This window comes from Nostoc sp. (assembly GCF_036917755.1).
In the GTDB taxonomy this organism is placed as follows: Bacteria; Cyanobacteriota; Cyanobacteriia; order Cyanobacteriales; family Nostocaceae; genus Nostoc.
The window spans coordinates 1-56380 of sequence record NZ_JBALFC010000057.1; the positions used below are offsets into that span (position 1 = coordinate 1).

The 56380-nt window shown below is 41.4% G+C and carries 62 protein-coding genes and 4 pseudogenes (1 of these 66 cut by a window edge); 32 read left to right on the forward strand and 34 right to left on the reverse strand.

The genetic code is table 11. From position 1 onward, the window contains the following. Positions 1–112: 112 nt before the first annotated feature. A pseudogene (locus V7L05_RS14565) lies at positions 113–256 on the forward strand (DUF4351 domain-containing protein); the annotation flags it as partial. A gap of 166 nt (positions 257–422) precedes the next feature. On the opposite strand, the gene V7L05_RS14570 reads toward V7L05_RS14565, so the two are convergent. The 4 genes from V7L05_RS14570 to V7L05_RS14585 all read right to left on the reverse strand — a co-directional run bounded on the left by V7L05_RS14570 (position 423) and on the right by V7L05_RS14585 (position 4149). After that, positions 423–761: a hypothetical protein gene (locus V7L05_RS14570; RefSeq protein ID WP_335164926.1), complete on the reverse strand. Its 339-nt coding sequence runs from the start codon at positions 759–761 to the stop codon at positions 423–425. A gap of 136 nt (positions 762–897) precedes the next feature. After that, positions 898–3423: a cyclic nucleotide-binding domain-containing protein gene (locus V7L05_RS14575; protein WP_335164927.1), complete on the reverse strand. Its 2526-nt coding sequence runs from the start codon at positions 3421–3423 to the stop codon at positions 898–900. A gap of 82 nt (positions 3424–3505) precedes the next feature. Further along, the gene (locus tag V7L05_RS14580; RefSeq protein ID WP_335164928.1) at positions 3506–3949 is read right to left on the reverse strand and encodes a hypothetical protein; all 444 of its coding nucleotides are present in this window, start codon (positions 3947–3949) and stop codon (positions 3506–3508) included. Between the two features lie 35 nt (positions 3950–3984). Beyond that, positions 3985–4149, reverse strand: coding sequence for a hypothetical protein (locus V7L05_RS14585; RefSeq protein ID WP_335164930.1), 165 nt, complete (start codon positions 4147–4149; stop codon positions 3985–3987). A gap of 318 nt (positions 4150–4467) precedes the next feature. On the opposite strand from V7L05_RS14585, the gene V7L05_RS14590 reads away from it, so the two are divergent. The 4 genes from V7L05_RS14590 to V7L05_RS14605 all read left to right on the forward strand — a co-directional run bounded on the left by V7L05_RS14590 (position 4468) and on the right by V7L05_RS14605 (position 9067). Then, a complete protein-coding gene (locus V7L05_RS14590; protein ID WP_335164932.1) occupies positions 4468–5103 on the forward strand; it encodes a transaldolase family protein in 636 nt (211 codons plus the stop codon). A gap of 365 nt (positions 5104–5468) precedes the next feature. Then, complete coding sequence (gene chrA, locus V7L05_RS14595) at positions 5469–6680, forward strand: chromate efflux transporter (protein ID WP_335164934.1); 1212 nt, start codon at positions 5469–5471, stop codon at positions 6678–6680. Positions 6681–7118: 438 nt separating this feature from the next. Continuing rightward, positions 7119–8336, forward strand: a complete 1218-nt coding sequence (locus V7L05_RS14600) for a glutathione S-transferase family protein (RefSeq protein ID WP_335164935.1) — start codon at positions 7119–7121, stop codon at positions 8334–8336. A 437-nt stretch (positions 8337–8773) separates the two neighbouring features. Further along, positions 8774–9067, forward strand: a complete 294-nt coding sequence (locus V7L05_RS14605; protein WP_335164937.1) for a hypothetical protein — start codon at positions 8774–8776, stop codon at positions 9065–9067. Positions 9068–9209: 142 nt separating this feature from the next. Here V7L05_RS14605 and V7L05_RS14610 read toward each other — a convergent pair whose 3' ends face one another. The 6 genes and pseudogenes from V7L05_RS14610 to V7L05_RS14630 form a co-directional block, all read right to left on the reverse strand. Next, positions 9210–9335, reverse strand: coding sequence for a hypothetical protein (locus V7L05_RS14610; protein ID WP_335164939.1), 126 nt, complete (start codon positions 9333–9335; stop codon positions 9210–9212). Positions 9336–9357: 22 nt separating this feature from the next. After that, positions 9358–9576, reverse strand: a pseudogene (locus V7L05_RS34695) (DUF3011 domain-containing protein); the annotation flags it as partial. Positions 9577–9847: 271 nt separating this feature from the next. After that, entirely contained in the window at positions 9848–10129 is a 282-nt protein-coding gene (locus tag V7L05_RS14615; protein WP_335164940.1) for a hypothetical protein, read from the reverse strand. Positions 10130–10331: 202 nt separating this feature from the next. After that, a complete protein-coding gene (locus V7L05_RS14620) occupies positions 10332–10655 on the reverse strand; it encodes a hypothetical protein (RefSeq protein ID WP_335164942.1) in 324 nt (107 codons plus the stop codon). Between the two features lie 486 nt (positions 10656–11141). Next, entirely contained in the window at positions 11142–11417 is a 276-nt protein-coding gene (locus V7L05_RS14625; RefSeq protein WP_335164944.1) for a BrnA antitoxin family protein, read from the reverse strand. Beyond that, entirely contained in the window at positions 11365–11628 is a 264-nt protein-coding gene (locus V7L05_RS14630) for a BrnT family toxin (protein ID WP_335164946.1), read from the reverse strand. The genes V7L05_RS14625 and V7L05_RS14630 overlap by 53 nt, the downstream gene beginning before the upstream one ends. 165 nt (positions 11629–11793) lie before the next feature. Here V7L05_RS14630 and V7L05_RS14635 point away from each other — a divergent pair, with 165 nt between their 5' ends. Both V7L05_RS14635 and V7L05_RS14640 read left to right on the forward strand, forming a co-directional pair. Next, entirely contained in the window at positions 11794–12012 is a 219-nt protein-coding gene (locus V7L05_RS14635) for a DUF433 domain-containing protein (RefSeq protein ID WP_335164947.1), read from the forward strand. A gap of 1 nt (position 12013) precedes the next feature. Further along, on the forward strand, positions 12014–12334 hold the full coding sequence (locus V7L05_RS14640; RefSeq protein WP_335164949.1) for a DUF5615 family PIN-like protein: 321 nt from the start codon (positions 12014–12016) through the stop codon (positions 12332–12334). A 452-nt stretch (positions 12335–12786) separates the two neighbouring features. On the opposite strand, the gene V7L05_RS14645 is transcribed toward V7L05_RS14640, so the two are convergent. After that, positions 12787–13077: a hypothetical protein gene (locus tag V7L05_RS14645; RefSeq protein ID WP_335164951.1), complete on the reverse strand. Its 291-nt coding sequence runs from the start codon at positions 13075–13077 to the stop codon at positions 12787–12789. Between the two features lie 53 nt (positions 13078–13130). Between V7L05_RS14645 and V7L05_RS14650 the strand changes: the two genes are divergently transcribed. Continuing rightward, positions 13131–13379 (forward strand): DUF433 domain-containing protein, encoded by a 249-nt coding sequence (locus V7L05_RS14650; RefSeq protein WP_335164952.1) that lies wholly within the window; start codon positions 13131–13133, stop codon positions 13377–13379. Then, positions 13380–13736, forward strand: a complete 357-nt coding sequence (locus V7L05_RS14655) for a DUF5615 family PIN-like protein (RefSeq protein WP_335164954.1) — start codon at positions 13380–13382, stop codon at positions 13734–13736. Between the two features lie 482 nt (positions 13737–14218). Here V7L05_RS14655 and V7L05_RS14665 read toward each other — a convergent pair whose 3' ends face one another. The 9 genes and pseudogenes from V7L05_RS14665 to V7L05_RS14700 form a co-directional block, all read right to left on the reverse strand. Next, a complete protein-coding gene (locus V7L05_RS14665; protein ID WP_335164956.1) occupies positions 14219–14818 on the reverse strand; it encodes a hypothetical protein in 600 nt (199 codons plus the stop codon). Between the two features lie 164 nt (positions 14819–14982). Next, the gene (locus tag V7L05_RS14670) at positions 14983–15951 is read right to left on the reverse strand and encodes a type II restriction endonuclease (RefSeq protein WP_335165074.1); all 969 of its coding nucleotides are present in this window, start codon (positions 15949–15951) and stop codon (positions 14983–14985) included. An 11-nt stretch (positions 15952–15962) separates the two neighbouring features. Continuing rightward, positions 15963–17396 (reverse strand): DNA methyltransferase, encoded by a 1434-nt coding sequence (locus V7L05_RS14675; protein ID WP_335164958.1) that lies wholly within the window; start codon positions 17394–17396, stop codon positions 15963–15965. A gap of 362 nt (positions 17397–17758) precedes the next feature. Beyond that, positions 17759–18715 carry a polyphosphate kinase 2 gene (gene ppk2 / locus V7L05_RS14680; protein WP_335164960.1) on the reverse strand — a complete coding sequence of 319 codons (957 nt, stop codon included), beginning with the start codon at positions 18713–18715 and terminating at the stop codon, positions 17759–17761. 152 nt (positions 18716–18867) lie between these two features. After that, positions 18868–19194: a DUF4238 domain-containing protein gene (locus tag V7L05_RS34700; protein ID WP_442937105.1), complete on the reverse strand. Its 327-nt coding sequence runs from the start codon at positions 19192–19194 to the stop codon at positions 18868–18870. Next, a pseudogene (locus V7L05_RS14685) lies at positions 19155–19428 on the reverse strand (slipin family protein); the annotation flags it as partial. The pseudogene V7L05_RS14685 and the gene V7L05_RS34700, both read right to left, overlap by 40 nt. Positions 19429–19496: 68 nt before the next feature. After that, positions 19497–19991: a COP23 domain-containing protein gene (locus V7L05_RS14690; RefSeq protein ID WP_335164962.1), complete on the reverse strand. Its 495-nt coding sequence runs from the start codon at positions 19989–19991 to the stop codon at positions 19497–19499. A gap of 103 nt (positions 19992–20094) precedes the next feature. After that, entirely contained in the window at positions 20095–20379 is a 285-nt protein-coding gene (locus V7L05_RS14695; RefSeq protein ID WP_335164964.1) for a hypothetical protein, read from the reverse strand. A gap of 425 nt (positions 20380–20804) precedes the next feature. Continuing rightward, positions 20805–21383: a hypothetical protein gene (locus V7L05_RS14700; RefSeq protein WP_335164966.1), complete on the reverse strand. Its 579-nt coding sequence runs from the start codon at positions 21381–21383 to the stop codon at positions 20805–20807. Positions 21384–22340: 957 nt separating this feature from the next. On the opposite strand from V7L05_RS14700, the gene nifE reads away from it, so the two are divergent. Continuing rightward, entirely contained in the window at positions 22341–23732 is a 1392-nt protein-coding gene (nifE, locus tag V7L05_RS14705) for a nitrogenase iron-molybdenum cofactor biosynthesis protein NifE (protein ID WP_335164968.1), read from the forward strand. A 257-nt stretch (positions 23733–23989) separates the two neighbouring features. Here the strand turns inward: nifE and V7L05_RS14710 are convergent, their stop codons facing one another. After that, positions 23990–24769, reverse strand: coding sequence for a DUF1883 domain-containing protein (locus V7L05_RS14710; RefSeq protein ID WP_335164970.1), 780 nt, complete (start codon positions 24767–24769; stop codon positions 23990–23992). Positions 24770–25401: 632 nt separating this feature from the next. Between V7L05_RS14710 and V7L05_RS14715 the strand changes: the two genes are divergently transcribed. The 3 genes and pseudogenes from V7L05_RS14715 to V7L05_RS14725 form a co-directional block, all read left to right on the forward strand. Continuing rightward, positions 25402–25683 (forward strand): pentapeptide repeat-containing protein, encoded by a 282-nt coding sequence (locus V7L05_RS14715; RefSeq protein ID WP_335164972.1) that lies wholly within the window; start codon positions 25402–25404, stop codon positions 25681–25683. Positions 25684–26527: 844 nt separating this feature from the next. Then, positions 26528–27637: a histidine decarboxylase gene (locus V7L05_RS14720; RefSeq protein WP_335164974.1), complete on the forward strand. Its 1110-nt coding sequence runs from the start codon at positions 26528–26530 to the stop codon at positions 27635–27637. 313 nt (positions 27638–27950) lie between these two features. Then, a pseudogene (locus tag V7L05_RS14725) lies at positions 27951–28118 on the forward strand (DUF2267 domain-containing protein); the annotation flags it as partial. 108 nt (positions 28119–28226) lie between these two features. On the opposite strand, the gene V7L05_RS14730 reads toward V7L05_RS14725, so the two are convergent. Together V7L05_RS14730 and V7L05_RS14735 are read right to left on the reverse strand one after the other, a co-directional pair. After that, entirely contained in the window at positions 28227–28565 is a 339-nt protein-coding gene (locus V7L05_RS14730; RefSeq protein WP_335164976.1) for a XisI protein, read from the reverse strand. After that, the gene (locus tag V7L05_RS14735; RefSeq protein WP_335164978.1) at positions 28558–28878 is read right to left on the reverse strand and encodes an element excision factor XisH family protein; all 321 of its coding nucleotides are present in this window, start codon (positions 28876–28878) and stop codon (positions 28558–28560) included. The genes V7L05_RS14730 and V7L05_RS14735 overlap by 8 nt, the downstream gene beginning before the upstream one ends. A gap of 389 nt (positions 28879–29267) precedes the next feature. On the opposite strand from V7L05_RS14735, the gene V7L05_RS14740 reads away from it, so the two are divergent. Then, on the forward strand, positions 29268–29870 hold the full coding sequence (locus V7L05_RS14740) for a hypothetical protein (protein WP_335164980.1): 603 nt from the start codon (positions 29268–29270) through the stop codon (positions 29868–29870). Positions 29871–30361: 491 nt separating this feature from the next. On the opposite strand, the gene V7L05_RS14745 is transcribed toward V7L05_RS14740, so the two are convergent. Next, positions 30362–30733, reverse strand: a complete 372-nt coding sequence (locus V7L05_RS14745; protein WP_335164982.1) for a hypothetical protein — start codon at positions 30731–30733, stop codon at positions 30362–30364. Positions 30734–31290: 557 nt separating this feature from the next. On the opposite strand from V7L05_RS14745, the gene V7L05_RS14750 reads away from it, so the two are divergent. The 6 genes from V7L05_RS14750 to V7L05_RS14775 all read left to right on the forward strand — a co-directional run bounded on the left by V7L05_RS14750 (position 31291) and on the right by V7L05_RS14775 (position 37924). Then, positions 31291–32151 carry an alpha/beta fold hydrolase gene (locus tag V7L05_RS14750; RefSeq protein ID WP_335164984.1) on the forward strand — a complete coding sequence of 287 codons (861 nt, stop codon included), beginning with the start codon at positions 31291–31293 and terminating at the stop codon, positions 32149–32151. A 373-nt stretch (positions 32152–32524) separates the two neighbouring features. Beyond that, complete coding sequence (locus tag V7L05_RS14755) at positions 32525–33616, forward strand: LLM class flavin-dependent oxidoreductase (protein WP_335164986.1); 1092 nt, start codon at positions 32525–32527, stop codon at positions 33614–33616. A 108-nt stretch (positions 33617–33724) separates the two neighbouring features. Continuing rightward, the gene (locus V7L05_RS14760; RefSeq protein ID WP_335164988.1) at positions 33725–34540 is read left to right on the forward strand and encodes a hypothetical protein; all 816 of its coding nucleotides are present in this window, start codon (positions 33725–33727) and stop codon (positions 34538–34540) included. Positions 34541–35094: 554 nt separating this feature from the next. After that, positions 35095–35262, forward strand: coding sequence for a hypothetical protein (locus tag V7L05_RS14765; protein ID WP_335164990.1), 168 nt, complete (start codon positions 35095–35097; stop codon positions 35260–35262). Positions 35263–35311: 49 nt separating this feature from the next. After that, positions 35312–36658 carry an LLM class flavin-dependent oxidoreductase gene (locus tag V7L05_RS14770; RefSeq protein WP_335164992.1) on the forward strand — a complete coding sequence of 449 codons (1347 nt, stop codon included), beginning with the start codon at positions 35312–35314 and terminating at the stop codon, positions 36656–36658. 27 nt (positions 36659–36685) lie between these two features. Next, the gene (locus V7L05_RS14775; protein WP_335164993.1) at positions 36686–37924 is read left to right on the forward strand and encodes an acyl-CoA dehydrogenase family protein; all 1239 of its coding nucleotides are present in this window, start codon (positions 36686–36688) and stop codon (positions 37922–37924) included. Positions 37925–38340: 416 nt separating this feature from the next. Here V7L05_RS14775 and metX read toward each other — a convergent pair whose 3' ends face one another. Next, on the reverse strand, positions 38341–39441 hold the full coding sequence (gene metX / locus V7L05_RS14780) for a homoserine O-acetyltransferase MetX (RefSeq protein WP_335164995.1): 1101 nt from the start codon (positions 39439–39441) through the stop codon (positions 38341–38343). A gap of 125 nt (positions 39442–39566) precedes the next feature. Then, positions 39567–40871 carry an O-acetylhomoserine aminocarboxypropyltransferase/cysteine synthase family protein gene (locus tag V7L05_RS14785; RefSeq protein ID WP_335164997.1) on the reverse strand — a complete coding sequence of 435 codons (1305 nt, stop codon included), beginning with the start codon at positions 40869–40871 and terminating at the stop codon, positions 39567–39569. A gap of 588 nt (positions 40872–41459) precedes the next feature. On the opposite strand from V7L05_RS14785, the gene V7L05_RS14790 reads away from it, so the two are divergent. Beyond that, positions 41460–41936 carry a hypothetical protein gene (locus V7L05_RS14790; protein WP_335164999.1) on the forward strand — a complete coding sequence of 159 codons (477 nt, stop codon included), beginning with the start codon at positions 41460–41462 and terminating at the stop codon, positions 41934–41936. A gap of 104 nt (positions 41937–42040) precedes the next feature. On the opposite strand, the gene aroA is transcribed toward V7L05_RS14790, so the two are convergent. After that, complete coding sequence (gene aroA, locus V7L05_RS14795; RefSeq protein WP_335165001.1) at positions 42041–43321, reverse strand: 3-phosphoshikimate 1-carboxyvinyltransferase; 1281 nt, start codon at positions 43319–43321, stop codon at positions 42041–42043. 607 nt (positions 43322–43928) lie between these two features. Between aroA and V7L05_RS14800 the strand changes: the two genes are divergently transcribed. The 4 genes from V7L05_RS14800 (at position 43929) to V7L05_RS14815 (ending at position 47357) form a co-directional block, all read left to right on the forward strand. Then, on the forward strand, positions 43929–44891 hold the full coding sequence (locus V7L05_RS14800) for a hydrogenase small subunit (RefSeq protein ID WP_335165003.1): 963 nt from the start codon (positions 43929–43931) through the stop codon (positions 44889–44891). 154 nt (positions 44892–45045) lie between these two features. Beyond that, positions 45046–46641, forward strand: a complete 1596-nt coding sequence (locus V7L05_RS14805) for a nickel-dependent hydrogenase large subunit (protein ID WP_335165005.1) — start codon at positions 45046–45048, stop codon at positions 46639–46641. An 86-nt stretch (positions 46642–46727) separates the two neighbouring features. After that, positions 46728–46937 (forward strand): hypothetical protein, encoded by a 210-nt coding sequence (locus V7L05_RS14810; RefSeq protein WP_335165006.1) that lies wholly within the window; start codon positions 46728–46730, stop codon positions 46935–46937. Further along, positions 46938–47357, forward strand: coding sequence for an HNH endonuclease (locus V7L05_RS14815; RefSeq protein ID WP_335165008.1), 420 nt, complete (start codon positions 46938–46940; stop codon positions 47355–47357). It begins immediately after the preceding gene. A 157-nt stretch (positions 47358–47514) separates the two neighbouring features. Here V7L05_RS14815 and V7L05_RS14820 read toward each other — a convergent pair whose 3' ends face one another. Further along, positions 47515–48510 carry a hypothetical protein gene (locus tag V7L05_RS14820; RefSeq protein WP_335165010.1) on the reverse strand — a complete coding sequence of 332 codons (996 nt, stop codon included), beginning with the start codon at positions 48508–48510 and terminating at the stop codon, positions 47515–47517. Between the two features lie 177 nt (positions 48511–48687). Between V7L05_RS14820 and V7L05_RS14825 the strand changes: the two genes are divergently transcribed. Next, positions 48688–48927 carry a type II toxin-antitoxin system Phd/YefM family antitoxin gene (locus V7L05_RS14825; RefSeq protein ID WP_335165012.1) on the forward strand — a complete coding sequence of 80 codons (240 nt, stop codon included), beginning with the start codon at positions 48688–48690 and terminating at the stop codon, positions 48925–48927. On the opposite strand, the gene V7L05_RS14830 is transcribed toward V7L05_RS14825, so the two are convergent. Next, positions 48838–49071 carry a type II toxin-antitoxin system HicB family antitoxin gene (locus V7L05_RS14830; protein WP_335165014.1) on the reverse strand — a complete coding sequence of 78 codons (234 nt, stop codon included), beginning with the start codon at positions 49069–49071 and terminating at the stop codon, positions 48838–48840. The two genes, V7L05_RS14825 and V7L05_RS14830, sit on opposite strands and share 90 nt — an antisense overlap. Before the next feature lie 451 nt (positions 49072–49522). On the opposite strand from V7L05_RS14830, the gene V7L05_RS14835 reads away from it, so the two are divergent. From V7L05_RS14835 to V7L05_RS14855, 5 genes are all read left to right on the forward strand, one after another. Continuing rightward, positions 49523–49945 carry a hypothetical protein gene (locus V7L05_RS14835; RefSeq protein WP_335165016.1) on the forward strand — a complete coding sequence of 141 codons (423 nt, stop codon included), beginning with the start codon at positions 49523–49525 and terminating at the stop codon, positions 49943–49945. Between the two features lie 238 nt (positions 49946–50183). Then, a complete protein-coding gene (locus V7L05_RS14840; protein ID WP_335165018.1) occupies positions 50184–50408 on the forward strand; it encodes a DUF433 domain-containing protein in 225 nt (74 codons plus the stop codon). A gap of 2 nt (positions 50409–50410) precedes the next feature. Next, on the forward strand, positions 50411–50770 hold the full coding sequence (locus V7L05_RS14845; protein ID WP_335165020.1) for a DUF5615 family PIN-like protein: 360 nt from the start codon (positions 50411–50413) through the stop codon (positions 50768–50770). Then, positions 50739–50930 carry an element excision factor XisH family protein gene (locus V7L05_RS14850; protein ID WP_335165022.1) on the forward strand — a complete coding sequence of 64 codons (192 nt, stop codon included), beginning with the start codon at positions 50739–50741 and terminating at the stop codon, positions 50928–50930. The genes V7L05_RS14845 and V7L05_RS14850 overlap by 32 nt, the downstream gene beginning before the upstream one ends. Positions 50931–50998: 68 nt before the next feature. Next, the gene (locus V7L05_RS14855; RefSeq protein ID WP_335165024.1) at positions 50999–51472 is read left to right on the forward strand and encodes a hydrogenase maturation protease; all 474 of its coding nucleotides are present in this window, start codon (positions 50999–51001) and stop codon (positions 51470–51472) included. Positions 51473–51512: 40 nt separating this feature from the next. Here the strand turns inward: V7L05_RS14855 and V7L05_RS14860 are convergent, their stop codons facing one another. Genes V7L05_RS14860 through V7L05_RS14870 form a run of 3 tightly spaced genes read right to left on the reverse strand, consistent with a single transcriptional unit; the run spans position 51513 to position 53643 of the window. Next, entirely contained in the window at positions 51513–51887 is a 375-nt protein-coding gene (locus V7L05_RS14860) for a hypothetical protein (protein ID WP_335165026.1), read from the reverse strand. An 18-nt stretch (positions 51888–51905) separates the two neighbouring features. Beyond that, positions 51906–53192 carry a SagB/ThcOx family dehydrogenase gene (locus V7L05_RS14865; RefSeq protein ID WP_335165027.1) on the reverse strand — a complete coding sequence of 429 codons (1287 nt, stop codon included), beginning with the start codon at positions 53190–53192 and terminating at the stop codon, positions 51906–51908. Continuing rightward, on the reverse strand, positions 53155–53643 hold the full coding sequence (locus tag V7L05_RS14870; protein ID WP_335165028.1) for an ankyrin repeat domain-containing protein: 489 nt from the start codon (positions 53641–53643) through the stop codon (positions 53155–53157). The genes V7L05_RS14865 and V7L05_RS14870 overlap by 38 nt, the downstream gene beginning before the upstream one ends. 742 nt (positions 53644–54385) lie before the next feature. Between V7L05_RS14870 and V7L05_RS14875 the strand changes: the two genes are divergently transcribed. Continuing rightward, a complete protein-coding gene (locus V7L05_RS14875) occupies positions 54386–54595 on the forward strand; it encodes a TOBE domain-containing protein (protein ID WP_335165030.1) in 210 nt (69 codons plus the stop codon). A gap of 190 nt (positions 54596–54785) precedes the next feature. Here V7L05_RS14875 and V7L05_RS14880 read toward each other — a convergent pair whose 3' ends face one another. Next, entirely contained in the window at positions 54786–56084 is a 1299-nt protein-coding gene (locus V7L05_RS14880) for an IS4 family transposase (RefSeq protein ID WP_335165076.1), read from the reverse strand. Between the two features lie 94 nt (positions 56085–56178). Further along, positions 56179–56380 carry the 3' portion of a FeoA family protein gene (locus V7L05_RS14885; RefSeq protein WP_335165032.1) on the reverse strand. It continues 110 nt past the right edge of the window, so the window shows 202 of its 312 coding nt (coding positions 111–312); the start codon falls outside the window, past its right edge; the stop codon is at positions 56179–56181.

Below are 56380 nucleotides of genomic sequence, written 5' to 3' on the forward strand. Positions count from 1 at the left end.
TAATTCGAGCAAGAGCCGATGACAGAAATTCTCTCTTTGTAATACTCTTGTACTATTAGATTACGATCGCGCTGTGCCAGTTGCGTAAGTCCTAACTAAACAACGAATCGCACAAACTCTCTCCTTAGAACAATTAGAAAATCTCGGTGAAGCATTGTTGGATTTTCAGGCGATTCCCCAAGGGGGAACGGCAAAGCCGATCGCGGATTTAGAAACCTGGTTTAGTACATTAGACGGAGGAGTGAAATTGACGTAGGTACAATTTATGAATTATGCCTACCAAGGATTTCGGACAACCCATAATTAATTTCACTCCTATGTCTATTAGATGAATTTTTCCATTTGAGCCAATGTCTGATGGCGCTAGGGGAAAAAATAGTTTCAGAAGAACGAAAGCGAGTTGAGCTGATCAAATCGCCACATTATAGTTCAATTAACTGGAAGCCCCAAGGTTTGAGAGCTGCTAGAGCTATTTCTGGATCTACACCTTCATAAACCTCCCATTCCAAGGGATGCTCTTTAGGATGTCCGTCGCCGACATTACCTGCAACTTTAATTATCGGACAGTTGGCGATGCGATCGCGCTCCAACCCTTTTGGAATTGCTAGTTCGATTTTGTGACCGACAAACTTCGCTGTACTTTGATTAGCTACAGATTCACGGATTAAACAAATATCACCAGCAGTCCCCCAAGTAGTTTGGTAAATGTGGAGGAACGATATATAGGTTGCTGGTTTGATGGATCTTTTTAGAACGTGCATTATCTGTAATCCTTACATTATGAGTGAAAAATCATATGAGTATTTTCTATCACCTTCGTAGTGAAGAATGTTTTTAACTCACATTTTGCACCTAGCCCAGGCGATTAGAAACCGCCTGGTGGAATATATGTGAAGCTCAAAAGACGATAATCACCCACATACTAACTCCCAAGCCAATAGCTGCTAGGTGTTGCCAAAGCAGCGATTTTACTGGTTGCTTTGCAATCTTTTGCGTTAATAATATAGTCAGCAACACTGAGAATATTATCGTTGCACCTTGCAAAAAGGCAATCACAGCCGGGTGAGCAACCAATATTGGCAATTGTTCACCACTCAAACCAAAAGTCGCAAAAGTCACGGGTAAAATCCGCCCGCCTTCGCCTAAACCCAAACGCAAATAGTGAGCCAAGTTTCCCCCCAACACTAATGGTAGGTAGCCATAAGCAAGTTCTACAAATGATTTAGGCTTACGGTTAAAGTTGAATACTTGAATCAAGCCATAAGCCGCAAAGGTAAAAGCTGCTGGGATAATTAACACCAGCAGCGATAATCCCAAGTGCTGCCAAAACTGAGTTAAATCCAGTTGTAACCCTAACCAAGATAGCAACTCTGGCAAGCGATGCAGATATATACCACCCAACAGCAAAAACAATAATGCTACTTCATAGGTACGGGGTACATGAGTTGTCCACAGTTCTATACCAGGGGGACGCAAGTTAAATTCGACGGAACGATGGGGACAGGCTTTGAGGCAAGTCATGCACAGTACGCAATCTCTGTTATCTTCTAACTGGGCTGGGTGGGAGTATAAAGGACATCCATTCGTTTCCATCCCTTCGCCTTTTTGCGGTCCACCTTTATAACACTGATACGTGGTGCAACTGGCAGAACAAATACCTTGCTGTGCCCGGAGTTCCGTCATTGAGAGTTTGGCAAATAAACCATTCATTCCGCCGATGGGACAGAGATACCGACACCAAAACCGCCGCTCAAAAAGAGCCGAGAAAATCATCGCCCCGGCGGTAATTAATAGCAGCAAACAAGCGCTGAGGTAGGCAGTATTTTCTAAATGCCAGAGTTCTTCCCATAAGAAAATTAGGGTGAACAAACCAAACATGAACCATCCGCCCCATTTCTCAGCTTGCTCTCTCGGCCACCGCTTGAGTTTTCGAGGCCACAGCCAGAGAGATAACTTTTGGGTAATTTCTCCGTAAATCATGAAGGGACAAACAGAACACCACACACGACCCAAAAAGGGAAAGAGAAATAAGAAGAAAGGCCACCACCAAGCCCAAAATAGATTTAAGACGAAATTGTGATCGCGGGTTTGAGGGCCAATAAATAATACTGCAACAATAATCGCAAAAGCCGTTGCAGTAAAACCATAGTTAATGCGATCGGGCCACCAGGGACTACGTAAAAACCGCCGCAAAGGAGGATAGGCATTTAACAGATTCACCCGAAATCGTTTTTTCTTTGTTTCGGCTGGCCAGAAAATTTCTTCTGTTAATTCATTGGCACCCTCAGCTTGCACGATCGCTCTTTCTACCAGATTTTTCAATTCTTTGAGGTTGCCAGGAAAATCATAGGACTGGAGGCGACGCAGGGCTTCTGGGGTAATATGCGGTTTCGGAACGCCTCTAGCCCGGATGTAGAGACTAGTATAATATTCAACCTGTGCCTGAATATCAGCTTTCCGCACCCGTAGCGGCGGTACTTTAATAATGTGACCAATACAGCGTTCAATTGTCGGTTGAGTTTTTTCTGAAACAATCAGAATTCTGGCTTTACTGGGGCGAGGTTGGGGTGCTGATTCTCCAGAACGAGCCACGGGGGTATATGTGCCAGTTTTGAGCAACTGCGTCACGGGTGGTAATAATTCTTCGGGCAATTCTTGAATGTTGTTGAGAACTAGAGTTCCTTCTCCCAACCATTCCAAAAGTCCTGGTTTGCCGCCAGCGCGACCGAATAAATCTGCACCGCTAGTTTGGAGAATACCACAATTTACTTTAATAATTGGTTCTCGCCGTTTTGGAGAACCAAAGTGGATGAGAGCTGCTATGTTGTCTTTTTCTAATCCTGGTTCTCCAAAAATATCCACTGATTTGCGGTCAGCCGCCGCTTCTCGAATTTGCTCCCGCAGCCGCACAGCATAGCGACTTGTACCCACAATTCCCCGTTGCGCCTTAGTGACTAAATATGGTCGCAAAGCTACGGAACGTTCTTGTTCATAGCCAAGTGCAGATGTCACCTGAGCTAATTCTTGAACCAATTGGCGGGAAAAAGCCTGAGCAATTTCGGGGTATTGACTGGCTAATTCCCGAAATTTATCAGCAGGTACAACCCACAAGTGACATTCAGTTACCGTAGTAATTGTGAATGGACTTAATTCATCCAACAGCAATTCTTTGAGTTCAATCACTGCTCCGGGGAGGAATCCACAAGCTAAGGCTGGGTTGGTTTGATTAGTGCTATTGCTTTCGAGTTGACCTTCTACGAGAATATAAAGGGCTTCTGGAGGAGTGCCTTCGCTAACTAAGTCAGTTTCGGCACTCACTACTTGTTCTTCAATTACTTGTGTGATCGCATTTAACACTTCAGGCGAGAGAATTCCTAAAGTCGTGCGTTCTTGTAGCCATATAACCGTTTCTGGAGATGTCATATTAATTTCTCCGTGTAGGCTGCTGTATAAAAGGAATTATCCCTTGAAAGCTGGCTCAAGAATTCAAAATTCTGAATGAAGTTCAGATCTGACTACAGTTTACCTTTTCCCTTAACTTCTCCAATAAGTTCCAAGACCTTTTTTCATTCTCCGAGATCAACATAGGAAGCCAGTAGACAGCTTTCTCGATCAACCTATTACTATCATCATTCAAATCTTCAATCAATTTTACTACTGACTTAAATCCTAGCTTAGGAATTGCAAATTCTAACCATAATTTAATCGATTGAGCATTAGCTTTTAAAACTCCATATTTGAACAATCTTGTGACATAATCTTTTGTGTACAAGACCTTCTTGGCAATTACAATAGTAACCAGACTTTTTTGTTCAACCATGCTCTTGGTAATTTCATATGTCGCAACTTCAGGTATTGATTTCAGATACTCTAAAATTACCTTTTCTTCATGAGAAGATAAGCCTCTATAAGTGCTAGTCTGTATTAATTGTTTAATATGATCATTCATAAGTTATTGTCAAAATTCATATGGTATAAAAAGGTTTAATGCCAAACCTGCGTTACCTGCGGAATTAGCTGATGGTTTTTGTTACCAGAAACATTATTCCAGTATTTAATTTGACCTTTATTGCTTTTATTATGTCCAAAGCGAATTTGACCTGCAAAGTCAACGTTGTTAACTCTTGCAATATCAATATGACTTCCCAAAACAAATTTTTGCCTTGCTATATCTGCCCTCCCTGTACTACGAAGTTATACTCACCATTAGGTGTAAACACTTTTTTGTGAGGTGTTTCATATCTCCACTTATTGCCATCAAAGAAAAGTTCATTACGTCGAATATAATTAGGAATATCTTCGGGATATAGATTTGGAAAATATTCTGATCCTCAACTACCTCCCGGTGGCAATCCTAAATCAATAGTATGCCAAGGGCTAGGAAATAGTGCAGAATATTTTATTACATAATAAAGTCTGAGTTGCACATCTGGTAAATTAATTTTAACAATCGATTTAGGAAAAATTATGGGACTATATCTAGACTCAGCGATCGCATCGGAAGCTGAAGTTGTTAAGCTTTGGGGATGGGTGAAAGGCATTACCACAAATCCCACGCTGTTATCTCAAAGCGATACCCCAGCAGAAATCACGCTCAAAAAATTGGTTGCCTTGACAAATGGCCCGTTATACTATCAACTTGTGGCATCTGATAAAGTTGGGATGCTAGCTGAAGGTAGAAAAGCTTTCCAGATTATTGGTTCACAAACAATTTTGAAGATTCCCGCAACACCGTTAGGTTTTGAAGTGGTGGCGAGTCTATCACCAGAAATTACCTGTTCGGTGACAGCAATTTACAGTGCAGCACAAGCAGCAGTAGCACGGGAAGCAGGTGCTAAAATTGCCATAGCTTATGTAAATCGCGCTACGCGGTTGTTAGGTGACGGTATTGCTTTGGTGCGGGATATGGCTAGCGTACTCAAAGGCAGTGATACGGAAATCTTGGCAGCTAGTATCAAATCTCCCGAAGAAGCAGCCGCGTCGTTGCAAGCCGGGGCGGCTCATTTGACTTTACCATTAGCAATGTTGCAGGCGATCGCTACTCATGAATTATCACAAAAAACTGTTGAAGAATTCGCTAAAGAAGGCATCGGCTTAAAATAATTCGTAATTCGTAATTCGTAATTCAATATGAGTCTGTCAGATATTCCCAATCTCTGGGTTCCTCTAGCACTTTTAGGTTTAATTGTTATAGCTGCTGTATTTTTCAGCCGCAGCAATTGATATTTAAAGCATTAGATAAATTAAGTAATTTGCGATTTCCAGGAATCAACCTGCTTAAACTCTAACTTTTAGGCAATTTACAAACATCCTCTTAACAGTTATTCCTCTCGCAATATAGCTACAGTTTATCCAAAGTATGACAGTGGTTTGAAGAAAGGCAACGCCGTAACACACCTGACAATTCAATTTATTTTTGGGGATTATTAATGCGTGAATTTTGAATTTTGAATTTGGAGCAAAGCAACGTGACTAACTCAGCACCAAGTCGTTTGGGGGAACTGGCCAAGCTGTTTTTTAAACTGGGTGTCATCGGCTTTGGTGGCCCGGTTGCCCATATTGCCATGATTGAAGATGAAGTGGTTAAGCAGCGTCAGTGGTTGACAAGGGAGGATTTTTTAGATTTGCTGGGCGCAACTAACCTAATTCCTGGCCCAAATTCCACAGAAATGGCTATCCATATAGGATACATCTATGCAGGATGGCTGGGGCTGATTGTGTCAGGTGTTTGTTTTATCTTACCTGCGGTTCTAATTACTGGCGGCTTTGCTTGGGTTTATGTTGCTTACGGCACTCTACCCCAAGTCGCTCCCTTACTTTATGGCATTAAACCGGCTGTTTTAGCAATCATCATCAATGCCCTCTGGGGCTTGGCAAAAAAGGCTGTGAAAACTCGCCAACTACTAGTGATTGCTTTAGCTGTGGTATTACTGATATTATTATTTAAATTAAATGAAGTAATTGCCCTATTAATTGGGGGATTGCTGGGTATGCTTTGGTTACATTCTGGTGAGAAAAACGACAAACCAGGAGATAAAGCCAACTTTTTGATTGCTAGTCTTAGCACAGGTGCGACTTTGAAAGCATCACCTGTATTTGCTGCATCGGTAGCTACTGTAGCCAACGTTTCTTTATGGCAGTTGGGCTGGTTTTTTCTCAAAGTCGGTAGTGTCTTGTTTGGTGGTGGCTATGTTTTGGTGGCTTTTCTCCAAGGAGGATTAGTTGAAGAATACGGCTGGCTGACACAACAACAGTTATTAGATGCGATCGCAATTGGTCAATTTACTCCTGGGCCAGTACTTTCCACTGCGACATTTATTGGTTATATCATTGCCGGTATACCTGGCGCAATTATCGCCACAATCGGAATTTTTCTACCTTCTTTTGTTTTCGTGGCTGCCTTGAATCCCCTAATCCCACGCTTACGGGCTTCTTCTTGGACTAGAGCCTTTTTGGATGCTGTGAATGTTAGTGCTGTAGCCCTAATGGTTATTACTACTCTACAACTGGGGGCAGCAACTTTAACATTACCACAAGCCCCATTTGTAGATTTTCTCGGCTTGGCGATCGCGATTGTCTCAGCCATTTTAGCCATTCGCTTCCGCCTCAATGCTGCATGGCTAGTCTTTGGTAGCGCTTTAATTGGATGGGGTGCTTCACTCTTGGGCTACACTCCATAAAATTGCAAATCTTGTAGATTTTAGCATTTCTAGAGATTTTTCTGATTTTAACGACTTAAACAAGTCAAAAAAGAGATATATTAAATCTTGCTTTCAAACTATTTTCATGTGATAATTACGATTAACTCCGGTAAATCAATAAGATTACCGTAGTTTACAAAATGAGTTCAAGAATTAAGCTTTTTATCTGTTTAAAAGTTTTGAAGAAGAATTCAGAAGTCAGAATTCAGGAGCGGAGCCGGAGACACTCCGCCGAGGCGTCAGAATCAATCAGTCGGGGATTCAGATCCGCGACTGATTTAAGACCACCAAATCGTAGATTTGGTGGGGGTATTAAACCCGGTTATTCATCCGTCAGTCATATAGAATTCCTTCTGAATTCTGACTCCTGACTCCTGAATTCTGTTTGATAAAAGTTAACTTAAATTAAGGTGAAATATGTCAATTCAAGACACAGTAACTAATTGGGAACAACTGTTAGAAATTGCTCAAAAAAATACCCCTGCTAGACGGGTGCGTAGACCAGGGCAATCCCCTTCTACCGCTCCCATCCCTAGCAGTCTTCATAAACTGCCACCAGATACAGAACCGCCAGTACTGCTCTACCGCGATACCAACTCTTGGTGTCCATTTTGCGAACGGGTTTGGTTTGCTCTCGAAGAAAAAGAAATTCCCTTTGCGACAGAGTTTATCGACTTGACCAACAAGCCTAAATGGTATACCGATTTAGTTCCTACAACCCTTGTCCCTGCTGCGAAAATTGAGGGAAAGTTAGTCTATGAATCCAAAGACATTCTGTTAGCATTGGAAGAACGATTTGGGCCAACCTTACTCCCTGAAGACCCAGAGGAAAACGCCGTTGCTAGGCAGTGGCTTGAGGATGCTGAAACCAATGGTGTGAGAGATATCGCTTACAAATTTCTGAGACAAGCCCCTGAAGATCCTAATGAATTAGCAAGCTTACAGGCAGCTTTTGAAGCGAAATTAGACGAACTGGAGCAACTTCTTGGAAAGTATCCTAGCCCCTACTTTTTATCAACATTTAGCATCGTAGACATTACCTATAGCCCGCATTTAGACCGATTGGCAGCTAACTTACCCGTTTATCGGGGATATCACCTCAAGGGAAATCCCCGATATCCTCGCATCAACGCTTGGTTTGAAGCACTCAAACAGCGTCCCGCCTATCACCGTGTCAAATCGGATGATACTACTAATAATTTACTCCTGCGTCGTCGATGGGGCGTGACACCAATCGGCAATCCCTTGCCCCCTGACCCAGCACTTAGCCAGGAAATTCAATTTCGGGCAGAAGCGGCTGAGAGGTTGACTGATAACCGAGAAGTTGCTTTAGGAGACATCCTCAAAAACTCCGGGGTGCAAGCATTGGCGGTCAATGGCGACACAACAGCCGTTAAAGAAGCGGTTGATTTTCACCTCAGACTGCTGGCTGACTATCTCATCAATGGTAATGGCGCAGCATTACCGTGGGGGCGAGTGGGTGGCAAAGACAATGCCGATCCGATTGTGTCTGCGGTTGGAGCCATCACACTCGCCTATGTGAGAAATCGGATCTGTGCGCCACGGGATATGAGCGCTGGTGCAGCAACTGCATTCCGGGCAGCAGCAGATAAAGTGTTGGCATCGCTTTATTAGCGATCGCTAGTGACAGGTTAAGATTCTATTTCGCATGGTGGTAGTCTGGAAAATCTTTAGCTACCACCTGTTTTTCTCACCAATTTATCTTGGGGACAAGTCTAATAAGAATGACAGTAAATGCATACTAGTCTTCGTCATCTCTCAGAAGCTGACTTTGATTTCATTCATGAGGTGACGAAAGCGGCAATGCAAACCTATGTTGAACTTACCTGAGGAAATTGGGTCGATGAAGAGCAGCGATCGCGGCACCATTACAAATCGCTAAACCGGAATGGAGCATGAGTTGTCCAAGTACTTTTCGCTTTGACACTAATGGTATTTCTTACTTTTTAGATAGCGCCTATTATTCCTGAGCTTCATAAATCTTTCTCTAATTTCTGGAATCTATTTTTTGCTGATTGTAGAAAAGCTAGTATCCTTTTAAAGGTAGGCATATGAACCGCTTTGCATCCATTGTTTTTGCTGGATTGATGATTTCTGCCTCAGCTTTAGCTATTTCTCAAAAAGCTGATGCAGCGACACCACCTAATCGTCACGAACGTCGAGAAATCGCTCAAGCACGTCATCGTGAGCGTGAAGCTATTCGTCATGACCATCGAGAAATTGCTCAAGTACGTCACCGCGAGCGTGAAGCTATTCGTCACGAACGTCGAGAAATCGCTCAAGCACGTCATCGTGAACATCAAGCTATTCGTCATGAACGCTGGGAGATTCGCCATCACCAATAATTAATCTGGCTTTGGCTTTCAATACTAAGGGTTCAGGTAAGGGCGCAGACCGAGCCTGAACCCTATTAGTATCTTGTAGCGTTTTGGGGTAGATATGGCATGGCTGACACCAAGGGCAACAGCCGCGAACGCACATCGCCCGTTAGACGCTTTTGACAGGGCGACCCCAAATACCCAATTTCCTATCTGTCATATCTGCCGTCTCTGTCGTCTCTGTCATACCTGCCGTTTCTGCGATCGCCAACTGAGAACTCAGCTCGGCAACCATTTTTCACCCAAATACGATTATTCCTATAGCCCCAATTTCCTCTACAACTGGCGCTAGACAATTGTCTAACAAGCCTCACTCTGCCTCTACCAGGTATTGAACAAGTATTCCTGTGATTATTCTCACTTGAACAAGTGATTATCTCCTGAGCTGAAGCGGGAGCTGCAACGCCCAAAAGTGTACCTATACTAACGCTGGCAACCATAAAGGTGGCAACAACTATGGGAAGACGCATTACCATATTCAATGTTAGACTTATTCAAAAATTTCAAACCGAAAACTATAGTAATTCTAGCGAACTGGATTAAGAGCCAATTCTCAAATCAATTAAATGCAAAGAATATTTGCATTCTCAACAGCAGGTCAACGAACCTTTCCCTGCCTTGAACTAAAGTTAAAGTCTGTCTCTTTCCGAGTCGGAGAGGGACGCTTTTGCGTAGTCAAACCTCTTAGAGGTCTTTTGATTTAGCTAATTAGGCGGACAGTAGATGAGCCGTCGAATTCACGTTTTCTTAGTGACCAAAGCGAGCTTGACGTTCACGCAATTCACGAATATGTCGTTCACGGGCTTGACGTTCACGGAATTCACGAGCGCGTCTTTCACGCAATTCACGAGCGCGTTGTTCTCGGACTTGACGTTCGTGTTGGACTCTACCGTTATTAAAAGCTACAGTATTTCGATTTAAATGATCATGCTCAGATTTAAATTCAGCAGCATTAGCATTTTGGGAAAAAGCAGCAATTGAAGCAGCTGCTAATAAGCCTCCAAGAAGAATAGATTTCAAGCGGTTCATATATCCTCTATCTGCCTTGCATTAATTGATTTGTATACTCTCTATCTAATCGGAATAATCAGGTATACGCCTGTGACAAAAGTCATGTTTAAATGGTTACTTTTGTCACTAATACAGGTTTCAATCCATTAGATTAGCTGACTTCAGGGCGATGCCTGGGCTGGGCTACGCCGAAGCAATACCAGCACCCCCATAATAAACCTCATTTGGAAACGTCTTCAAAGTCTGTTATCGCACAAGCAAACTCCCTAAAAGCTGTTTTAATCAGAACCTCTTTCGTTCCCCTTTCTAGCGAAGAATTGCGTATGACGTCTGTTAATTCTATGAACAGCAGAGAAAACATAAAACGATCTTGGCGGTCAACTTGTTTCAAGCAAGACGATATAAACTGATAAAGCTCTGTTTTTCTAGGTTTGGTTTGTTCATCCCATATTTGCAACCCAAGCCGCAAGGTTCTCAAGCGGATTTCATTACTATTGAAAGACGCGTCTTTGTAGCGCACTGATACGCGTTGGGGTATTTCCATGAGTTTTAGCTATACATATTCAATGTAAAATAATTATTCACTTATATTTTGGCTCAACCGGAAAAATCTGATATTTAGTTTGAAAACAGGTGAGTGAAAAAGTTTTCAGGTAGCAGCGATATCGTGTAATCGCCGCAATCCACGCCAAATGGTTTTCACCCCAGATTCACTATCACTATTGAGGATATTGAGCTTTTCCCGGCTATGGCAAGTTTTACAATAAAATGCGAAATATTACCTGAAATATTACCTAATTTAAAACCATTTTAAACATAAGATCAAGCCTCACCCTCAAGGGATTGAGGGTGAGGCTTGATATTTAATTTAACCCACTTACTTATCAGTAAATTTAACTTTGTTTATAAACTATTTCCATCTTAAATTTATCATTCATTTAAATTGAAAACTATTTTAATTGACGATTTTTTAGATTAAATGGTGCATAGGCATAGCCCATTGTAGACATCACGTTCATCTAGTAACTTTTTACTTTTGCCCCATTTGGTGAGCTTCTGCATAGATTCGTAGTGCTGCGGCCATTCTCTTTTCATAATCTTCACCCTGAGACTGGAACCAAGCCAATGTTTCAGGTTCTATCTGAACAAGAACATTCAACGACGCAACAGGCTTCCACCATCGAGACTTGCTAAAAAACTCCTCAGTTAAAGGAGGAATATCGGATGTATCAACTTCTTCTTCTGTCAGCGAATCAACTTTCTCCCAGTTCGTTCTTGAGGTATTGTTCATAGCGTTTTCGTTCATAAGGTAAAGCTTTACGAAGTGAGATAATTCGGATTGTTTCTTCGTCTAGTTCTGTAAATACTACAACTACAATACGTCCATCAAGCATTCCTAGCCCAATTAATCGATCTTCTCCATAATCTTGACGGTCATCCAGAGAAATCCGATTGCAATCAAACGTGCCACAGATAAAAGTACTAAAACCAATACTAAGCTTTGTTTTAGGATTCATTTTTGTGGCGGGTTTGATCTAAAAGTGCTGTAACAATCCGGGTACTTTGCCCAAATCCCGATGATTGCGCGTTAATAAAACTAATTTACGAGATAGTGCGATCGCCTTTAGGGATTGTGTGTGAATTGATAAACTGGTAGGTACGGAACCGGAGGTGAAAGATTTATGTTTAAATACTCCCCAATTATCAGCGCATCCCCTGAAATTATGGGCAGTACTCCAGTCTTTGCTGGAACTAGGGTTCCCGTGCAGACGCTTCTGGATTATCTCAAGGCAGGCGAATCGATTAACGATTTTTTGGATGGATTTCCGACTGTTACCAGAGAGCAAGTTATCGCCTTGCTTGAGGAGGCTGAAAAGCAGCTTGTTGGCATGGTGGCATAGCATGAAACTCTTGTTGGATGAGTGTATTGACCGCAAACTAGCGAGGGAATTTGTTGGCTATGAGGTGCAAACGGTTCCTCAGATGGGATGGGCTGGGGTAAAGAATGGTCAATTTCTTGCGCTTGCAGAAGCTAACTTTGATGTTTTCATCACTGTCGATCGCAACTTGTCATTTCAACAAAATTTACCACAGTTCGATATTGCGGTAATTGTTTTACAAGCACAATCTAACCGTTTGATAGATATGAAACCTCTAGTACCGAAGGTTTTAGCTACTTTAGCCACGGCAGTTAAAGGACAAGCCACAGTAGTCAGTTTGTAAAAATAGAGCCTAGTAGTTCTGACCTTCAACTTCGGAATGCGTTCAGTTTCATAGTTTTCAATTAAAACACCAATAAATTCCATTAGCGATGCCTCCGGCGGTCTACGCCAACGCACCTCAATATCATATAATTCAATATTTTTTGGCGTGGAAATAAAAAATAGTCTATTTCTAGCCTAAATGCAAGTTTTAGGGTTATCTAGAAACAATCTGTTTTAATGATTTAAACAATATAACTCTTATACAGTCTCGTTTTAGATTTTACTTGCATTTTGGTCAAAGAAAAGCTGTAAAATAAAAGACTATTTTTAATGACGTTTTTTTAGATTAAATGGTGTGATCGGCGTAGCCCGCCGCAGACACAAGATGTGATTTAACTACAAATTACCAGTCTCTAATTTTTTCTTGATTTTATTAAGATAGGCTTTTCCATCACTAATATCAGGATAGCCCTACTTAATCCATTGAATTAATGCCTCACCAAGCACAAGTACTCTTTTTTGAGATTCATTCCATTCCTGAATAGTGCCATATACAGTAGCCGCCAAAGATACGCCGAATGTAAACGGAGCTAACGCAATACCTACTACAGCCCAGAGTGCTTCAACTTTTGCTGCACTCCATATACCTTCCCAAAAAACTTTGCTAGAAGTAGACCGTTGGTGCGATCGCCTCCAGGGATTGTGTGTGAAATTCAGAAGAAGTAGACCATTGTAGCGATCGCCTTTGTTAGATTGCGACAACTTAACAAGATTGCCTATGATAGTTGTAACTAGACGGCACAAGAAAAGGAACTATGACAGATCAAGAACTATTGAATCGGATCACAGCTAACCCGAAAATCATGGTAGGTAAGCCAGTGATTAGGGGCACACGCATTACAGTTGAGTATATTCTGAATCTGCTTGCACACGGCGCGACAGTAACAGAAATTGTCGAAGAATATGAAGGTTTACTCGAAGCGGACATTCGAGCTTGTCTTTTGTTTGCATCCCGGTCACTAGAAAGTACCAGTTTTATGCCACTGCTTGTGGAGATGGCATAGATGCGCTTACTGGTAGACGAGTGTACTGGTGTGGTTGTGGCGCGTTGGCTTCGTGATCAGGGGCATGAGGTTTTCTCAGTTTACGAAGAAGCACGAGGAATTGATGATGACGAGATCATTCAAAAGGCTTTTGGTGAGAACTGGATTCTGATTACTAGTGATAAGGACTTTGGTGAGAAAGTTTACCGAGAACAACGACCTCATAGAGGTATTATTCTCCTTCGTCTTGGAAATGATCGATCTGCTAACAAGATCAAAACTCTACAGAGGTTGTTAGAAAATTATTCTGAGCAGCTATCTGACAGCTTTATTGTCGTCACTGAAACACAAATTCGCTTTGCAAGAGTGCAGGATTAATTGCGTAGACGTAGCCCCAACTCAACAACACGCCACTGCATATTTAGAGATTATCTGTAAAATGGACAAGAAATAGACTGTTGGTGCGATGTCTGCGATGGGCTTCGCTTACGCATGACAGAAGAAGTAGACTGTTGGTGCGATCGCCTTTAAAGATTATCTGTAAAATGCACAAGAAGTAGTCCGTTGTTGCGATGTCTGCGACGGGCTTCGCCTAAGCATGACAGGGATTGTGTGTCAGATGCATAAGAAGTAGACCGTTTTAGCGATGTCTGCGACGGGCTGTTCGGTGACGCCCCAACTCGACAACACGCCACTGCATATTTATACTGGGTGAAGTTAAGCGATCGCCTTTAAATTTTCGTTTCCGATAAAACAGACAATAGATAGTACCAACCGCACAGCAACCCTAAATATTTTGCATACAATTTATGTAGGTGCTGAAAAAAGCGTAGATTTCCAAAAACAAAGTATTAGACAAATTAACTACTGAATTGTTGAACAATTGTCTGTACAATTGCTAAAATGGCTCCTACGTTATCCAAGTAATATCTTTGCTTATCAAGCAAAGCCACTTTTTGCGAAAGTTGAAGAAACTGCCATACTTCTCCTGTTGTCACACATCCATACACGGGTATTTCTGCTTGTCCAGATGAACGATTGAATAAATCCGCCGCTACCATTTGCGCGATGCACTGTCCTAACCCAGCTTCAACATCATTTTTCTTCGCTTCCACAACAGTGAGAATTGGCGATCGCAATGGTGGTAAAGGTGGAGCTATTGCTAAAATAAAATCACATTCCCCAATCAAGCCCTGTGCAGGATCAACGTCAAGTATTTGTCCAGAGAAAATAGCCAAGCTATCTTGGCTGAGATCGCGACAGGCTAGTAAAATCGGTACAATAATAAATTCGCTCCGAGCCTTTTCACTAATCAGAGCTAGTTGGGTTCGCTTTCCTAAAGTTTCATTTAACCACGAAGGAATAGAAAGAGGTACAAGCTTGGGAAACAGATCGGCTTCTTGGGTGGTGATTCCCAAAACAGCCGCAGCTTTTTCTAAAGTAAAGTCGCTGTACGCCATAGTTTTGCACTGCTTTGAGTATATGACGTTTTTAAGAAAAGGGAATTGCTTCTATTTTACCCCTGTTGTCGAGTTGTCTAGGGATTCTGTGTGAAATGGACAAGAAGTAACCCGTTGTAGCCATCGCATCATGGGGAACACAATCACTACCAGCAGATATGTCTTTATAGACTGCACAACCAACGAGAAATAGATGCGACTTGGTTCTCTTGATTTAGGTTAGCAGCGTTACTGAGAGTGCCGTTTTCCAATTGATTCCAGATTTCGCCTGCCATCCTTCTGGCAATCGCTGATCCTACGAAGAAAGTAAGAGGTGAATGCCCTACTCTAGAAAATGCTTCACGTATACGATTTAGTGCTGCTTGTGCAGTTTTCCAATGCTCATCTGCGCCTGCGGGATCTATACCCCCTTTAAGTTCACCAAGGGCGATAACGTATGGCGCAACTACAGATGGTTCAATGGCGCTAGATTTGTTGGCTACTAACTCTGCTGGGTTAAGGTTAAACAAACATAGATCCACATTACTTCTAACTAGTGGGACAGTCAGGTTATAAATTAGTGTGCGATTACCAATCTCGCTCTGCCAGCTTATTCCCCGTAAAGATAACTCAATTTCTGAGTCATTATTTGTCATAGCTATCCACTTTTTACTCTTTGAGTGTTGCCAGTGGTATCTTGTACCAGCGATCGTGAGAGTGGAGAGAATTGCACGAGTCAGCTTTCTTTGTGCCAACGCGCCTCCAACATTTCGCATTGATCCACCAAGTGTGTCACCACGAGTCAGCAAAAATCTAAAAACCAATTCCTCTGGAAAGTTTGCACCTGCTGGTTCAAGAAAATTTTTGATCAGACCATTTATAGCTTCTACCTTATCCTCTGACATTAGGTGCGCTAGAGATTTGTCAGATAAGCCTGCCGCAGTTAACAGTCCCATCTCAATGCCCTTAATCTTTAGTAATTCAACAGGACTCTCAGCTTGAGCAGCAGCTTCTTTAAGTGCCCTTGCTTCTGCTACATAAGGCGTGGCACGTCGATTTTTTTCCAGTGCAAGAGCCACAAAACCTCCACGGATTGCTTCATAAGTTGTTATAAGATCATCAATGGATTGAAGATGATTACGATAGGAACACATAAGAATTCGAGTTATGGCTTTTTCCACACATAAACGCACTTCCGCAATGGATTGCGTCCATGATTTCCCATTTGCTGGCTACTATTACCTTTATCACTTGGCAAAACAAGAATATTTTCAATAACAAAACCTAGCTGTTGGGCGAAATCAGAGAGAATCATATCTACTGAAATGCTTGCACCTGCATAGCGAACATTGTCGTTAACCATGAATAAAAGTGCCCCTGGTTTAAGAACACGAAAACATTCTTGTATTACACACGCCATCTCATAAAAATATCCTCTGACCATTCTTGGTATATTATTGTTATTCAACACACCCTTTGTTTTTTGGTTATCTAGATATTTTAAGATAGCCTGCAACAAATTTTGTGAATCAGCAATAGTTAAGGCTGTTTTCCAATCTGAGTTGATACTCAATAAATCTTTGGGGCGATTTTCAACTGTACAACTTAGCATTTCCTGACGAAGGTTAATTAACTCCTTTTCAGAAATATCAAGTAGAGCTAGTTCTAGTGCATAAGTGCGAGTATAGTCGTATCGATTGCAATAGGGTGGGGATGTAATAATTGCATCATATACGGCATTGGCTAGGCGCGGCATAATCTTAAGACAAGATCCTTCATAAAGATGAATTTGTCCTTGAGAATTTTTAATTGGAAAAAGCTCAATTTGTTGTGTATAAGGCTGTAAATCATCAATAATTTCACTTATTTTATTGGTGATCGCATTATCAAACTCTAAAATTTCGCCTTTATTGAAAGGTTTCTTGCTCTGTCCACGATTGGAACGATAATCCCAACGGAGGTACTGTCCATCTTTACGTGTGTAACTTATGGATTCTAAAACGCACAGTAAGACAAAGTTTAAAACTGCTTCTACTCTACTATTTTCTTGTTTACAAGCTTCAAGATACTGCTCAATTGCATTTTTAGTTAGTTCAGCATAAGCTCCCTTTGTGATTCTCAATTCGGGTAAGTGTTTTGTCTGCTCACGCTGCTTCCAAACCTGTAACTTTGACCAATCTTTTATACTCTCGAAATCTTCAGGAGTGAATTCATAATCTAAAAGCTTTTTAGCATTAATTATTTGTTGACCAATAGGCAATAATTCAATACCGTCAGCATCAATTCCAGCTTCTCTAACAGCAAATAGCGCAGTTCCACTGCCTGCAAATGGGTCTAGAACCTTGCCTTGAGTAATTTTATATTGTTGTAATAGATATTCTATAAGAGATGCAGAAAAAGCTTCTTTGTATTTGTACCACCGATAGATAGGTCTAGTTTTATTAGCTTGAAAACTAACTATAAGTCGTGTCAATGAAGGATGAACCAAAAATTTATTCTGGAAGCGCTGATACAGTTGCCTATCAAGGTTATCAATTTCACCTAAACCATCACTTTCCACTTCGGACACGGTATTGGAGACACTTGCTAGGCTGATCACAGATAAATTTTCCTAGAGAATTAACTAGTCAAGTTAGTATAGTTCTAAATTTTAGGGGTAGATATATGATTCGCCCAAACTTTACAAAAAGTCACTGTATATTTTGTATATTTAGAGATGGTGTGTGAGATGCACAAGAATTAAGCCGTTGCAGACATCTCACCACTCACCGAAAATCTAGAAACTGGGCTCGCTTTAACCGACAAATTTCTGGGCGATATCTGGCGACAAGCCGTTTCTCTACCAGACGCTCCGCGTAGCTTGCTTGCAGGAGTATGCGCCTACGCCCCACCCATAGATAACGTTTGCACATCGCTATATTCAATCATTAGCGAGAAGCTGCAACACAACAGTGATGTTGCTTAATACACTTGAGGGACAAAGAACTGCTCATTGCGGGGGGCGCGAACATAATTCTCATCAGCCACAGGTCTAGACGGAAGTTCCAAGGGAGGAGGTGTCATATCTTCGTAAGGAACTTTGCTCAACAAATGATGAATGCAGTTGAGCCGCGCCCGTTTTTTATCATCCGCTTCAATCGTAAACCAGGGAGCTTCTGGAATATTTGTGTACGCAAACATGGTATCTTTTGCTTTGGAGTATTCTACCCAGCGATCGCGTGATTCCAAATCCATTGGGCTGAGTTTCCAGCGCCTTGCTGGATCGTGACTGCGAGACAGAAAGCGTTGCTCTTGTTCTTCATCGCTGACCGAGAACCAGTACTTGATTAAAACAATGCCCGATCGCACCAGCATTCGTTCAAATTCCGGGCAAGATTGCATGAATTCTTGATATTCTGCTTCGGTACAAAAACCCATCACCTGTTCAACTCCGGCTCGGTTGTACCAACTGCGATCGAAGAGGACAATTTCGCCTGCTGTCGGAAGATGTTGCACGTAACGCTGAAAATACCACTGAGTTTTCTCACGATCAGAGGGGGTTCCCAAGGCAACTACACGACAGCCACGAGGATTGAGTGGATCGGCAATGCGTTTAATTACTCCTCCTTTGCCGGCAGCATCGCGCCCTTCAAATATGACGACAACCTGATAGCCGACATGCTTAATCCAGTATTGCATTTTGACTAGTTCAATCTGGAGTTGCTTTAGTTCAGTTTCAAAAGTCTTTTTGGGAATTTTCTTGGCAAAAACTTCGGTGCTACCATCAAACATCCGTTTGGATTTTTTAGATTTTTTCTTGTCTTTTGCCTTTACTAGTTTTTCTATTAAGTCTGTAGCAGGTTCAGCTAGATCATTATTTTGCTGGTTTTTAACTTCATCAATTGACATCGCAGTGACTCCATGCCATTGAATCGGCATAATTAGAGCTTATCTATAAAGTATATATTTTAATGCGGACTGAGTGTAAAGATACTCACAAGTGTGTATCTTTACACCAAAATGGTGTAATGCCTGCGATGGGCGTAGCCATAGCGCTAGGCTATATATAGAAGAGATGCGATCACTAGAATTCAGGTTAGCAAAAGCTCAAAATTTTTATCGCTGGAGTAAGTTTGTCTATAACATTGATTCGCTTGTAGCTTGTTATACAATTTTACATCGTTTTCTGACAGGGGAATGCTCATTCTGTCATAACTCTTGAGCTTATTCCAAAAGTTTGATTCAAACATAATTAGAAGATGTTTAGAACTAATTGGATAAACTACTTGGACACCATGTGAAGCCAGACCAGTTCCAAAATCCTCATGCTGTTTGATTGCTATTGGATTATCTGAAGTCCATAGTGAAATAGAAGTTAAGCAATCCGCTCTAATACTTCGAGTTCCTTCAGACGCAATGCAACGGGGTTATCCTCCATCACTTTAGGTGTGTTTAGCATACTGCGAGTAACGGCGGTTTCTTCTCTACGTCTGACTACGTTTGCTTGAGCGGTTTTTTCTGTCTCGACTACCTTGTTCAAGATAGCCTTAATCTCACCAGGTAAAATAATAATAATAATATCTTTGACACCTACAGAATCTACTTCAGTCTGCGGCTTTCTGGCAGATGTATTCAGATATACTTCTATCAATTATCTGTGGTAGGGGCACAGCATGCTGTGCCCCTACCACATGGTCTATTTACCTGGAAATAGCTGTATTTATTCTTTGGGAATCCCTAGATGTTCTCTCAAATCAACGTAAGGTGTTCTATTGCTTTTACTCAGGGGTTGGTGCCAAGCCAGAAGATTATTTAGCGCCTGCACGCCATCTTCACTGGGTTTGAGGGTCAATATCAAGTTTTCACAACGACCATTGACTTGATTTGCAGTGCAAACCACATTTTGTCCATTCATTTTGCCGACAGTAATAAACTTCAGTTCTCTGTTGCGGCGGTAAGTTTCCAAGCGGTGGCTCACGTCTTGACAGCGCGTCAGTTTATTGTAGCCAGCGTCTCTGAAGTAATTGGAAGTCCAGCGAATCCAAGGCTCAGAAACACCTCTAAAATTTCTGTACACCGTCACAGGTTTGTTTCCTGAGGTGTCACAATAAAATCCTTGCCTACTTTCGGCTTGACTTGGTTGATTGATGGTTGCAGTCGCGCCGAGAGCGATCGCACCTGCAACGAAAACATTTGTTAATGATGCCAATTTCATGGGTAACTCTCAAATCTTGAGTAAAAAGTTTTTATTTGCCTTTCTTCCTATTAGAAGTAGGGAGATGATAAGAATTCCAAATTGTTTGGGGTTTTAGGCGTTTTTACTTGTATACATAATGAGCCGCAACCCATTTGCGACCATGATTTGTTTTTTCCCAATGTCCAGGAACCAACACTTTCTTTTTCGCTGGTGGTGCATGACGCTTAACTTGTGGTGGTTTTTGTGCGATTGTTTGAGCAGGTCTATTAAGACCGTGGGGATTAACAATAACCTGGAATGCTGATGCTTGTGAAGGAATAGAAGTAACAGCAAATGGTAAAAGAAGCGCTGCACCAGCAAGAATTTGTTTGATATTCATCACTAAATCTCCTTTTGTAAACTGCATGATTAAAGTTCAGTAAACCTTAATCTGGTTGATGTCTCATGTTTATAAGCATAGGAGTTCAAACAGCTATACACTAGTGATAAAAGTAACTAGTTTAATCATGACTTAAGTAATCTCTAATGTGAGATTTCTCAGGTTTTAATCACGAATAAACCTTATCCTATCAATGCTATAGGGAGCATCTCAGTGAAAGGAAATATACCAGATGAGAAACAAGATTCTTGCTCCCTCTCCTTGGTAAGGAGAGGGTTGGGGTGAGGTTTTACAAGGCTTTTTACACTCATTGAGATGCTCCCATGCTATATCTATTGAAAGCAGGAGTATTATTAATTGCCCCAACTCCGCAAAAAACAATTACCTCAAATGCAATGTCTACGACGGGTGACGCCTCAATTTGACCTATGCTCACGATTCATTCTTGAGCTTCAGTCTGGGAAAGCCAGACCAGTCATTGGGTCACGGATATATAACCCTAGTGTGAGACTACGCATCACTTCATCCCAAATGGGTATTAGCGGCTCTGCTTGATCTACCCAATAATCGAATGTAATCAAGCACTGAACATTCGACCCCAAACCAATGCAAGTCCGCGAAAAAGCTTCCCGTGGCTCTGCCTGAGTGTCAATGAACTTCATCTCTGTCCAGACAATTCTGGCGGTTTGGCGCTTGACGGTAAAAATTTCTCCCCTAGCAATGACGTTGCGGCTATCGTCTTCCATGACTTTCTTCAAGGTGGATTTTAGCGGAAACTGGCTCCAGTCATTGGGTGGGAGACGATTAAAAGATACTTCTAGGCAGCAATCATCATCAGGCGGTTTTCTATCCATGAACTTGAAGGATTTTTCTTGTGGCTCAAAAACCCAATTCTGAGGAACATTGAAGCGAACAGCGCCTCGATCTGCTACAAAAATTTTATAGCCTGATGGAGATTCCCAGCGATGATCAGGTTTGAGTTCAAGCGTTTCTTTAATCCACTGGAGATTGCTTTTCTTACGCTTTGCCATAGTATTTTTGTTCTCTCTGCTGAAGAAGGCGATCGCCCATCGTAGACATCGCCTACTTTGTTAATGTTATCAAATAGTTAGTATTTATTTATTGCGATCGCAACGCACCACATCTCATACTGCACTATCTCTAATGAAGAAGGTGTAGGCGTAGCCCGCCGCAGAGAACCTCTCGACCCTTACCAATAACCGCAAGCGATCGTCAACTATAGAGTATAGTCCACAGTCAAGCCGGACTTGAACGGTTTAGGCGACCAAACAAACGCTAGTGAATGCTACCATTCCCCTCCCCTTTATGTCGCCGCACTTTCAAGGATGTTTGTAAAGTCTAATTTATTACTATAGCAATCCTGAATCAAACGCGCAGAAACAAGAACTCCGACTTCTTAAATAAGTCGGGTATCTGCGGCTTGTAATTCTATTACTAGGGGATATTTCTGTTTTACTAAGGTTTATTTGCTTATCTAAACTTGCTACATTATCCAACTCGGTTGAGTATTTTTACAGCAAAAAATCAAAAAGAAAATCATTTTTGAATAATTATGCTAGGCTAACATTTAGAGAAGCTAAGAATCCTAAAAGCATTAACAGGTCTTCCTTCCTGTGCAAACAGGATATGTGAGAGGAGTTGGCTGTTTTACCTGAAAGTGCTAGTGCATCAGTTGCGATTTTTCGTAACTCTTTGAAGAAAGCGAAAAGCAAAAAGTGTCCAAATAGGGATTAATTTACTACCTGTTAAAGTTTGTGTGGTGTGTCGCTTTGCAACTCAGCTTTCTTACAGGATATGTTCTAAACCGCCTTTCTTTGGTAAGGGTTTTAAACTCCATTTGTGGCGGCTTTTGGCATATCTGAAAACTTTTTATTGTAGCGAATGTGGCGTAAACACACCATAAAATACCTTGATTGTGCTTACTCCTTTTACCCTTTTTGTATTAATCTTCAGCGCGAGGCAAAGACATGAAAAATACCCAAGTCACAATCAACGAACTACTCAACGAGACAGCCTGTCTACATAACCAAAAAAAATTGCCTGATAGCAAAAAACTATCTTGCAATAAAGCAGCACAACCAGGTGCAACTCAAGGGAATTGTCCTTTTGATGGGGCGATGGTTTCTGTGGGAGCAATTACTGATGCTGCTCATTTAGTACATGGCCCTGTTGCTTGCACTCACAACCCTTGGGCAACTCATGGTAGCCTCTCATCAGGTTCTCAACTACACCAAATTGCTTTTACTACTAACTTTGGTGAGAGTAATGTTGTTTTTGGTGGTGAAAAGAAGCTGTACAAAGCTATTCTCGAAGTTGTTCAACGCTACAATCCTGCGGCTGTATTTGTCTACGCTACCTGTGTCACTGCTTTGATTGGTGATGATATCGATAGCGTCTGTAAAATGGCTGCAAATAAAATTGGTATTCCGGTTATATATGTAAATGCACCTGGATTTTTAGGTAGTAAAAATTTAGGTAATCGCATCGGCAATGAAACTTTATTGAAATATGTAATCGGAACGGCAGAACCAGAATTTATCACACCATTCGATATCAATATCGTTGGTGAATACAACGTTGCTGGGGAATTGTGGAATGTTTTACCACTGTTCAAGAAATTGGGTATACGCGTTCTCTCCAAAATTACAGGTGATGCTCGCTATCAAGAAGTTTGCTATGCTCATCGTGCCAAGTTGAATGTAGTAATTTGCTCGAATGTAGTAGTGCAAATGGCACAAACAATGCAAGAAAGTTATGGAATTCCTTATATTGAAGAATCCTTCTATGGTGTGGAAAACCTCAACCATTGCTTGCGAAATATTGCAGAAAAATTAGGCGACAAATATCTTCAAGAACGCACAGAATCGTTGATAAGAGAAGAAACCGCAACCCTAGATATTGCCCTAGCTCCCTACCGTTCTCAGTTAAAAGGCAAGCGGATTATTCTTGCTAGTGGTGGTGTAAAAAGTTGGTCACTTATTTTAGCAGCCAAAGACTTGGGAATGGAAGTTATTGCTACTACTGACAAAAAGAGTACAGAAGAAGAGAAAGCCAAAATTAAGCAATTGCTTGGTGAAGATGGCATTGTTTTGGCCGATGGAACTCCCCCGGCATTGCTAAAGGTACTCAAGAATACAAAAGCTGATGTGTTGATTGCTGGGGCTGGCAATCAATATACAGCGCTGAAAGCACAAATTCCTTTTTTGGATATTAACCATGAACGTCATCATGCTTACGCTGGTTATGCGGGGCTGGTGGAAATGGCACGGGAATTGTATGAAGCCTTGTATAGTCCTGTGTGGGAGCAAGTCAGAAAATCTGCTCCTTGGGAACTCTTGGAAACATCATATTCTCTTTGAATAGAGAACTGAGAAAAACGAGAACAATTAGTCAACTGGAAAGAGGTCTAAGTTGCTTTTGCGATCGCTTAATTTAGGTAATAGGCGATCGCTCTCTTTATTAATATTATGAAATTACCAGTAGTAGGGTGCGTTCTCGCGCAACGCAACGCACGTTATAGGAGATATACGATCATACTAACGGTTGAGCTAACTGGACGCAGATAACCTATGCCACATTAAAGACAACCTATACTCCGTTCGGGTTCAGCGATTTGTTATAATGCATTGCTGACATTTCTGATTAACTCTGCAATCTCATTAGCAATTTCCTCAACTGTATGTGTTGCTGTACTTCTTGCGACTTTATCAGCAAGTGAAGGGCTAAACTTGATAACTTCCTGCTTTAAAATCTTATGCCAAATAGGAAGCAAAATTTGTTCTCCAGTTATTGTTCGTGTGACAATTCCGTCTAACTCGTAGTTTGTCCAGCCTTTACTGATAAATGATTGTGAGAGGATAACAAGCCCTACGCGACTATTTGCTAAACCTCGATCAATTTTCCGCCGGAGGCTATCCCCAATTTTTAGTTCAAACTCGTCATACCAAACGCTCAACCCTTCATTTTTTAGAGCATTTGCTAACGGTCTGACTATCTCGTCTTTATCTTCTGAAGCATGAGAAATGAATACATCATACTCACGTATGTATTCACCTAAACCAAGTGGAGAATCGGGCTGCACTAGGCTAGTAACTGAAGAAAGGGGAGCTTCTTGAATCGTCGGCAATGGGCTTGGAAGCAGACGGGCAGAGGAGTTGACATTACCACGCAAACCTATTAGGTCTACAGCAACGTGCCAATGTCCTGAATGAGGAATTTGCAGGCGAATTGGAGATTTCGTTGCTAGACCTCCAATATATTTGTGATTGCGATCATTCCTATAGTTTTGAAGATTTACACTATCCATTAGACGTACATTCGCAGCATTACCAGAAAGGGTTATTTCTATTATTTCATTGCTTTTGCATTGGCCTAAATCATGATGGACAAATTTCATATGAGTCTGAGATTATTTTTGGTAGTTTATTTGTAGCATAAAAAATAGATAACAGAACTGCTACTAACATCATCGTAAGGTTTCAGGTCATACAAAAATCCCTAGAGTCGTTTTCTGATAAAGGTTTCCGTGGATTAGCCACAAATTTGTATTCTCAATAATAATTACGTAACGCCTATATTTTCATGCCTTATTGCAACTAAAGGTATGTTAATAGGCCAAAGTCAATTTTGAAACAATCTCTGTGACTGGGTTTAAAACACCTGAATCCTTACACATCAGCATCCTTGCCAGAGGTATTTATCACCCTATAGCGACTGGAGGGATACGATCGCACTTATTTGATTACGATGAATGATTGGTTTGATTTTCATACACCTCTCAAGTTAGTTATTGGGACTATCCTAACAACTATACTGATTTGCTCTCAGATGGAGTTGCTTAAATCAATGTTGATTTCTATAGCGATCACCCACTTTATTAATGGGATCTAATGTCTAGCCAGATGTATTTAAGCGTTATGCTTTGCGATCGCACTGTAGCCGAATCGGATTTAGTTAAGCCAAAATTAGCGGTGAAGAAGCCGGGTTTTTGAAACCTCTTAAGTAAGTGCGATCGCACTGTAACCGTTTATGAATAACCTGAACTACACCAACCAGAATTTGCAAAATTGCTCTTTCAAAGGGCAGGACTTAGCTGACGCAGATTTCAGTGGCTCAGACTTGCGGGGGTGTAATTTTACAGGAGCAACCTTAATTGGGACAAACTTTCAGAAGATCAAAACGGGGCAAAGCTACCGCCAAGTAAATATTTTGATTGCTGCTACCATAGTTTGTCCAGTTGTTTTATTCGGCTTCAGTACGATTGCAGCCCAAGTGTCAACTATCTTATTTAGCGATCGCTCTCTTTGTTAATATTATCAAATTGCTAGTAGGGTGCGTTGTCGCACAGCGCAACGCACCACACCTGCTAGTGTATATATCGCTAACTCCTTAAGCAACGCCGAAGTCCTGCCCGCCCTGAATATGCGACGGGTGTTAGCGTAGCGGCACGTAGTGCGGACACACATCCCACAAGAAAATTTGGGATGTTTTTTTATTTGTCAGTCCCTTAAAGGCATAAATTTTATACCAACAATTTCAACCCTATGGAATGCAAAAGATACGAAGACCAGTTATACAAAGAATCAAAATTTCATGAAGATGACTCAGTAATTAAAGATGTGATGAAGATTACTTAGTAATACTTGAGTATTCAGTGTCTATGTGATTTTATGGAAATAAGAAATAAAACTAAGTAAGTATCGCTGACTGAATGAACGTGCAATGTGAATTAGCTAGCTGCAAAATTTAATACCACTCTTGGAGAGTATTTAATGGTCTGCTTATTTCTGCCGTGCTGTACTAGTTTTTAGTGAAATAGTTTTAGCAGTTTTCCTGGTATATAAGTATTTTGTAAGGTATAGCACATAGATAACAGTAAAAATTCTGGGCAAGAGAGCCTTTATTCAGAGCAAAATTGCTTGCTATTCTCAATACCTTCACCAAAAAGCTATTGAGAATAGCTTTTGCCAAAATAACGCCATGAAACTGTGTGATTGACTATTAGGAAAGACGGATAATTCCTTTCAATTACCTAGAATTATGCTCTGTTATTTACAAGTAAATAACAACTACACCTTGACAGAAAATACTAAATATATTGTGTAGTTTTGTGAGATTAAAATTTGATTTTTCTGAGTTTAATGTGATTAAGATTATGTCCACTACAAATTTGTCTGTTCTCTCGATTGATGGTCTGTTGGAACGTCTTGAAAGTCGCTCAAAGCTTCATGCTGGTTATCCTTATAATCTAGCATTTGATTCTCACCGGATATTACCGCTTTTAAAATACACACTTAATAATTTAGGTGATGCATACGTAGAAGGTAATTATGGAATAAATACTAAAGATTTTGAGCGAGAAATAATTAGTTTTTTTGCAGATATTTATCATCTCGAAAAAGATGATGCATGGGGATATGTAACATCCTGTGGCACTGAAGGAAACCTTTACGGTATTTTGATGGGGCGTGAATTATATCCAGATGGAATTCTTTATGGTTCGGCTGATTGTCACTATTCAGTGGTAAAAGCTGCAAGGATGTTTCGCATACCATTTGTAGAGATAAAAAGTCAGATTCATGGGGAAATAGATTATTCCTCGTTGTATGAAGCTCTCGATAAGAATAGGGATAAACCTGCAATTATTAATGTAAATGTCGGAACTACAATTACAGGTGCAGTGGACGATATTAGTAAAGTAGTAGCAATCCTTTCTGAACTAAATATAAGTCAGTTTCATATTCATGTAGATGGAGCTTTAGGAGGAATGCTAATTCCTTATATGGAAGAAGCTACTCCTCTAGATTTCTCTCGATATCCAATTGGTTCCATAGCAGTTAGTGGTCATAAATTCATCGGTTCTCCAGTCCCTTGTGGAATAGTGCTAGCACGGAAAGAAAAAGTGCAATCCTTTGATATTGAATATCTTGGCTCAACGGATACAACAATTACAGGTAGTAGGAATGGATTAACACCAGTCATTCTTTGGGATGCTATTGAACAGCGAAAACATCTCTTTAAAGAGGAAGTACTAAACTGTCGAAAATTAGCAGAATATTTCTGGAATAAAATTGCTGAATCAAGAAATTTTGCACTGATTAATCCTTTCTCTACTACGGTTGTATTTGAGCGTCCAGAGAAGTTCATTGAGAAACGATGGCAACTAGCTTGTTATGGCAAAATTGCTCATATTGTAGTTATGCAGAATCATAATCAAGCAATATTAGAACAGCTTTTGCAAGAGCTAGGTTTGATGAATACATAGAGGGTGTTTGAAAAGTCGGTCAGGTGGTAAAAAAGCTCCGAAAAATTTTTGTAGCGTTCATGTAATGCTTCTTATCCCGATTTTTAATTAATTTGGTCGGATGTTAGTACTTCTGCCTTATCGAAATGCTTGATTTTCATCGGCTTCGGGCAATCAAAATTTTGCACGAGGAATTCTTCACCCCTTATTCATTAAGGACTTTGGACGGTGCAACCGCGCAATGATTTTGCTCGGTTGCTGTGTAAAACCACAAGAAAAAACAATGCCTGATTAAACATTTAGAACAAACATTCCAGAAGTTAACCCAACGGAGATTGAAGATACTCGAACTGCGATCGCTGACGAACATCGCTCGTTTCTTGAAAAGGTCATGGTTCAAAGCGGATTTACGGATTTGTATGACGCAAGAGACTTTACCAAAGTTGTGTTTCGCGTCATGCGTGACTTAATGACCACGGACACAATCGATCGCGTTGAAGCAGGGCATATTGTAAGTAGTTGAACAAATAATTGCGAATTACGAATACGCCTATTTTGTTAATAGTATCTAGTATCGAAGGCGTGCAAAATGTAAATTTCTACTTCAAAGTTACCCTACAGCAAACTCTGTATACTGCCGTACATGAGGTGCATGATATGCTATTACAATATCTTGCTTAGGCACTCCCTCCCTCACCAGTTGATCTGCGATCGCATCCTCCGTTCCGTCATGCTGCACCCAAATTTTTCCATCCTTGATATCTATATGTAGCACACAGCCGTAAATCCGGGTACTACTATCCTTCCATCCCAGATGCATAAGTTGATAGTGGTCTTTTGTAGTATCAAAAATGGTTTGACTTTCTATCGGATCACTCCCAGAACGCAACTTTGCTCGCGCCGTCAATAATCTTTGAATTAGTTCACGATACAAAATTAGCTTATCCATTCTGCAATCTCCTGTTTTTCTGTGTCATATACCAAAAGGGGAATTTTGTTACAGACAATGACCGTTTGAATAATGGATATCTGAAAAATCGCTTATAAACGTCGAGCGGATCTGCCAAATACAACCGCCGCTCTGGATCATCATCTTCGAAGGCAATGCGGTAGTTAATAAATTGTCCAATTGCAGTATGGAACTCAGAAATTGTTGAGGGTGCCAAAAACGTTTTGATTTCAACTGCAATCTTTTCCTTATCCTTTATCGCTGCTAGCAACAGTTCCGCACCCAAGTCGATGTAAAAATCAACAAACCCCAAATCAATGTGGTACGGATCATGAGTAATTACTTACCCTTCCTTCTCAAGGGCAGTCCTGACCAGTTCATGAAACGTATTTCTTGCAGACATCGTAGACAGCTTAAATCTTTGCCTAAATTATATCGTGCATCCCACTAAAGCATTACTAAGCATAGATACGTTCGGCTTTGCAGAACCCGAAGGGTATCGCGCTGTCTCTCGTAGAAAAGACAATATATAGCATATCAGGATTATATCACCTCATAACAAAATCTGTGACAAAATAATATTGTTATCTTATAGCCAATGCAATGCCTCTGGTGGTCACTGAGCTTGCCTGCCCTGAGCCTGCGTCGAAGGGTCGAAGTGCGGGCTACGCTAACGGTTACGACCTATAATTTTTACCAATTATGCCTTATAGTCAGTTTACAACTATTAGTAAAGTTAAAGAAGCTTTCCGGTTAAAAACACAGGAAGGTGGGCGATTTATTCCTGCAACTGAACCAATTGAAGCATCTACTACACTGACGGCATATCTTGAAGAAAGTCTGTCACTTGCTTCTTCAGCTAGTGAAAAAGCGCGTTCCGAAGGAATTATTTACCCAGTATTATTAGAAGTTAGACGAATATTAAATCGCCAAATTAGCTTATTCTCTGGAGAAGATTTTACAGTTGATGAGGCAGTTGGACTTAATGGAATGTGTGATTTCCTTTTAAGTCGTTCGCCGGAAGTGCTAGAAATTGAAGCACCATGCATTGTGATTGTGGAAGCAAAAAAAGCTGATTTAAGAACTGGGTTTGGACAATGTATTGCAGAAATGGTTGCAGCACAAAGATTTAATGCCGCAAAAAATCGTCCAGTTGCCGTAATATATGGTTCAATTAGTAGTGGTACACAATGGCGATTCTTGAAGCTGGAGGATAATATTGTCACCATCGACTTGATGGATTATCCCCTCCCACCTGTGGAACAAATTCTCGGATTTTTAGTTTGGATGGTTCAAAACAGTTAACTCATCCCCCGGCTTGAAGCCGGGGGGAAATCGAAGTCATTTGTCATTAGTCATTTGTCATTAGTACCAATGACCAATGACAAATGACTAATGACTAAATCGGCGAGCGGCTATTCCTCCCCCCCCTTGAAGGGATGGGATTCCCGCCGATTTTCGTTGAGATGATTTGAAGTTACGACACACAAAAAAACTGTTTGAGCAGGTGCAAAATGTAATTAGCCTCAAGCAATTATTCTTAACAAAAAATAAAAAAGCTATATCTAAGTAGGTAGACGTAATTAAACATAAAATCAAACCTCACCCTCAATCCCTCTCTTTAGTAAGGAGAGGGAAGCAGGAGGCAGGGTGAGGTTTTATATTTAATTTGAACCACTTACTTAATATCAAGTTCGGGTGATTACTTATAATAAAATCTATCTCTGATCGGAGGCGGAGCAATCTCAAGCTCCGCTCCTGAATTCTGACGAATGTATTCTTCTTCAATCAGATAATTACTCCACAACCATCACCGTTTGGTTTACCATCGAGCGTCCTTTCCGTCGATAATCTGACTTGCGCGTTCCGCCAGCCATCCCGTACTCATCACTATTTTTGCCATAGCGAGATGCAACACTCAGCAGCATATGCTCAGAATAACTATTTAATGCACGTTCTGCATCTAGTAATGTATTCTGCGTTTTATCCACCATTGTTCGTGCTTGATTATATGCGGCTAGTTTCTCTCGTAACTCATAAACTATAGTGTTGTAAGTAACAATTGATAACCCATTGCCGAAATCTAGTTCAGGATTAATCGTTTGCAATCCTTCAATGCGTCGTTCAGCTTTGGTCAGTGCGATCGAGTTTCGTTTCCGTTGCGCCATAAACTTTTCCTTTTTGGATTAATTTAATATAGATAACCCTAATGGTGTTTAACACTGAGTTTGTTATCTATCATTAGAATACGCACTTGTCGGATGCATCAGCCTGAGTGAAGCTACAGAACTTTTAGAGCATTGGTAAATAAACAGGATAAATGCGCGTATATTTGCTGAAATTTGTTGATAAAACCAGGTTTACGAGTCAGAAATTTGATTTACGAGTCAGAAACTTAATTTACGAGTCAGAAACTTAATTTACGAGTCAGAAACTTAATTTACGAGTCAGAAACTTAATTTACGAGTCAGAAACTTGATTTACGAGTCAGAAATGCGATCGCATCGCCGCATTACCTAATAAACATATCTGTGACAAAATAATATTGTTGTTTTATAGGCAATGTGATGCCTCCGGTGGTCACTAGCTACCAGAGAATAGGACTTTAGGATAGCGCTTCCAGGAGCGATGTCTGACGACAAGCCGAAGAAGCGTCTACGCGTCCTCTCAAAAGATAACGGGAAAAGTCAGATATATATTTAAGTGATTTTATACAATCCCGAAAATGCGAGCGAAAATACGAGATACAGAGATTTTCTTTGATGTGGAAGGTTCTGCATTAGTGGTGGATGGCGCGAGCATCTGCTCTAAACCTGTCGCCTTTCTAATTCACGGGGGACCTGGTGCGGATCATACTTCCTTCAAACCAACCTTCTCGCCTTTAAGCCGAAAACTACAACTAGTCTATTTTGACCATCGCGGTCAAGGAAGGTCAGCTCGTGGGCCTAAAGAAACCTATACTCTAGACAATAATGTTGAAGATATGGAAGCGTTGCGCCAACACCTTGGTCTGGACAAAATTGTTGTGATTGGCGGTTCTTATGGTGGTATGGTGGCTCTAACTTATGCAGTTCGCTATCCTCAGAATGTCTCTCATCTGATTGTGATTGCCACGGCAGCCCATAGTGGCTTTTTAGAACGGGCTAAAGAAATCCTAGCATTAAAGGGAACTGAGGAACAAAAAGCAAGCGCTCAAAGACTTTGGGATGGGAACTTTGAAAATGAGGAACAGCTAAGACAGTATTTTCAAGTGTTGGGACCAATGTATTCGCTAAGATATGATCCCACCACGTCAGGCATTGCTTGGCAGAGGAATATTCTCTCAGTTGATGCGATTAATGTTGCTTTTGGCGGTTTCCTCCGCAACTACAATATTCTTGACCAGTTACACAAAATTACCGCACCCACTTTAGTTATTGCAGGTCGGTATGACTGGATTTGCGCCCCAGAATTTTCTGAAGAAATTGCTCAGGCAATTCCTAATGCCGATTTGAGAATTTTTGAGAATAGCAGTCATTTGATCCGCGCAGATGAGCCAGAAGCACTTTTGGATGTGATTACGGGTTTCTTGGTTTACAACTCTTGATGCGTAAAGCCCCTGTCATTTATGCAGGGGATATAAGCCAATATGGTTCAGTTAGGGGTAAAACTCTTTGTCAAAGTCAATTTTTTTAACGAACCGCAAAGGAGAGGCAGCGCGTTGCGGGGGTTCCCCCCGTTGTAGCGACTGCCGTCGCAAAGAACGCAAAGGAAGAGAAGGAAGAGAAGGAAGAAATGCTTAACTGAACTGTATTGGGATATAAGCGAGTAACCGAATTTATTCGGTCAGCTTTTTACACCGATCGCCTTCACCTATGCAAATATCAGAGTATACAATCATAAATCTACCGATTTACCGTACAATTATTCTAGGTGGAAAAATAAAGTTTTAGTGCCGACTAGAAAGGTTCTAGAAAACTATGTCTGAACCACGCTATGGGATTTGGATTCCTGTTTACGGCAACTGCGGCGTGATGAATCATCCTCTTGAACCTCGTGATGCTAGTTACTCACGAGCCAAGAATTTAATCCAGTTGGCCCAAAGGTGCGGATTTACCACAACTTTAATCGCGCAACATATCATCAATCCCAGGAACCAAGAACTTGACCAGCTAGAAACCTGGACAGCAGCAGCAGCACTTGCAGAAGCAACAAACTCTATCGAGATTATTGCCGCTGTTAAGCCATTACTGTTTCATCCCGCCGTCTTAGCAAAGATGGCCTTAGGTCTTGATGCAATCAGTGGTGGACGTTTTGCGATTAACTTAGTAAGTGCCTGGTTTAAGCCAGAAATGGAAAAAGCAGGGATAAATTTCCTTACCCACGATCAGCGTTATCGCTATTCGGATGAATGGATTCGGGTCGTAAAAAGTTTGTGGAGTGGAGAAAAAGTCAACTTCTACGGTGAATATTTTCAGATCAATGATTTGAAGTTCAATCCCCCACCTATAGCCAAACCACATCCGCGTGTATATATAGGAGGAGAATCAGAACCAGCCCAAGAACTAGCTGCAAAAGAAGCGCATACATTTTTCCTTAATGGTCGTCCGATTGAAGTCATCCGCGAAACCATTGCGGCTGTTGCTCAAAAAACTAAGTTTCGCTCTCAACCTCTGGGCTTCGCCATGTCAGCTTTTGTCATTGCTCGACCAACAGACGAAGAGGCGGAAGCGGAATATCAAAACCTCAGAGCAATGGTACTAGCACAAGACGATCGCTCAGAATTACTCAAAGGAGTAGATTCTGAAGTAGTTATGTTCAAAAACATGGCTAAGTATCCTGGTGTGGGGAGCAATGGCGGTACAGCAGCAGGATTGGTTGGTAGCTATGAAACTGTAGCCCATCGGATTGCTGAATTTACCAAAGTAGGAATTGGTACTTTCATGCTGCAATTCCAGCCTTTTGCCACAGAAGTGGAGCGTTTTGCTGCGGAAATTATACCAAGAGTGCGAGCATTAACGGTAGATAGTGAAGCGATGTCTGCGACGGGCTGTTCGGTGACGCCAACTTGAAAATAGGAGCTAGCTAAGAATTTTAGATTTTGGATTTTGGATTTTGGATTGTAGATTGAAGTTGAAACCAAAATTTTTCTCCACTTCCGACTAACCAAAGGAAACTTTATGACTACAACTCTAACTCGTCCAGCTTGGACTACTGATTTAGAACTGGAAATTTTTGAGAAACTGCTTGAGAAATATGCTCCCCATATTCCGAAAAAGCGATCGCAAGAACCTAGATCGCCGGAAACCGAAGAGGAAAGAGAGAATTTCTACCGCTTCCGTGTGGCTGGTGCAGCCCATGACCTGTTTATTGTGCAAGTCTGTGCTAAAATAATCGACTCGTTTCCTGACCCAGAATTACAGCTATTTTTGAGTAGACAAATAGGTGATGATGGCGCACACGCTCAAAATACTCGTTTAAGAGCGCAGGCTATATCGGGACGTGACCCGATTGAGGATATCCAAAAGCAGGTGCAGAAGCATTGGGATTATATGGGTGATTTACCCATTCGTAATTGGCAAGGCTTTTTAGCATTTGAGTTGCATTACGAACTTCATATTGTGGCTTTATTATTCATCAATAGCCGTACCAGCAAAATCAACGACCCAGACTCAGCCAAGTTTGCGGCAGAAAGAATCCTGCCAGATGAAGCAGTTCACCGCCTGGGAGTTGTAGACTGGTGGCAACGTAAATTTGATCCAGCTTCACCCGCAGAGAAAGAGGATTTGATCGCACAAGTCATAGAAGCAGATGAAGAAGGTCAACGCCGACGCAATCTTTACCTTCGGGATCATTGGCTGTTGAGTCAAAAAGCTATTGGTATTGAAATTGATGATTTGCCAGTACTTTATGATGCTTGGCGGCGAGAGGTTCTTTCTTACTTCTTGGATATCCCTATATCTAGATTGCCCAAACTTTTGAGTGTGAATGATTGATGATCAAAAAACCGCCCTTTGAGCTTTAATTTGAAACAAGCTCCCAAAAAGGAACGATTAACTTCTGGGGTTTACCGTGGTAATACATTGATTTTTCATATTTTATCAGATTTTAAATGTTACTAATTTATTGATGATTAGTAACATTTCTGGTTAATGAATTAATTTAATAATATTTAATTTAGCCTTGTTAGCTATGATTAATTATTTATCGATTTTAGTCGTCAAAAACACTATAATTTTTAGGTTAAAGGTGTATGATATTTTATCTAATAACAGTAATGTTTTGGAAAGAATTCGAGATTAACGAACCGCAAAGAACGCAAAGGACACAAAGGAAGAGAAGGAAGAGAAGGAAGAAATGCTTAACAAGTTTAGGGGTTTAAGTCCCCTGCTTTTATCAAGCAGCGCGTTTTGATGCCTAAATCTAAATCCCCGTCACAAAACTTACTTGCGACTTGCGACTTGTTTTAAATTTGAGCTATAGGTTTGTTTTGGGAGATATAACCTCGATTTTAAATTCGGACTAAAAAATGCTAAAAGGCAAAAAAAATATGTTAAATAGATTGATAAATCAGTTGTTAGTCGCTGTTAGCGATCGCATCTATTATTTTCGCCAGTTGTACACCAAAACTATACAATCAAAAACAAATGATCCCAACATCCAAAAACTAAATCAATTAGTTGTTAATCCCGAATTGAAGGATTATATCAACAACTAATCTTAAGGGGGCGATCGCTCCTGCATTCTAAACATGATACGGAGGGGTAATGAGCAAATCGAAGCAATTAAAACTGGGTGCGTTCATGCGCCCGGTAAGTATACATACAGGCGCTTGGCGCTATCCTGGGGCTTTGCCTGATGCTAATTTCAACTTCCCAGCGCTGAAAAGATTCATCCAGAAACTAGAACAGGGCAAGTTTGACGCATTCTTCATGGCCGATCACTTAGCAGTGCTAAATATGCCAATCAACGCGCTCAAGCGCAGCCATACTGTCACATCCTTTGAACCATTTACGCTGCTTTCTGCCCTCGCGTCCGTCACCGAACACATCGGACTGGTAGCCACTGCTTCCACGACCTATGACCAGCCTTACCACATCGCTCGCCGCTTCGCCTCTCTCGATCATATCAGTGGCGGTCGCGCTGGCTGGAACATCGTCACCACAGCCAATCCAGACGCAGCGCTTAACTTTGGATTAGAAGAGGAGGTAGAGCATGACGAACGCTACATGCGGGCTAGGGAATTCTATGATGTCGTCACGGGTCTTTGGGATTCCTTCGCTGACGACGCGTTCATTCGAGACGTGGAATCAGGGATTTATTTTGATCCCGCAAAAATTCACGTTCTCGGTCATAAGGGAAAACATCTCTCGGTGCGGGGGCCATTGAACATCGCTAGACCTGTCCAGGGTTGGCCAGTGATCGTCCAGGCGGGAGCCTCTGAAGCCGGGCGGCAATTAGCTGCCGAAACCGCCGAGGTCGTATTTGCACCTGCTGGTAATCTGGAGGCAGGTAAGACCCTCTTTGCCGACATTAAGAGGCGGGCGCGGGCGATCGGACGTGACCCAGATAGCATCAAAATTCTTCCAGGTGTTTTGGTGATCGTGGGTGAAACCGTCGCAGAGGCGCGTGCCAAGCGTCTTCATTTGGATAGCCTAGTAGATTATGACAGTGCGATCGCCAGCCTGAATAGCGCACTTGGCTATGACGTTTCGCGCTTTGACCCGGACAGCCCCTTGCCGGAAATCCCGCATACTAACGCCGGACAGTCCTCACGAGAACGAGTGATAGCGCTGGCGCAACGCGAGAAGCTGACCATTCGACAGCTAGCTCAACGCATCGGCAGTTACGGCGGGCTGGCCTTCGTCGGCACACCGCAAACGATCGCCGATGATATGGAACAATGGCTGACAGAGGAAGGGTCTGACGGCTTCAACGTCATGTTCCCTTTTGTTCCTGAAGGGCTGAATGACTTTGTGGATAAAGTTGTGCCAGAACTCCAACGGCGTGGGATTTTCCGCCACGACTATGAAGGCAAGACGCTGCGCGAAAATCTGGGATTGCCACGCCCCGCCAACCGCTTTTTCCAGACCACAACTGCTTCGGTGAGCTAAATACGGGTAAAAATAAAGAGAAAAACAATGACTCAAATTGAAGAAAAAGTTATAGATTCTACTTTCGAGTTCTCATCTCCTGTCACAGGCAAATCTCCCGAACTGCAAGCCCTGTTCGATTTCATTGCTCTGGGAGCATCTGAGCGCGATCGCGATCGCATCCTTCCTTATAATATAGTTGAATTGATCCGGCGTTCTAGGTTAGGTGCATTGCGAATCCCCGTTGCCGAAGGTGGTAGTGGTAGTACCGCGCGCGAACTATTCGAGGTTGTGATTCGGCTGGGGGATGCTGACCCGAACGTGGCTCATATTGTACGGAATCATTTTTCTGTGACGGAGCGAATTTTGCGTTCTGAGCGCACCCAAAGGAATCGACGATGGCTCAAAGCCGTCGCCGATGGCGCGATTATTGGACTCGCTTCGACGGAACTGGAAGTTAAGCGATCAGGTGGCGGTCAAGTTGTGAATACAAAATTAACGCCTGATGGCGATGGCTATCGTCTAAATGGGACGAAGTATTACAGCACTGGCAGCCTTTATGCAGACTTGATCTTCGTGCGCGTGCTAGTACCCGATGGCACTAGAGCGTTTGTACTTATTCCTACCAACCGCGAGGGGATTGACCTTGTGGATGACTGGGATGGCTTTGGTCAAAGACTCACAGGCACTGGAACAACTACGTTCACGAATGTCCATGTAGAGGCGGATGAAGTAATTTTTGAGACAGACACAGACAAAGACAACCTACCTTACAACATCGTCCCGCAATTATTCCTGACAGCAATCAATGCTGGCATTATTCGCAGCGTTCTACGCGATGCAACAGCCCTCGTCCGTACACGACCCCGGACTTTCTACCATGCCGTAACCGAGCAAGCAGCAGATGACCCAATCTTGCAGCAGACCGTCGGGCAGATTGCCGCCAATGCCTTTGCTGCCGAAGTGATTGTTTTAGCGGCAGCTGATGCTCTTGATCGCCTCCCTACTGCCCAAGCCCAGGGTGAGGAGTCGGAAACGGCTGCGGCGCTGGTAGCTTCTTTGAGTGCAGCCAAAGCTAAATTGATTGTCGATGACCTGGCTCTACGTTCAGCTACCTTGCTGTTTGAAGTTGGTGGGGCTTCTACAACGAAAAAAAGTTCCAACTTTGATCGTCATTGGCGCAACGCCCGCACCTTGTCCTCACACAACCCAAATCATTTTAAGGCTCGTGCGATCGGGGACTACGAGATCAACGGTACACCATTGCCGCAACGAGGATTCTTCTAATTTTCAGGACTTACGCAAAAATCGCCAAAAAGCTTAATTTATCGAACCGCCATCCCTGCGAGACGCTACGCAATCGCGCAGCGTCTCGCAGAGAAGATTTCGTAGAGTGTGCGTAAGTCCTATAATTTTAGGGGTTTACAGCTATCTTCAGGTAAATAGACCACGCACTAGGGGCACAGAAAAAGCTCATGCGTGTCAACTTAGGGACTTCCAAGAAATAAATTACCCAAATAAACGAACCACAGAGACACAGAGAACACAGAGGAATGAGGAGGAGAGAGTTTTTTCGTCAGTTTTTTGAGTATTTTTTTATTTGGAAGTCCCTTAAGCCAAAACCCGTTTAAAAACCTCGTTTCCAGCCTCTGGCTGGAAATGCAGTTCCTGGTGGCTCTGCCGCCAGTAAGGGAGGCGGAGCCTCAATAAGGGACATTCCCAGTCGGAGACTGGGAACGAGATAACGAGACAATCTCTAAAGCTTGCCGAAAGTTAATTACTAACTGATTAAGTCCTGCTGTATCAATCAAAAATGTATCGTGACCGGAGGTTGACTTCAGCCAAACTAGTTGAGCATTAGGGATTAAATCTGCTAGTTCTTGTTGTTCTACTGGGGGATAAAGAATGTCAGAATCAATGGCGACAACTAAAGTAGGTTGTTTAATGCTTTGCAAAACAGATTCATAGTCTTGACCTTGAGCAATATCATGACTATCCATCGCTTGGGTGAGAGTGATGTAAGTATTAGCATCAAATCTCTCTACTAGCTTTTGACCCTGATGTTGTAAGTAGCTAGCGATCGCAAATTGGTCAGCAGATGCATCATACTGTCGTCCAAAACGTTCTGTAAAGCTGTGCCAAGAACGGTAAGCACTCATCGCCATCATCCGCGCTACAGCTAATCCTTGGCTTGGCGGCTGTTCAACTGTGTAGTTACCCCCTAGCCAGTTGGGATCAGCATAGATAGCCTGTCTTTGGGCTTCACTTAATCCAATACACCAAGCTGAATGTCTGCCGTCCGTGGCAATGGGTGCGATCGCTTTCACGATTTCTGGATATAATAAAGCCCATTCTAATACTTGCATCCCACCAAGTGACCCACCAATTACTAGTTGTAGAGATTTAATTCCTAGATATTGAATCAGTGCAGCTTGTAAGCGAACCATATCCCGAATTGTGATTGCGGGAAATGATGCACCGTAATGGATTCCAGTCTGTGGATTGATGCTAGTCGCTCCTGTAGTGCCGTAACAACTTCCCAAAATATTGCTACATACAATAAAATTGCGATCGCTATCCAGTGCTTTTTTTGAACCTAACAAACCTTCCCACCAGTCATCAGCATCAGCCGAACCAGTTAAAGCATGACAAATTAGCACTCCATTGTCGCCTTCTAAGTTTAACTTTCCCCAAGTTCGATAAGCGACCTGAACCCCAGTTAATACTTCGCCTCCTTCTAACTCAAAAGGCTTCGAGAGATGGTAATACTGAGTTTGTGGTGAAATAAAGTGCTGATAATTCATCTAATGCCAACTAAGCCGACTAGAGACAATCAATTCAAAATTCTTGCATTCAAAATTCAAAATTGTAGATTTGGGGAAAATGAGTGAGAACTGTTAACAAATAACAAATGACAAATGACTAATGACTAATGACTAATCTGCCCAAATGCTTGCTCAAAATCTTCTTTGATATCGTCAATGTGTTCAATACCAACTGATACGCGCACTAAATCAGGTGTCACGCCTGCGGAAAGCTGTTCAACATCACTTAGCTGTTGATGAGTTGTGGAAGCAGGATGAATGACGAGAGTTTTAGCATCCCCAACGTTTGCTAAATGACTCGCCAATTTGACATGATTAATAAAGGCTTTACCTGCTTCTAGTCCGCCTTTGATGCCAAAGTTTAAGACTCCGCCAAATCCATGTCTGAGATATTTTTTGGCTCGCTGATGATGGGGGTGATGGGGAAGTCCTGGATAATTGACCCATGCTACTTGTGGTTGCTGTTCTAACCACTGGGCTAATTCTAAAGCATTGCTGACATGGCGCTCTACACGTAGAGAGAGAGTTTCTAAACCTTGTAATAACAGAAAGGCGTTAAATGGACTCAAACAGGGGCCGAAATCCCTTAACCCTTCTACTCTGGCGCGGATAATGAAGGCAATATTGCCGAAGGGACTACCTACACCAAATACTTCTTGAAAAACCAGCCCATGATAACCGGGGGATGGTTCAGTAAAGACGGGAAATTTGCCATTACCCCAGTCAAATTTACCAGAATCGACAATTACGCCGCCGATAGAGGTGCCGTGACCACCAATCCACTTAGTTGCAGATTCCACTACAATATCTGCACCGTGTTCAATCGGTCTAGCCAAATACCCGCCTGCACCAAAGGTGTTATCGACAATTAGGGGAATCCCATTTTCGTGGGCAATGTGGGCTAGGGCAGCAAAGTCCGGGATATTGAATTGGGGATTACCAATGGTTTCAACATACAATGCTTTTGTGCGATCGTCGATCGCCTGACGAAAATTTTCTACTTCGTCTCCTTCGACAAATTTGACATTTATCCCTAAACGTGGTAGAGAAACTTTAAACTGGTTATAAGTTCCCCCATATAAAAAACTGGTAGAAACAATATTATCCCCAGCCTGAGCGATCGTAGTTAAAGCCAAGAATTGTGCAGCCTGACCACTAGCGGTTGCTAATGCTGCTATACCCCCCTCTAAAGCGGCAATTCGCTTTTCAAATACATCCGTTGTCGGATTCGTGATCCGAGTGTAAATGTTGCCAAACTCTTGCAGGGCAAACAACCGCGCCCCATGATCCGCATCGTCAAAAACGTATGACGTTGTTTGATAAATTGGTACAGCGCGGGCATTAGTTCCTACAGCTGGTTCTTGCCCAGCATGGACTTGCAAAGTTTCAAAGCGATATTTTTCAGACATAGAAAATTATGGGAATCAAGTATAACGCCATCTGCGACTTTCTCTCAAACCTAACCCCCAACCCCTTCCCTACAAGGGAAGGGGAGCAAAAATCAAAGCCTCTCTCCGCTTCGGGGAGAGGTTTGGAGAGGGGTTCCAAAAATAAGTCGCACATCGCGTAATATATTTTTTAAGTAGTGCTGGCAGAGATTTACTCTAAGTCTATCGAATTTTAGTATTTTAACAAATTCCGTGGGTTTAATTCCCCCGCAACTAAGGAATAAGAATTAAATAACATACAATTTATGTCCCTGGCTTACCTCACCCTCAATCCCTCTCCGATATATTGGAGAGGGAAGCTAGAGACAGGATGAAGTTTTGTGTTGGGGTTCGGTTCCATCGAACTCATGTTCAAATAATCAAGGGAAGCAAAAGTACTAATTATTTCATATTTATTTGACGCACTTATGACAAACTTATAACAAAAGTATGACCGGATATTTTGACTGAACAACCTGTTTAAAATCAGGAAATGAAAGAAACTTATCTAGATGAATAATGGTCATAAAATTTTGACAATCAAGACTCATAAATGAGGAAATTTATTATATGAATCGGCTTTTTTCTAAGAGCTTATTGGGGCTAGCAGGTGTATCATTTTTACTTTGTTCGTCTCAATTAGCAATGGCACTTGTACCCAATAACGTTGCGATTATCCTTAATAGTGGCTCTACGAATACAATTGGATACCGCATTTACGTATCACCATCTGGAGAAGTTAATTATGTTGATGGCAAAGGGTCTAATCAAGGCAAATTGTCCGAAAAGTTGACGAAAAACTTTTTCCGTGACCTGAAAATTGCTGAACCTTTATCTAACTTGCCAAAACAAAGTTGCGTCAAATCTGTTTCTTTTGGTACTACTACTACTATTAGGTTAGCTGATCAGCAGTCGCCAGACATTAGCTGTCCTGGCAATGTTAAAGCTCAAAGCTTGGATAATGACGTTATTGCAATTGCCAAAGCTTTAAACGTAGTTAATATTCCTAAGAGCCAAGGAAAACGACTGCCACCCCAAAACTTTTAGTCGATTCACCGATTTGACTGTTTTTAGCTGGGGTTAGAGATTCTGTGCAAGATAAAGCTGCTCTGGATTTGCACCAGAGCAGTTTTAAAAAAAGCATTTCAGTGTCAATGTTCTAACATTTGGAAGAATCGGGTAAAGTAATCTGGGAACGTCTTCGCTGTACAGCCAGGATCTTTAATCACAATCCCTGGAACCTTCAAGCCAGTGACAGCAAAAGCCATCGCCATTCGATGATCGTGATAGGTTTCAATCGCCGCCGGGGTAATGGGGCTAGGCTCAATCTTCAGTCCATCTGCAAATTCTTCAACTTTGACTCCCAGGCGACGCAACTCGGTGACAACGGCGCGAATGCGTTCGGTTTCTTTATATCGAATATGTTCGACGTTCCGAATGGTAATCGATGAACTGGCAAAAGGCGCGATCGCTGCTAATGTTTGCACCAAATCTGATATATCATTCATATCAATGTCGATGCCTTGCAATTGCTTCGGCCCCGTCACTTCGGTGTAATCATCGGCGTGATTAATTTGGCAACCCATCTGTTCTAAAACATTCAGCCAGAGAATATCACCCTGACAAGATTGTTTGGTCAAATGTTTGACGCGCACCCGTCCACCCGTGACGGCGGCGGCGGCAAAAAAGTAAGAAGCATTTGACGCATCAGGTTCTACTGTGTAATGTCGAGCTTGGTAACGCTGACCCGCTTTGATCTGAAATTGATTATCGCCGATTTGAATCACCTGTACGCCAAAATCCGCCATCAGGCGACAGGTCATTTTGACGTAAGATTGAGAAACTAATGTCCCCTCAACTTCAAAAATTGTATCTTGTTGAGCATAAGGCGCAATCATCAGCAATGCCGAAAGTTGCTGACTTGTTTGGTTGGCTTTCAAACGAAAATTTCCGCCAGCGAATCCCTGGCTATAGAGGGTGTAGGGCATAAACCCGGAGTTTCCCTCAAAGTTAACAGTTGTTCCAGCCGTTTGCAGCACCGTCAACAAGTCTCCCATCGGTCGTTCTCGCATCCGGGGAACGCCATCTAGCCGATATTCGCCGTTCCCCAATGCCACCAGCGCCGAAATAAACCGTGCTGTAGTACCTGATAAACCCACAAATAAATCTGCTTGTTTAGCTGGGATGTCGCCTCCCCTTCCCGCCACTTGGATTTGTGCTAGATGAGGATTCAGAGCGATCGCAATGCCCAATTGCTCTACGCATTTGGCAAAATACTCGCTGTCTTCACTAAATAAGGCATTTTCTAAAATGGAGTCACCTTGTGCTAAAGCAGCGACAAGCAACGCCCGATTGGTAAGACTTTTAGAACCGGGAATTTCTACCGTGGCATCCACTGGCCGATTTAAAGCAGGAATTGCAATGGTATCCACGTTAAACCTCTACGTAGGCGATCAGCTACAAATTTATATATTGCTATATATTGCCATATCGTGAGCAAAAGAGGCAGAGGAGGCTAGGAAAAAGAACTATTGATTATTGACCGATGCTCAATCTGACTAATTTAGCAGACATTATATTACTAGGACTTACGCATTGACAAGAAATACCAAATATGAATAAGGTTAAAACCATATCTTTCGTAGGGGCACAGCATTGCTGTGCCCCTACAGCATGGTCTATTTACGATCACAGGATAATTAATAAAAGCCTGAAACAACCTATTTTAGCTAGTGCATATCATGTTGCATTTGTACACTGCGTAAGTCCTAATTACATACAGCAGATTTCAAGGAAAGTGAAATACACAACGATTCGTCCCAAGCCAGGTATAAACCCTGTTTTACTTCTGAATTCTGACTCCTAAATTCTGACTCCTGAATTCTAAATTCTTCTTTAATGATTAATTCTTTTTTAATGAAAGTGAATTAAACAAAAAAATATCTTAGAATTGAAAAATAAATATTGATAAACAGGTGAGACTTTACAAGCATTATCACCTACATCATGCCTGGGAAACAATAGAAAAACGCATAGCCGATGACTAACGTACTATGGCTACAAGGTGGTGCTTGTTCAGGCAACACTATGTCATTTCTCAACGCTGAAGAACCGACAGTCTGCGATTTGATTGCCGACTTTGGTATCAATTTACTTTGGCATCCTTCCTTGGGATTGGAATTAGGTAACAACTTGCAAACACTGCTACGAAATTGCATTTCTGGCACAATTCCTCTAGATATCTTGGTATTTGAAGGCAGTGTTGTCAACGCCCCCAACGGCACTGGCGAATGGAATCGGTTTGCCGATCGCGCCATGAAAGATTGGTTATCCGACCTGGCCAAAGTTGCTAAATTTATCGTCGCCGTGGGAGATTGTGCCACATGGGGAGGAATTCCCGCTATGTCACCCAACCCCAGCGAATCGGAAGGTTTGCAATTTCTCAAACGTCAAGAAGGCGGCTTTTTAGGTAAAGACTTTTTATCGCAAGCCGGATTACCTGTAATTAATATACCTGGATGTCCCGCCCATCCCGACTGGATAACGCAGATATTAGTAGCGATCGCTACTGGACGCATAGCAGACATTGCTTTCGACGAACTAAATCGTCCCCAAACCTTCTTCAACACCTATACCCAAACAGGTTGTACCCGCAACGTCCACTTTGCCTACAAAGCCTCAACCGCCGAATTTGGTCAGCGTAAAGGATGTCTATTTTATGACTTGGGTTGTCGCGGCCCCATGACCCATTCTTCCTGCAACCGCATCTTGTGGAACCGCGTCTCTTCCAAAACCCGCGCCGGGATGCCTTGTTTAGGTTGCACCGAACCAGAATTTCCTTTCTTTGACCTCAAACCCGGAACCGTATTTAAAACCCAAACAGTGATGGGAGTTCCCAAAGAATTACCGCCAGGGGTGAACAAAAAAGACTACGCCTTACTTACAATGGTCGCCAAAGATGCCGCACCACCTTGGGCAGAAGAAGACTTTTTTACAGTTTAGTCATTGGGCACTTGTACTGAGCGAAGTCGAAGTATTGGGCATTGGGCATTGGGCATTGGGCATTGGGCATTGGGCATTGGTTATTTCTCCCTCATCTCCCTCATCCCCCTCATCCCCCACTCCCCACTCCCCTTAATAATTAAAGGAGAAAAGAATGGGAATTCAATCATTAGATATATCGCCAGTTGGTAGAGTTGAAGGCGATTTAGATGTCCGAGTTGATATTGAAAATGGAAGAGTAGTCAACGCTTGGACACACGCCGAATTATTTCGCGGATTTGAAGTTATTCTACGCGGTAAAGACCCCCAAGCCGGATTAATTGTCACGCCTCGTATTTGCGGCATTTGCGGCGGTTCTCACCTAACTTGTGCATCTTGGGCATTAGATACAGCTTGGGAAACAGAAGTTCCTCGCAATGCAATTTTGGCCAGAAATTTAGGTCAAATTGTCGAGACAATTCAAAGTATACCCCGCTACTTTTATGGTTTGTTTGCCATTGATTTAACCAATAAAAAATACCGCCATAGTCGCTTTTATGACGAAGCAATTAAACGCTTTGCCGCATTCACTGGTAAATCTTACGAACTAGGCATCACAATTTCCGCTAAACCTGTAGAAATTTATGCCCTATTGGGCGGACAATGGCCACATTCTAGCTACATGGTTCCCGGTGGCGTGATGTGCGCCCCCACTTTAACAGACATCACCCGCGCTTGGGCAATTCTAGAATATTTCCGCACCAATTGGTTAGAACCAGTTTGGTTGGGTTGTTCATTAGAACGCTACGAACAAATCCAAACTTATGATGACTTTAGAAATTGGTTAGATGAAGACCGAAATCATCGAGATTCCGACTTAGGTTTTTATTGGCGCATGGGTTTAGATATCGGTCTAGATAGATATGGTGCTGGTGTTGGTAAATATGTCACTTGGGGATATTTAGCCCATGAAGATAAATACCAAAAGCCGACTATCGAAGGACGAAATGCGGCGATGATCATGAAAAGTGGAGTGTACGACAGCTTTGCAGACACTCACGTATTAATGGATCAGTCATTTACCCGCGAGAATACAACTCACTCCTGGTACGATGAAGGGACAGCAGATATTCACCCTAGCGATCGCATAACTAAACCCACTGCAATTAATACCAAAGACTTCGATAACGCCTACTCTTGGTCGAGTGCAGTTCTTCACAAAGACTTCGGACGTTTAGAAACCGGCCCCTTAGCGCGTCAATTAGTTGCAGGTGGTAAACATGGCGAATCTTGGCAACACTACGACGGATTAATTCTCGATGTCTTCAAACAAATGGGTGGTGCTAGTATTCATGTTCGTCAACTAGCACGAGTTCACGAACTTGTCAAGTTATATCGTCAAGCTGAACACTGTTTACGCGAATTCAAATTAAACGACCCTTGGTATATCAAACCCAAAGAAAAAGATGGACGCGGTTGGGGTGCAACCGAAGCAGCACGGGGTTCCTTATCTCACTGGGTAGAAGTAGAGGGCGGTAAAATTAAGAATTACCAAGTCATTGCACCAGGTACTTGGAATATCGGCCCTCGTGACGGTGAAGGTATTCGCGGCCCCATTGAAGAAGCTTTAATTGGGACACCCATTTATGATTCTAGCGACCCGGTGGAAGTTGGTCATGTGGCGCGATCGTTTGATTCATGTTTGGTGTGTACAGTCCACGCGCATGATGCTAAAACAGGTGAAGAGTTAGCGCGTTTTCGGACAGCTTAATTCTCAAATATCAGATTGTCTACTACAACACACATTGAGTTACACTGGCTCTACAAGTGATTGCGATTTTGGTAGACATACTTTGTATGGCTGAAATTATTGAGATACCTGTTGAACTGACTCACTTTCAACTTCCTGAAGCTGTCCAAGAGCGTCTGCAATTTCTGCTGGATCGCCAAGATGCAGGCGAAGCGCTTACCCAAGGAGAACGACGAGAAGCAGAAGGGCTAGTTGAGTTGGCAGAATTTTTATCTCTGCTGCACTTGCGATCGCAGCGTGTCATGCAGCAGGAATAAATGGTAACGATTTCAGTTGCTTTACGTCGATTAGTCATCCAAAGAGCAGCTGATCGCTGTGAATATTGCAGTTTATCCCAAGCAGGTCAAGCAGCTACATTTCATATCGATCACATCACTCCTGTGGTAGCAGGTGGTACAACAACAGCAAATAATTTGGCACTTGCCTGCGTGTCCTGTTCACTACGTAAGGCTGCGCGACAAATGGTTAAAGATCCAGAAACAGGAGAAAAAGTACTAATCTTCAACCCTCGTCAACAAGTATGGAAAGAACACTTTCAGTGGAATGGTGTAGAAGTTTTTGGATTAACAGCTACAGGACGAGCAACTATTAATGCACTCAACATGAATCGTGCGATTATACTGGCGATTCGGGCAGAAGAAGAACTTCTAGACCGTCATCCGCCACCTTGTGTTTAATGCAATCGCTCAAAAGACAAATTCGCAACAGGCATTCTAACTGACGACTTGCAATCTAACGGTGACGCTTATAGCCTGCTAGTAACCTCTCAACTTAGCCAAAACTTGAGCCAGCAGTCCGGGGCAGCAAAGTCTTGGTCTGCTGGATAACTTGAAACTATCGAACAATATTAAAGACAGACTCGTTTTCAATATCGCTCACAATGAAGTTCATACTGTTTAACTCAACACCAAAACTCTGTGCTGCTCTAATTTGACCTATCAAAAGTTTGAAAAACTTTTCTGGGGATGGTGGAGCAATAAGCAGAGGTATCACTTCAGGAGAGTTGAAGGGCGGAATTGGATCAACTAGATTCGGCTCAATATCTAACTTTCTCAGAATAAACTCCAACTCTGGTGTAATTTTCCTCTCACAATACTGTTGATATACTTTCTGTATAAGCTTGAGAAAAACTCTTCCCTTTAAAGATACAAACGCAGAATAACCCGCTTTTTCACGAGAATATGGTTCATAGATAAAACCACTACCAAGAACTACTTGATAACGTGGACGAAGAGTCGTAGTGGAAGTAGAAAGTCTTCTGCCTACTTTTGTATAGCTAATAAATCCATAGTTGGCTATGTCATATAAAACGGCAAGATGTAGACCTGGTATACCCGTATTATTAAGAAAAAATCGAACATCGCTGGCAGTAAGTTTACCAAACACTACATTCATCAGCACATCATTAACAATTTGATCTCGAAGATAAAAGGAGATGATCTGCTCAGATTGTGCTGAACCCACCTCAAAGTTTTCAGGTATCCAAAACAGTTTGAGCTTATAAAGGTCCCGCCTATGTTCTGTTTGTTGAAAATCCCGAATTACTTCATAGAAAAGGGCACGATTGCGGATATTATCTCTAGCAATGTATGCCCAAATGTCTGAATCTGATGCTGCGATGAGAGTTCTAATATCTTTGTCAATTCCTTCAGTATGTTTCCAAAGGGTTTGTCCAACAAGGGGTCGAATGAAGTCACGCTGAAGAAGACACGCAAAATCAAATTTTTTCCTGTCTGCTTCTGTGAATGAGTATAAATCAAGCCTAGAAAAGCTTTCTAATATCTCTAGAAAGCTGCGGCTTAACCACCTATGTTCATCTGACTCAGCCATGTTATGGACTCAGCATAAGTACATAAATACTATATCAAACTAGTGGTGAAACCGCTCTGAACTCTATGCGATCGCTCTACCCAATAATGATTACTTTCCATACCACCAAAGAAGCGATCGCCCTTGCACCACTATGACAACCAGCCTAAACTTAGTTTACAGACTTAGTTTAATCTTATGGAAACTGTAAATATTCATCAAGCTAAAACGAATCTCTCAAAGCTTTTATCACGCGTAGAACTTGGAGAAGAAATCATTATTTCCAACCGAGGTATTCCGATCGCCAAGTTGGTTCCGTTTCGCTCCTCATCAAATCGACTCAATAGTTTAGGGCAGGATAAAGGGCGTTTTGTAGTGCCAGATGACTTCAACACTCCTTTGCCATTTGATATAAAGTTTGATTTCTGGCATCTCTAGAAGCATCTCAATAACTTCACGTAAATTTTCCTGCAACTCATCCAAGGTTTCACCTTGAGAATGCGCTCCAGGAAAACCAGGGACATAGCCAACATAGAACTTAGTATCAGGATCTCTTTCAACGATCGCAGTAAAAGTTTTCATATCACAATCATGGACAACCCACTTACAGCTTACTGGAGCAGTTATCTACCTGTGCGACTCCATTAGTTACTTCGGCGACTCCATTAGTTACTTCAGCGACTCCATTAGTTACTTCGGCGACTCCATTAGTTACTTCAGCGACTCCATTAGTTACTTCAGCGACTCCATTAGTTACTTCGGCGACTCCATTAGTTATTTCGGCGACTCCATTAGTTATTTCGGCGAACCCATTTATTATTTCGGCGAACCCATTTATTATTTCGGCGATTGCGCCACCAACTATTTTAACTGGGGAGTGGGGAAAACTAGGGAGAAATAACTTATTCCCAATGCCCTATTCCCAATGCCTCATATTCAAAACTCGTAGCGTAACACACTAAAACTTATAGAAATAGTGCGTTAGGCTTGCATTAATGCACTTGCATAAAACAGAAATTTACACGGTAAGCTTGTGTCTGATTTAGCGCTACATGAATATCTCCCTCGCGTTCCCGATGCTGCATTGCAAGAGTTCATCGAATGGTGTGTTTTAGAGCAGGCAAAAGCCGCAGAACTTAACTTTACTCCAGATAGAAGTAAGTTAGATAACTTGCCGCCAGGAGACTACATTCCGAAACTTGTTGATCAGTTCATGAAAGTTAAACCAGACCCAATTAAAGCTGGTTTGGTAGCAGCGATCGCTGGTAAGGAAGCTGACAAACATGCTTTATCTGGTTTAGCGATCGTAGCCGATTTTGTATCTCTTTATGTCAAGTACTTAATTCCTAAAGAGGGAAGTACTAGAGAACAGGCTGAAGAACTCTTGACTAAAGCATCACAACATCAGTCTGAGAAACTTACCGAAATTGCCAAGAAACATGGTGTAGAGTTATAGTTTCCTGCTGATAACTTTTTCAGAGGCTTTGTCTGTCTCATCAGTCAGAGCCTCGTCTTTTCCAGATTATGGCAACAACTCAAAGTAATCACATTCAGCAAAAGCTTGATGATGAGTTGTTCTTAATCTTATACCTTTACTATGACCTTAAGCTTTAAAGTATGTTTCACTGCATTTATAGATACAGTGCAACTTCTTATTTTATAATTTAGGAAACATATTATTAGTTTATAGTTAAATGGACAGAATCGTAGTTAACTCTCACATTCATTTCGGTAAACCTTGCATCGCAGGAACACGCATCACTGTACAAAGCATTCTTGAACTGCTCAATGACGGACTTTCATTTGAAGAAATTATCCGAGACTACTATCCAGACCTACAAATCGAAGATATTCGTGCCTGCTTAGGATATGCGATCGCGCTAGTGGCGGCTGAAGACATTCGCCTAATATCTATTTGAGCATGAGATTATTACTAGATCAAGATGTGTATGCGGTAACAGCAAGATTTCTAGTTGATGCCGGATATGATGTCGTTCTTGTTGCTCAGATTGGTCTTTCGCAAGCAAGTGATGAAGAAATACTTAGAACAGCACAGGAACAAAACCGTATTCTCATCACGCGAGATAGAGACTATGGAAATCTTGTTTTTGTTAGAGCAATGGGATCTGGAGTAATCTATCTCCGAATCCTACCTACAACTGTGAATAAAGTTCATAACGAGCTGGTACGAGTTATAGAAACTTACTCGGAAGTTGAATTGATAGGCGCATTTGTAGTTGTAGAACCAGATGGACACAGGTTTAGAAAAGTATCTTTGTAAAAGTTATCAACTTTATTTAGCAATCAAGCAAAGCACTTATGAAAACTTTTTCCAGCTAAAAGCAATTACATTAGTAGTTCTGCATAATCAACTATTATTAATGGTTGTAGATGTCGAAATTGAGGTTATAATTCAATGGATAAACGTGATATTGTGTTAGCTTTCCATCCTCCAAGCGATCGCGCGTTAACTGAATTTGCAACTGCTTAAACAATTAAATCTCATCCCATGCTAACTATTATTGGTTGCGGTAATCTCAATCGCAATGATGATGCAGTAGGCGTAATTATCGCCCAACGCTTACAAAAATATCTAGCTGAAAACCCTCATCCTCATGTGCGTGTTTATGACTGTGGCACCGCAGGGATGGAAGTAATGTTTCAAGCTAGAGGTAGTAAACAATTAGTAATTATTGATGCAAGTTCAACTGGTTCTGAACCAGGTGCTGTGTTTAAAGTTCCAGGAAAAGAACTGGAAGCTTTGCCAGAAGCTAGTTATAACTTGCACAATTTTCGTTGGGATAATGCTTTAGCCGCCGGACGGAAAATATTTCAACATGACTTTCCCGAAGAGGTAACAGTTTATTTAATTGAGGCGGCAAATCTTGCTTTTGGACTGGAGTTAAGTCTTGTTGTCAAACATTCTGCTGATTTGGTTTTTGAAGAACTAACCGCACTTATCAAACAGAATATCAAATTTTAATTAACAATCCAAAATCCAAAATCTAAAATCCAAAATTGAATCACGCCCAATCCCGATAAACAGAAAGTTCATCTACCCTCATTTCAAAAGGTACGCCTTGACTCTCTGGCGGACAAACACGGATTTTAGCACTGCTGATAATTCCATATAGCAATGTTCCCATTGGTACAATTTTTTGCAAAATACGCCAATTAGTAACTTGATCGGGACATTCAATTACCAATGTTAGAGCATTGGCATGGGTTGTGACATACCACCGACAATTAGATAGAAGATTTTGAATCGTGCGATCGCAAGCATCATAAAAGTATCTACTAATAGAATACTCTAGTTGCTGCCGCAATATAATATCTGCCGATGTCGGTTGCATAGGATGCGAGTCATCACCATTAAAGTAATACATCTTTCTAGCCATCTCTCTTTAGCTTCCTGCTTATATTCCAATCACCATTGCATAAAGTACATCTTTATTTGTTTCTAATAATTCCTGGGTTTCATCATCATAATAAGCACCTATTCCACTACACTGAATCCCCAAATAATTACTAGTTAAATAAAGTCTCTGCCCTAGAAAACCAGCTATTTGCATAGCAGTTTGATAATTTAAATAATCTGACACAAAAAATAAAGTTACAGCGCTATCTTTAGCAATAGCCTGATTAATACATAAGTAACCCGTCTTTTCACTAAAATTACCCGTCTTAACCAGATATGTACCTTTATATAACCCTGGTGTCATTCCCTCTACTCGATGTACCACTGAGTAAATTTCTATTTCCTCATAATTTTCTGTGGGTATTGGCTGCTGGAGTTGCTGCACTATATATAAATAATCTTCTTGAGAAATAGACTCTTTCCGGAAACGTCTAATAGAACGTCTATTCCAAACAGTTTGATAAAATTTATCCTTGTCAAAGTCAAATTGAGGATACTCTAATTTCTGCTGACGGCTCTTTTGTAGAGTAGTTGTTTGATAGGCATCTTCAATAAATTGATTAGATTCAAAGTAATCTGTACCGCAGACAAAAGGAACTTTCAGCCTTAAGTGTCTGATTTTCTTGTCTTGTGGTTCTCCTGACACCACACAAGCAGTGATAAACTCTTTATTCTCAAATCCCAAATCTGAATTGAGCGCGAGTTTATCAAAGTCGAAAATTAATTGTATATCTCGGCTGTGGAGAAAAGCTGAAGCTGCAACAGCACCTAAATGGTGTCCGCTATCTAATAAGCAATATCTCATGCTTCTATTTTGATATTTCCAGCTAGACCTATAATAAACACAACTAATTAAAAAGATGAATCCGTTGATACTTTTATCAGGTATAATATAACTCTCTAACCCATCATCAATTAATTCATAGATGAGAGTTAGACAATTATTCTCAACTTCTAGATGATATATACCATCCACTATTCCCTCAATACCGCGAACCTGTACGTAAACTTCCGTGGGATACAGAGCGCCTGCTGATGGATTCACTCGCAGTTGATCAAGGCCATCTTTATACACTTTCTCCAGGGTTATTGTACTGGTTAACGAGATAAAAGAATGAACAGGATTATTGAGATTTAATTTCACTCTCTGATAAAATTTGGGATAAACTTTAAATGGAGATGGCTGTGTTGAAGCATCTACATAATTTGGATCAATTTGTACCGATAAGTAAGAATGCTTGGTAGCTTCATGATAGGCTTTGCCCGATATTTGACTTTGTGGCATTTTTAAGTATCCTTAAAACTTCTATATTGCTGGCAAAATCTATAGCTTTATAGTCGTCTAAGTTTTTCAAATCTAAGTTAGGGTGATGCTGTAAAAGTAACTTAACGACTTCTGTCTTTCCAGCTGATGCTGCATACATTAAAACAGTTGCACCGTTATCATTTTGGTTGTCAATATTAATGTTGATAGCCAGCAGTAAATTAATTAAATCGTAGTGATTACCAAAACAAGCAAACCACAAAGCATTGTTGCAATCGCTATTTCGAGCATTAATATCCGCACCTGCATCAATGAGTTCCTTGACGACTGCATAAACTCCATCTCTTGTAGCTTTCATCAAAGCTGTATCGCCATTTTCACCTAGCTGATTTAAATCCCCAGGATTATAGCCTTTTGCTATTAGCCATTGGGTTGTTGTTTCACTCAAATATTGCCTACTTACTTGACTCATAATTCTTCTTTAATTGTCACAAACGTAAGTTATTTATAAGCATAAACTTGCTTAGTTATATATTATCACTCTCATAAATTTAAATTATGAACCATTTATAAAGATCCCCAGACATATCTAATAAAAAATCTTGAAATACACTGAAAATGCAGTATATTTTGCAATTTCATTTCATCATCTAGACTAATAGCAGATAAGTGATATATAGCAATTCTGAATCATTCTTAAGAAACAAGATCCCCGACTTCTTTGAGAAGTCGGGGATCTGCGCTTTATTTGATGTAACGTTTTCATTGAATCTTGTGTTTAATCAAACAGAAATATTATATAGGAATCATATTTTATTTCTGAAAAAATCTCGGTAGTCTTGTAGTGGACCCTCTTGGCTAAAATGTTGCAAAAACATTGTAGGTTGGGGAGCCACTGCGTTGCGCGGGTTTCCCGCGTTGTAGCAAGTGGCGTTGGAGGCAAAGCGTAACCCAACATCCTGATATATGTTGGGTTGCGCTCCGCTCCACCCAACCTACGTCTAATGCACTTCTCAAAGAAGTCGGGGATCTGCGCTTTGTTTGATGTAACGTTTTCATTGAATCTTGTATTTAATCAAACAGAAATATTACACTGAAATCTACTTTATGTCACTGAAAATTATTAAGAAATATCAACTAATTTACTTTCTTAACCAAAATGTGCTTAAAAGTATGCTAGTTTATTTAAGTATTAAGTAAAACAGAGACAAAAAATGGAAATTAGCGCTCGGAATTCTCTCAAAGGTACTATCAAAAAAGTTGTGCATGGTTCAGTTAATACTGAGATAACTTTAGAAGTGGCACCAGGAGTAGAGTTAGTGTCAATCATCACAAAATCATCAGCAGAAAAGCTAGGACTTGTAGAAGGTAAGGAGGCTCATGCTGTGATTAAATCATCAGATGTGATAGTTGCTGTTGATTAAAATAGGCCAGTTGCCTTTTCTTACAAGCGGCTCTATCTCTAATACCAAATTGCATTCATTTCTAGTGAATGACCTCACTCCTGGAATTAATTAGCAAAAGAGTGAGGTCAAGATAATATTATATAGATGTTAATTAATTCAATTATCAATAATCCGACATTGGTGACAAGTTAAGCCTGTAACTCTTTTGTCAAGAGGCTTTCAGAGAATTGTTGAAAAAAAACTGGTCAGATCCTCGTTGAAGATCGGGAAAAGGAGCGACAATTAACTTAACGTTTGGTTTTCGCCGCTGTTTGATAATACCTAAATCTCGATTTTGGGGGTCAGCAAAATATTTAACGGGGTCTGTTGCCTTGCCTTTTTGATGAGCCATCGTAAAATGATAAAGACCGCGATAAATCATTTCTAATGAAATATCATCAAAGGGGAGAGACAGCTCATCCGCTACAGCATCACCTAAATCTATTAAAACAGCATAAAATAACCAAGTTGCCCAAAGTTGTAACTTAATTCCATTGATTGAACCTGTCCACAAATAACTTAGCCCTAAGAGTCTTTTTACTGTATTAAAAGCATCTTCAATTCGCCATCTTCGCCGATATAAATCTGCTGCCACATAAGGAGGTAAAACATTAGGGTCTCGGACGCTGGTTAAATAGGAATGCCATGTTTTTCCTGACCGAACTTCAACCAAACGCAAGGTAATAAATGGGGTTTTATTTGTGCCAGAACCGAGACGTATCTTCCTGTCCCTTAGTCCATAGCTTTCTGTAAATACCTGTTCTACCTTGATTGCTGCTCCTTTTTTTATTCTGGTAATAAAGTCAACTTTATTCTCGATTATTTGATGCCAAAAGTTAAAGTGATAAAACCCTCTATCCAATAATAGTAAGGTATTTTCTGTAACTATATTCAGGATATTTTCTTCAAGCTTTGTATCAGAAGTTTTGGGATTTTCTTCAAACCAAATCTCTACAGGTAGTCTGGTCATTAAATCAATAACTGTACTCATCTTTCCTGCTAATTGTCCTCTTTGAGCCTCCTCTAAGCTTTGTAATTTCCTAAACAATGCCTCCAATGTTGAGCCGTCTACTATCCAAATCTTCTCGAATTTTGATAAGGTAAATTGAATACTTTCTGGCAAAGTACGTTTATTTCTACTGTGCCAAGCCGTTCTTAAACTAGGTAATAAATCTTTAAATACTTTCTCGAATAGCGAGGATGGGAATGTCAAAAATCGTTGTGATAGTGCTTGTTGACTTACCTGAGTCGGATTACACCAGAGAAAACCGTCTCTAGCTAACATTCTTGTCAGTTCTCTGACTCCTGCTACATCTCGCCACAGTAGGGTTAACACCGCAGCCATCATCAATGGTAAATTCAGTATCCGTTCTCTGAGTCCTAGCTTCCGGTAGTAATTTTCTTGATTTGTAATGGCTGGTGTCAGTAATCTTTCCAGTTGCGCGGCAATTACTTCATCTTCCACCATTGGTCGTTGTTTCTTTTTCGCGTGGTCTCGATTGGTTTTTCGGCTGGTGGTCATGGCTTGTCACAATCGCTCAATCACTTGTCTATCACGAGTTTTACACGATTTTTGACCACAGCAAATACCACGCTTGACAATTTCCCTTTTTCCTTAACTTGTCACCAATGATAATCCGAACATAAATAGCGCGAACACTTTCTATATCTAGTGCCAAATCTGTGTTACCAATTTTGATAATTAAAGAGGGAAAGTGTTGTTTTAAAGTGATAGTAGTTCCTGGTATTACTCCCGTTAATATA

Excerpts from the sequence above, each read along its gene's own strand:
- V7L05_RS14570 (WP_335164926.1), bottom strand. The coding sequence starts at position 761 with ATGCACGTTCTAAAAAGATCCATCAAACCAGCAACCTATATATCGTTC.
- V7L05_RS14575 (WP_335164927.1), bottom strand. The coding sequence starts at position 3,423 with ATGACATCTCCAGAAACGGTTATATGGCTACAAGAACGCACGACTTTA.
- V7L05_RS14580 (WP_335164928.1), bottom strand. The coding sequence starts at position 3,949 with ATGAATGATCATATTAAACAATTAATACAGACTAGCACTTATAGAGGC.
- V7L05_RS14590 (WP_335164932.1), top strand. The coding sequence starts at position 4,468 with ATGGGACTATATCTAGACTCAGCGATCGCATCGGAAGCTGAAGTTGTT.
- V7L05_RS14600 (WP_335164935.1), top strand. The coding sequence starts at position 7,119 with ATGTCAATTCAAGACACAGTAACTAATTGGGAACAACTGTTAGAAATT.
- V7L05_RS14605 (WP_335164937.1), top strand. The coding sequence starts at position 8,774 with ATGAACCGCTTTGCATCCATTGTTTTTGCTGGATTGATGATTTCTGCC.
- V7L05_RS14610 (WP_335164939.1), bottom strand. The coding sequence starts at position 9,335 with ATGGTTGCCGAGCTGAGTTCTCAGTTGGCGATCGCAGAAACGGCAGGT.
- V7L05_RS14615 (WP_335164940.1), bottom strand. The coding sequence starts at position 10,129 with ATGAACCGCTTGAAATCTATTCTTCTTGGAGGCTTATTAGCAGCTGCT.
- V7L05_RS14620 (WP_335164942.1), bottom strand. The coding sequence starts at position 10,655 with ATGGAAATACCCCAACGCGTATCAGTGCGCTACAAAGACGCGTCTTTC.
- V7L05_RS14625 (WP_335164944.1), bottom strand. The coding sequence starts at position 11,417 with ATGAACGAAAACGCTATGAACAATACCTCAAGAACGAACTGGGAGAAA.
- V7L05_RS14630 (WP_335164946.1), bottom strand. The coding sequence starts at position 11,628 with ATGAATCCTAAAACAAAGCTTAGTATTGGTTTTAGTACTTTTATCTGT.
- V7L05_RS14635 (WP_335164947.1), top strand. The coding sequence starts at position 11,794 with ATGTTTAAATACTCCCCAATTATCAGCGCATCCCCTGAAATTATGGGC.
- V7L05_RS14640 (WP_335164949.1), top strand. The coding sequence starts at position 12,014 with ATGAAACTCTTGTTGGATGAGTGTATTGACCGCAAACTAGCGAGGGAA.
- V7L05_RS14650 (WP_335164952.1), top strand. The coding sequence starts at position 13,131 with ATGACAGATCAAGAACTATTGAATCGGATCACAGCTAACCCGAAAATC.
- V7L05_RS14655 (WP_335164954.1), top strand. The coding sequence starts at position 13,380 with ATGCGCTTACTGGTAGACGAGTGTACTGGTGTGGTTGTGGCGCGTTGG.
- V7L05_RS14665 (WP_335164956.1), bottom strand. The coding sequence starts at position 14,818 with ATGGCGTACAGCGACTTTACTTTAGAAAAAGCTGCGGCTGTTTTGGGA.
- V7L05_RS14670 (WP_335165074.1), bottom strand. The coding sequence starts at position 15,951 with ATGTGTTCCTATCGTAATCATCTTCAATCCATTGATGATCTTATAACA.
- ppk2 (WP_335164960.1), bottom strand. The coding sequence starts at position 18,715 with ATGCCGATTCAATGGCATGGAGTCACTGCGATGTCAATTGATGAAGTT.
- V7L05_RS14690 (WP_335164962.1), bottom strand. The coding sequence starts at position 19,991 with ATGAAATTGGCATCATTAACAAATGTTTTCGTTGCAGGTGCGATCGCT.
- V7L05_RS14695 (WP_335164964.1), bottom strand. The coding sequence starts at position 20,379 with ATGCAGTTTACAAAAGGAGATTTAGTGATGAATATCAAACAAATTCTT.
- V7L05_RS14700 (WP_335164966.1), bottom strand. The coding sequence starts at position 21,383 with ATGGCAAAGCGTAAGAAAAGCAATCTCCAGTGGATTAAAGAAACGCTT.
- nifE (WP_335164968.1), top strand. The coding sequence starts at position 22,341 with ATGAAAAATACCCAAGTCACAATCAACGAACTACTCAACGAGACAGCC.
- V7L05_RS14710 (WP_335164970.1), bottom strand. The coding sequence starts at position 24,769 with ATGAAATTTGTCCATCATGATTTAGGCCAATGCAAAAGCAATGAAATA.
- V7L05_RS14715 (WP_335164972.1), top strand. The coding sequence starts at position 25,402 with ATGAATAACCTGAACTACACCAACCAGAATTTGCAAAATTGCTCTTTC.
- V7L05_RS14720 (WP_335164974.1), top strand. The coding sequence starts at position 26,528 with ATGTCCACTACAAATTTGTCTGTTCTCTCGATTGATGGTCTGTTGGAA.
- V7L05_RS14730 (WP_335164976.1), bottom strand. The coding sequence starts at position 28,565 with ATGGATAAGCTAATTTTGTATCGTGAACTAATTCAAAGATTATTGACG.
- V7L05_RS14740 (WP_335164980.1), top strand. The coding sequence starts at position 29,268 with ATGCCTTATAGTCAGTTTACAACTATTAGTAAAGTTAAAGAAGCTTTC.
- V7L05_RS14745 (WP_335164982.1), bottom strand. The coding sequence starts at position 30,733 with ATGGCGCAACGGAAACGAAACTCGATCGCACTGACCAAAGCTGAACGA.
- V7L05_RS14750 (WP_335164984.1), top strand. The coding sequence starts at position 31,291 with ATGCGAGCGAAAATACGAGATACAGAGATTTTCTTTGATGTGGAAGGT.
- V7L05_RS14755 (WP_335164986.1), top strand. The coding sequence starts at position 32,525 with ATGTCTGAACCACGCTATGGGATTTGGATTCCTGTTTACGGCAACTGC.
- V7L05_RS14760 (WP_335164988.1), top strand. The coding sequence starts at position 33,725 with ATGACTACAACTCTAACTCGTCCAGCTTGGACTACTGATTTAGAACTG.
- V7L05_RS14765 (WP_335164990.1), top strand. The coding sequence starts at position 35,095 with ATGTTAAATAGATTGATAAATCAGTTGTTAGTCGCTGTTAGCGATCGC.
- V7L05_RS14770 (WP_335164992.1), top strand. The coding sequence starts at position 35,312 with ATGAGCAAATCGAAGCAATTAAAACTGGGTGCGTTCATGCGCCCGGTA.
- V7L05_RS14775 (WP_335164993.1), top strand. The coding sequence starts at position 36,686 with ATGACTCAAATTGAAGAAAAAGTTATAGATTCTACTTTCGAGTTCTCA.
- metX (WP_335164995.1), bottom strand. The coding sequence starts at position 39,441 with ATGAATTATCAGCACTTTATTTCACCACAAACTCAGTATTACCATCTC.
- V7L05_RS14785 (WP_335164997.1), bottom strand. The coding sequence starts at position 40,871 with ATGTCTGAAAAATATCGCTTTGAAACTTTGCAAGTCCATGCTGGGCAA.
- V7L05_RS14790 (WP_335164999.1), top strand. The coding sequence starts at position 41,460 with ATGAATCGGCTTTTTTCTAAGAGCTTATTGGGGCTAGCAGGTGTATCA.
- V7L05_RS14800 (WP_335165003.1), top strand. The coding sequence starts at position 43,929 with ATGACTAACGTACTATGGCTACAAGGTGGTGCTTGTTCAGGCAACACT.
- V7L05_RS14805 (WP_335165005.1), top strand. The coding sequence starts at position 45,046 with ATGGGAATTCAATCATTAGATATATCGCCAGTTGGTAGAGTTGAAGGC.
- V7L05_RS14810 (WP_335165006.1), top strand. The coding sequence starts at position 46,728 with ATGGCTGAAATTATTGAGATACCTGTTGAACTGACTCACTTTCAACTT.
- V7L05_RS14815 (WP_335165008.1), top strand. The coding sequence starts at position 46,938 with ATGGTAACGATTTCAGTTGCTTTACGTCGATTAGTCATCCAAAGAGCA.
- V7L05_RS14820 (WP_335165010.1), bottom strand. The coding sequence starts at position 48,510 with ATGGCTGAGTCAGATGAACATAGGTGGTTAAGCCGCAGCTTTCTAGAG.
- V7L05_RS14825 (WP_335165012.1), top strand. The coding sequence starts at position 48,688 with ATGGAAACTGTAAATATTCATCAAGCTAAAACGAATCTCTCAAAGCTT.
- V7L05_RS14830 (WP_335165014.1), bottom strand. The coding sequence starts at position 49,071 with ATGAAAACTTTTACTGCGATCGTTGAAAGAGATCCTGATACTAAGTTC.
- V7L05_RS14840 (WP_335165018.1), top strand. The coding sequence starts at position 50,184 with ATGGACAGAATCGTAGTTAACTCTCACATTCATTTCGGTAAACCTTGC.
- V7L05_RS14845 (WP_335165020.1), top strand. The coding sequence starts at position 50,411 with ATGAGATTATTACTAGATCAAGATGTGTATGCGGTAACAGCAAGATTT.
- V7L05_RS14850 (WP_335165022.1), top strand. The coding sequence starts at position 50,739 with ATGGACACAGGTTTAGAAAAGTATCTTTGTAAAAGTTATCAACTTTAT.
- V7L05_RS14855 (WP_335165024.1), top strand. The coding sequence starts at position 50,999 with ATGCTAACTATTATTGGTTGCGGTAATCTCAATCGCAATGATGATGCA.
- V7L05_RS14860 (WP_335165026.1), bottom strand. The coding sequence starts at position 51,887 with ATGGCTAGAAAGATGTATTACTTTAATGGTGATGACTCGCATCCTATG.
- V7L05_RS14865 (WP_335165027.1), bottom strand. The coding sequence starts at position 53,192 with ATGCCACAAAGTCAAATATCGGGCAAAGCCTATCATGAAGCTACCAAG.
- V7L05_RS14870 (WP_335165028.1), bottom strand. The coding sequence starts at position 53,643 with ATGAGTCAAGTAAGTAGGCAATATTTGAGTGAAACAACAACCCAATGG.
- V7L05_RS14875 (WP_335165030.1), top strand. The coding sequence starts at position 54,386 with ATGGAAATTAGCGCTCGGAATTCTCTCAAAGGTACTATCAAAAAAGTT.
- V7L05_RS14880 (WP_335165076.1), bottom strand. The coding sequence starts at position 56,084 with ATGGTGGAAGATGAAGTAATTGCCGCGCAACTGGAAAGATTACTGACA.